41 protein-coding genes, 1 tRNA gene and 1 pseudogene are annotated in these 42,993 nt (G+C 67.2%); 15 read left to right on the top strand and 28 right to left on the bottom strand.

Translation table 11 applies throughout. The features are described 5' to 3' along the window. Window positions 1-315: 315 nt before the first annotated feature. The 5 genes from AC6LJW_RS23525 to AC6LJW_RS23505 all read right to left on the bottom strand — a co-directional run bounded on the left by AC6LJW_RS23525 (window position 316) and on the right by AC6LJW_RS23505 (window position 4,696). Window positions 316-1,287 carry a Bug family tripartite tricarboxylate transporter substrate binding protein gene (locus tag AC6LJW_RS23525; RefSeq protein WP_056564926.1) on the bottom strand — a complete coding sequence of 324 codons (972 nt, stop codon included), beginning with the start codon at window positions 1,285-1,287 and terminating at the stop codon, window positions 316-318. A 36-nt stretch (window positions 1,288-1,323) separates the two neighbouring features. Further along, on the bottom strand, window positions 1,324-2,022 hold the full coding sequence (locus tag AC6LJW_RS23520) for a 3-oxoacid CoA-transferase subunit B (protein WP_056564929.1): 699 nt from the start codon (window positions 2,020-2,022) through the stop codon (window positions 1,324-1,326). 1 nt (window position 2,023) lies between these two features. Then, window positions 2,024-2,689: a 3-oxoacid CoA-transferase subunit A gene (locus AC6LJW_RS23515; protein ID WP_498088394.1), complete on the bottom strand. Its 666-nt coding sequence runs from the start codon at window positions 2,687-2,689 to the stop codon at window positions 2,024-2,026. Beyond that, window positions 2,690-3,658 (bottom strand): Bug family tripartite tricarboxylate transporter substrate binding protein, encoded by a 969-nt coding sequence (locus AC6LJW_RS23510; protein ID WP_498088393.1) that lies wholly within the window; start codon window positions 3,656-3,658, stop codon window positions 2,690-2,692. A gap of 135 nt (window positions 3,659-3,793) precedes the next feature. Beyond that, window positions 3,794-4,696: a LysR family transcriptional regulator gene (locus tag AC6LJW_RS23505; RefSeq protein ID WP_498088392.1), complete on the bottom strand. Its 903-nt coding sequence runs from the start codon at window positions 4,694-4,696 to the stop codon at window positions 3,794-3,796. A 95-nt stretch (window positions 4,697-4,791) separates the two neighbouring features. Between AC6LJW_RS23505 and pcaD the strand changes: the two genes are divergently transcribed. Continuing rightward, window positions 4,792-5,598, top strand: coding sequence for a 3-oxoadipate enol-lactonase (gene pcaD, locus AC6LJW_RS23500; RefSeq protein ID WP_498088391.1), 807 nt, complete (start codon window positions 4,792-4,794; stop codon window positions 5,596-5,598). Window positions 5,599-5,629: 31 nt separating this feature from the next. Here the strand turns inward: pcaD and AC6LJW_RS23495 are convergent, their stop codons facing one another. After that, window positions 5,630-6,532 (bottom strand): NAD(P)/FAD-dependent oxidoreductase, encoded by a 903-nt coding sequence (locus AC6LJW_RS23495; protein ID WP_056565004.1) that lies wholly within the window; start codon window positions 6,530-6,532, stop codon window positions 5,630-5,632. A gap of 121 nt (window positions 6,533-6,653) precedes the next feature. On the opposite strand from AC6LJW_RS23495, the gene folB reads away from it, so the two are divergent. Then, window positions 6,654-7,013, top strand: a complete 360-nt coding sequence (gene folB, locus AC6LJW_RS23490; RefSeq protein WP_056565007.1) for a dihydroneopterin aldolase — start codon at window positions 6,654-6,656, stop codon at window positions 7,011-7,013. Between the two features lies 1 nt (window position 7,014). Beyond that, window positions 7,015-7,983 carry a tRNA 2-thiocytidine(32) synthetase TtcA gene (gene ttcA / locus AC6LJW_RS23485; protein WP_498088390.1) on the top strand — a complete coding sequence of 323 codons (969 nt, stop codon included), beginning with the start codon at window positions 7,015-7,017 and terminating at the stop codon, window positions 7,981-7,983. Between the two features lie 76 nt (window positions 7,984-8,059). On the opposite strand, the gene AC6LJW_RS23480 is transcribed toward ttcA, so the two are convergent. The 5 genes from AC6LJW_RS23480 to apaG form a co-directional block, all read right to left on the bottom strand. Further along, window positions 8,060-9,016 carry a D-2-hydroxyacid dehydrogenase family protein gene (locus tag AC6LJW_RS23480; RefSeq protein WP_498088389.1) on the bottom strand — a complete coding sequence of 319 codons (957 nt, stop codon included), beginning with the start codon at window positions 9,014-9,016 and terminating at the stop codon, window positions 8,060-8,062. Window positions 9,017-9,083: 67 nt separating this feature from the next. After that, window positions 9,084-9,872 carry a DsbC family protein gene (locus tag AC6LJW_RS23475; RefSeq protein WP_498088388.1) on the bottom strand — a complete coding sequence of 263 codons (789 nt, stop codon included), beginning with the start codon at window positions 9,870-9,872 and terminating at the stop codon, window positions 9,084-9,086. Between the two features lie 153 nt (window positions 9,873-10,025). Beyond that, a complete protein-coding gene (locus tag AC6LJW_RS23470; RefSeq protein ID WP_498088387.1) occupies window positions 10,026-11,195 on the bottom strand; it encodes a UbiH/UbiF family hydroxylase in 1,170 nt (389 codons plus the stop codon). After that, window positions 11,192-12,496 carry a murein transglycosylase A gene (gene mltA / locus AC6LJW_RS23465; RefSeq protein WP_056565021.1) on the bottom strand — a complete coding sequence of 435 codons (1,305 nt, stop codon included), beginning with the start codon at window positions 12,494-12,496 and terminating at the stop codon, window positions 11,192-11,194. The genes AC6LJW_RS23470 and mltA overlap by 4 nt, the downstream gene beginning before the upstream one ends. Window positions 12,497-12,536: 40 nt before the next feature. Further along, window positions 12,537-12,911: a Co2+/Mg2+ efflux facilitator ApaG/CorD gene (gene apaG / locus AC6LJW_RS23460; RefSeq protein ID WP_056565024.1), complete on the bottom strand. Its 375-nt coding sequence runs from the start codon at window positions 12,909-12,911 to the stop codon at window positions 12,537-12,539. Between the two features lie 126 nt (window positions 12,912-13,037). Between apaG and rpe the strand changes: the two genes are divergently transcribed. From rpe to trpC, 6 genes are all read left to right on the top strand, one after another. Continuing rightward, complete coding sequence (rpe, locus tag AC6LJW_RS23455) at window positions 13,038-13,766, top strand: ribulose-phosphate 3-epimerase (RefSeq protein ID WP_056565028.1); 729 nt, start codon at window positions 13,038-13,040, stop codon at window positions 13,764-13,766. A gap of 10 nt (window positions 13,767-13,776) precedes the next feature. Next, window positions 13,777-14,484, top strand: coding sequence for a phosphoglycolate phosphatase (locus AC6LJW_RS23450; RefSeq protein WP_056565032.1), 708 nt, complete (start codon window positions 13,777-13,779; stop codon window positions 14,482-14,484). Window positions 14,485-14,758: 274 nt separating this feature from the next. After that, window positions 14,759-16,279, top strand: coding sequence for an anthranilate synthase component I (gene trpE, locus AC6LJW_RS23445; RefSeq protein ID WP_056565035.1), 1,521 nt, complete (start codon window positions 14,759-14,761; stop codon window positions 16,277-16,279). Window positions 16,280-16,336: 57 nt separating this feature from the next. Next, window positions 16,337-16,903, top strand: coding sequence for an aminodeoxychorismate/anthranilate synthase component II (locus AC6LJW_RS23440; RefSeq protein WP_056565038.1), 567 nt, complete (start codon window positions 16,337-16,339; stop codon window positions 16,901-16,903). Window positions 16,904-16,915: 12 nt separating this feature from the next. After that, a complete protein-coding gene (gene trpD / locus AC6LJW_RS23435) occupies window positions 16,916-17,947 on the top strand; it encodes an anthranilate phosphoribosyltransferase (RefSeq protein WP_056565041.1) in 1,032 nt (343 codons plus the stop codon). Next, on the top strand, window positions 17,944-18,732 hold the full coding sequence (gene trpC / locus AC6LJW_RS23430; RefSeq protein ID WP_056319280.1) for an indole-3-glycerol phosphate synthase TrpC: 789 nt from the start codon (window positions 17,944-17,946) through the stop codon (window positions 18,730-18,732). Before trpD ends, trpC begins: the two co-directional genes overlap by 4 nt. Before the next feature lie 26 nt (window positions 18,733-18,758). Here trpC and AC6LJW_RS23425 read toward each other — a convergent pair whose 3' ends face one another. Continuing rightward, window positions 18,759-20,675 carry a sigma-54-dependent Fis family transcriptional regulator gene (locus tag AC6LJW_RS23425; protein ID WP_056565044.1) on the bottom strand — a complete coding sequence of 639 codons (1,917 nt, stop codon included), beginning with the start codon at window positions 20,673-20,675 and terminating at the stop codon, window positions 18,759-18,761. 200 nt (window positions 20,676-20,875) lie between these two features. Between AC6LJW_RS23425 and adh the strand changes: the two genes are divergently transcribed. Continuing rightward, window positions 20,876-22,405, top strand: coding sequence for an aldehyde dehydrogenase (adh, locus tag AC6LJW_RS23420; RefSeq protein WP_498088385.1), 1,530 nt, complete (start codon window positions 20,876-20,878; stop codon window positions 22,403-22,405). A gap of 89 nt (window positions 22,406-22,494) precedes the next feature. Next, on the top strand, window positions 22,495-22,872 hold the full coding sequence (locus tag AC6LJW_RS23415; protein WP_056565049.1) for a DUF779 domain-containing protein: 378 nt from the start codon (window positions 22,495-22,497) through the stop codon (window positions 22,870-22,872). A 6-nt stretch (window positions 22,873-22,878) separates the two neighbouring features. Here the strand turns inward: AC6LJW_RS23415 and AC6LJW_RS23410 are convergent, their stop codons facing one another. The 3 genes from AC6LJW_RS23410 to AC6LJW_RS23400 all read right to left on the bottom strand — a co-directional run bounded on the left by AC6LJW_RS23410 (window position 22,879) and on the right by AC6LJW_RS23400 (window position 23,992). After that, a complete protein-coding gene (locus AC6LJW_RS23410; protein ID WP_175123724.1) occupies window positions 22,879-23,052 on the bottom strand; it encodes a hypothetical protein in 174 nt (57 codons plus the stop codon). A 71-nt stretch (window positions 23,053-23,123) separates the two neighbouring features. Continuing rightward, on the bottom strand, window positions 23,124-23,774 hold the full coding sequence (locus tag AC6LJW_RS23405; RefSeq protein WP_498088384.1) for a 2-hydroxychromene-2-carboxylate isomerase: 651 nt from the start codon (window positions 23,772-23,774) through the stop codon (window positions 23,124-23,126). After that, entirely contained in the window at window positions 23,771-23,992 is a 222-nt protein-coding gene (locus AC6LJW_RS23400) for a DUF2917 domain-containing protein (RefSeq protein WP_498088383.1), read from the bottom strand. Before AC6LJW_RS23400 ends, AC6LJW_RS23405 begins: the two co-directional genes overlap by 4 nt. Before the next feature lie 171 nt (window positions 23,993-24,163). Between AC6LJW_RS23400 and AC6LJW_RS23395 the strand changes: the two genes are divergently transcribed. Further along, a complete protein-coding gene (locus AC6LJW_RS23395) occupies window positions 24,164-25,081 on the top strand; it encodes a LysR substrate-binding domain-containing protein (protein WP_498088382.1) in 918 nt (305 codons plus the stop codon). A 35-nt stretch (window positions 25,082-25,116) separates the two neighbouring features. Here AC6LJW_RS23395 and selD read toward each other — a convergent pair whose 3' ends face one another. Next, the gene (gene selD, locus AC6LJW_RS23390; protein WP_056565061.1) at window positions 25,117-26,178 is read right to left on the bottom strand and encodes a selenide, water dikinase SelD; all 1,062 of its coding nucleotides are present in this window, start codon (window positions 26,176-26,178) and stop codon (window positions 25,117-25,119) included. A 111-nt stretch (window positions 26,179-26,289) separates the two neighbouring features. Between selD and AC6LJW_RS23385 the strand changes: the two genes are divergently transcribed. Beyond that, window positions 26,290-26,892, top strand: coding sequence for a TlpA disulfide reductase family protein (locus tag AC6LJW_RS23385; protein WP_498088381.1), 603 nt, complete (start codon window positions 26,290-26,292; stop codon window positions 26,890-26,892). 121 nt (window positions 26,893-27,013) lie between these two features. Here the strand turns inward: AC6LJW_RS23385 and AC6LJW_RS23380 are convergent. The 7 genes from AC6LJW_RS23380 to fdnG all read right to left on the bottom strand — a co-directional run bounded on the left by AC6LJW_RS23380 (window position 27,014) and on the right by fdnG (window position 36,133). Next, window positions 27,014-27,109: transfer RNA gene (locus tag AC6LJW_RS23380), tRNA-Sec, on the bottom strand. Between the two features lie 12 nt (window positions 27,110-27,121). Beyond that, window positions 27,122-29,068: a selenocysteine-specific translation elongation factor gene (gene selB / locus AC6LJW_RS23375; protein WP_498088380.1), complete on the bottom strand. Its 1,947-nt coding sequence runs from the start codon at window positions 29,066-29,068 to the stop codon at window positions 27,122-27,124. Continuing rightward, window positions 29,065-30,495, bottom strand: coding sequence for an L-seryl-tRNA(Sec) selenium transferase (selA, locus tag AC6LJW_RS23370; RefSeq protein WP_498088379.1), 1,431 nt, complete (start codon window positions 30,493-30,495; stop codon window positions 29,065-29,067). The genes selB and selA overlap by 4 nt, the downstream gene beginning before the upstream one ends. A 24-nt stretch (window positions 30,496-30,519) precedes the next feature. Beyond that, complete coding sequence (gene fdhE, locus AC6LJW_RS23365) at window positions 30,520-31,452, bottom strand: formate dehydrogenase accessory protein FdhE (protein ID WP_498088378.1); 933 nt, start codon at window positions 31,450-31,452, stop codon at window positions 30,520-30,522. A 77-nt stretch (window positions 31,453-31,529) separates the two neighbouring features. Beyond that, window positions 31,530-32,162 (bottom strand): formate dehydrogenase subunit gamma, encoded by a 633-nt coding sequence (locus AC6LJW_RS23360; protein WP_056565076.1) that lies wholly within the window; start codon window positions 32,160-32,162, stop codon window positions 31,530-31,532. Beyond that, a complete protein-coding gene (gene fdxH, locus AC6LJW_RS23355) occupies window positions 32,155-33,054 on the bottom strand; it encodes a formate dehydrogenase subunit beta (protein WP_056565079.1) in 900 nt (299 codons plus the stop codon). Before fdxH ends, AC6LJW_RS23360 begins: the two co-directional genes overlap by 8 nt. Window positions 33,055-33,064: 10 nt before the next feature. Then, window positions 33,065-36,133 (bottom strand): formate dehydrogenase-N subunit alpha, encoded by a 3,069-nt coding sequence (gene fdnG / locus AC6LJW_RS23350; RefSeq protein WP_498088377.1) that lies wholly within the window; start codon window positions 36,131-36,133, stop codon window positions 33,065-33,067. Window positions 36,134-36,436: 303 nt separating this feature from the next. Here fdnG and AC6LJW_RS23345 point away from each other — a divergent pair, with 303 nt between their 5' ends. Together AC6LJW_RS23345 and AC6LJW_RS23340 are read left to right on the top strand one after the other, a co-directional pair. Then, on the top strand, window positions 36,437-37,984 hold the full coding sequence (locus AC6LJW_RS23345) for a DUF1254 domain-containing protein (protein ID WP_498088376.1): 1,548 nt from the start codon (window positions 36,437-36,439) through the stop codon (window positions 37,982-37,984). A 77-nt stretch (window positions 37,985-38,061) separates the two neighbouring features. Then, window positions 38,062-38,568 (top strand): acyl-CoA thioesterase, encoded by a 507-nt coding sequence (locus tag AC6LJW_RS23340; protein WP_056319320.1) that lies wholly within the window; start codon window positions 38,062-38,064, stop codon window positions 38,566-38,568. A 65-nt stretch (window positions 38,569-38,633) separates the two neighbouring features. Here AC6LJW_RS23340 and AC6LJW_RS23335 read toward each other — a convergent pair whose 3' ends face one another. The 5 genes and pseudogenes from AC6LJW_RS23335 to AC6LJW_RS23315 form a co-directional block, all read right to left on the bottom strand. Then, window positions 38,634-39,641 (bottom strand): sterol desaturase family protein, encoded by a 1,008-nt coding sequence (locus tag AC6LJW_RS23335; protein WP_056565089.1) that lies wholly within the window; start codon window positions 39,639-39,641, stop codon window positions 38,634-38,636. Window positions 39,642-39,643: 2 nt separating this feature from the next. After that, the gene (locus AC6LJW_RS23330) at window positions 39,644-40,444 is read right to left on the bottom strand and encodes a polysaccharide deacetylase family protein (RefSeq protein WP_498088375.1); all 801 of its coding nucleotides are present in this window, start codon (window positions 40,442-40,444) and stop codon (window positions 39,644-39,646) included. Continuing rightward, the gene (locus AC6LJW_RS23325) at window positions 40,428-41,408 is read right to left on the bottom strand and encodes a YncE family protein (protein ID WP_056565095.1); all 981 of its coding nucleotides are present in this window, start codon (window positions 41,406-41,408) and stop codon (window positions 40,428-40,430) included. Before AC6LJW_RS23325 ends, AC6LJW_RS23330 begins: the two co-directional genes overlap by 17 nt. A gap of 241 nt (window positions 41,409-41,649) precedes the next feature. Then, window positions 41,650-42,498 (bottom strand): DUF2950 family protein, encoded by an 849-nt coding sequence (locus tag AC6LJW_RS23320; RefSeq protein WP_498088374.1) that lies wholly within the window; start codon window positions 42,496-42,498, stop codon window positions 41,650-41,652. A gap of 23 nt (window positions 42,499-42,521) precedes the next feature. Beyond that, a pseudogene (locus AC6LJW_RS23315) lies at window positions 42,522-42,993 on the bottom strand (DUF3300 domain-containing protein); the annotation flags it as partial.

The following is a 42,993-nucleotide window of genomic DNA, read 5'->3' as shown; positions in this document are numbered from 1 at the left end:
ACAGCGCCCCAAACCAAAGACCCTCGCCGCACGGCGGCGCGGTCACCGTGGACGCGAGCGCCGTCGATGCGCCCGACGGAATCCGTAGGAGTCGCCGCAGGCGAGGACGAGGATGAGGATGGGGCAGACCGGAGCGAAGGCTCCGGACCGCAATCGTGGGCGATCGTGCCCACGGTGACCGCGGCGGCGGGCGACCTACGAAGACCATTGCCACCCGGGCCGGTGTCAGACACCCAGGAAAGATGACCTCAGCGTGAAGCACCGCCTAAGCGGGTGTCAGACACCCACATTGCCTCCGCTCGCCGAGACAACCCTTCAATTCACCTTCGCCCCAGACACCTCAACCGCCCTCTTCCAAGTCCCTAACTCCCGCTCAATATGCGCCCCAAACTCCGCCGGCGTCGACCCCACCACCTCATACCCATATCCCGCCAATTGCCCCTTCACCGCTGGCACTGACACCGCCTCCGCAATTCCCTTGCTGACTGCATCAACCACCGCCCCCGGCGTACCCGCCGGCGCCAATATCCCGTACCAGCCGTTGACGACGAAGTTGGGGACGGTTTCGGCGACGGTGGGGACGTCGGGCAGGAGCGGGGAGCGGTGTTCGCCGGTGACGGCGATTGCCTTGAGTTTGCCGGCCTGCACTTGCGGCAGCGAGGTCGAGATGCTGTCGAACATCAGCGACACTTCGCCGCCGAGCAGTGCGACGACGGCGGGGCCGCTGCCTTTGTAGGGGACGTGCATCATGTCGGCGCCCGTCTGGTGCTTGAACATCTCGGCGGCGAGGTGGCTGGTGTTGCCGTTGCCTGCGGACGCGAAGCTCAGCTTGCCGGGGTTGGCCTTGCCGTAGGCGATGAGTTCGGTGACGGTGTTGGCGGGTGTGGCGAGCGGTGCGGCGACGAGCATGGGCAGCGTGGCCACGAGGGAGACCGGGGCGAAGTCCTTGCGGGTGTCGTACGGCAGTGAGGGATAGAGGCTGGGATTGATGGTGTGGGCGGCGAGCACCATCAGGAGCGTGTAGCCATCGGGCTTGGCGCGGGCGAGTTGGGCGGAGGCGATGGCGCCGCCTGCGCCGGGCTTGTATTCGAGGACGACCGGCTGGCCCCACTGCTTCTGAAGTTCTGCGCCCAGTGGGCGCGCGAGCATGTCGGCGCTGCCGCCCGGCGGGTACGGGATCAGCAAGGTGATGGGCTTGTCGGGATAGGTTGGCGCGGCGTGGGCGACGGCGGCCGCGCCGAGGCACAGCGCAATTGCCGATCCGGCGGCCAGGGTTGAACGAATCATCGGTAGCTCCTTTGCCCGGCGCCGGGCGCTCCACGTTTACGCGTATCTCGGCACGCCCTCGCCGTCCACGGCGATGGTTCGCGGCGTTTGCGGAAAATGCAGCGGGGCTTCAGTGACCGACCGCAGGAAGTCTTCGGTCACGCCCGCCTTCATCGCGTGCACCTCCAAACCCACGGGCATGACGTCGATGACGGCGAGGTCTGTATAGATGCGCGATACCACGCCCTTGCCGGTGAGCGGATAAGTGCATTGCCGCAGGATCTTGGGCGTGCCGTCGCGGCCGCGGTGTTCCATGGTGACCAGCACCTGCTTGGCGCCGACGGCCAGGTCCATGGCGCCGCCGACGGCGGGGATGGCGTCGGTGGCGTCGGTTTTCCAGTTGGCCAGATCGCCGCGTTCGGACACCTGGAAGGCGCCGAGGACGGCATAGTCCAGGTGGCCGCCGCGCATCATGGCGAAGGAGATGGTGTGTTCGGTGATGGATGCGCCTTGCAGCAAGGTGATGGGCTGGCGGCTGGCGTTGATGAGATCGGGGTCGACCTCGTCGCCGTTGGCGGCGGGGCCCATGCCGAGGATGCCGTTCTCGCTGTGCAGCAGGATTTCGCGGCCGCTGGGCAGGTAGTCGCCGACCAGGGTAGGCATGCCGATCCCGAGGTTGACGATGGCGCCGTCGGGAATGTCGCTGGCCAGAAGCTGGGCGATCTGCTGGCGGGTCAGGCCGATGATGTCCTGCATGTCAGGCCTCCACGCGCACGACGGATTTCACGAAGATGCCCTGCGTCATGATCTGTTCTGGCGCCAGCGCGCCCAGCGGCACGATCTCGTCGACCTGCGCGATGGCGTGCGCCGCGGCCATGCACATGACGGGGTTGAAGTTGCGCGCGGCATGGCGGTACATGAGGTTGCCCCAGCGGTCGCCCAGATGCGCGCGGATGAGCGCGTAGTCGGCGCGCAGCGGCTGCTCGAGCACGTAGCCGATGCCGTCAATGACTTCCTGGCGCCGCCCCTCGGCCAGTTCGGTGCCATAGCCGGTGGGCGTGTAGAACGGACCGAGTCCCGCGCCCGCGGCGCGCAGCCGTTCGGCCAAAGTGCCTTGGGGCACGCATTCCAGTTCGACCTCGCCTGCGCGGTAGGCGCGCGCGAAGGCGTCGGAGTTGGGTGGGCGCGGGTGCGAACAGATGATCTTGCGGACCTGCTTGCGAACCAGCAGCGCGGCGATGCCGCGTTCGAACGTGCCGGCGTTGTTGGAGATGATGGTGAGGTTGCGCCGGCCGAGTTCCGCCAGGCAGTGCAGCAGCTCATAGGGCACGCCGGCCTCGCCGAAGCCGCCCACCAGCACGGATGCGCCGTCGGGGATGACGGCCACGGCCTGCGCCATGGATTCCTGAATCTTGTCGATCACCTATTGCTCCTGCACGAGACCCGCGGCGTCCACGATGCTTTTCCAGCGGACGCGTTCCTGGTCGATGAAGGCCGCGAACTCCGCGGGCGTGTTGCCGCCCGCCTGGCCGCCCATGGCCTTGAAGCGTTCGCTGATCTCGGGGCTGCGCACCACGTCGCGCGTGGCGGCGTAGAGTTTGTCGACGGCGTCTTGCGGCGTGCCCGCGGGCGCGACCAGGCCGAACCACGCGGTGACCACCATGTCCTTCACGCCGGCCTCGGCCATGGTCGGCACGTTCGGCAATTCGGCGAGGCGCTTGTCGCTGGTGACGGCCAGCGCACGCAGCTTGCCGGCCTGGATGTACGGCATGGAGCTGGGCAGGTTATCGATCATGAAGGTGAATTGCTGTCCGAGCAGCGCGGCCACGGCGGGGCCGGCGCCCTTGTAGGCGACGTGCGTGCCGGGGATGCCGGCGCGCTGCTTGAACATTTCGGCGGACAGGTGCGGCGACTGGCCCGCGCCGGAACTGCCGAAGGACACCTTGGCGGGGTCTTGCCTGACCTGCGCCAGCAGGTCCGCCACACTGCGGGCCGGCGAGGCCTCGTTGACGACGAGCACGTTGGGCACCGAGATCACGAGCGTGACAGGCGCGAAGTCGGCGGGCTTATAGGGCAGCGTCTTGTAAAGCGCGTAGTTGATGGCGTTGGGGCCGATGTTGCCCATCAGCAGCGTGTAGCCGTCGGGCTTGGCGCGCGCCAGCGCCTGCGCGCCGATGATGCCCGCGGCGCCGGCGCGGTTCTCGACGATGACCTGCTGGCCGAGCTTGGCGGCCAGCTTGTCGGCGATGAGGCGCGCCGAGATGTCCGTGGTGCCGCCCGGCGCGGCCGGGATGATGAGGGTGATGGGCCGTTCAGGCCAGGCCGCCTGCGCCGGGCTCGCGATGGCGATGGCCATCGCGCCGGCCGTCAGCCAGCGATGCGCACACATCATGCTTGTCTCCCTGCGTGACCATTGATTGGTCAACTCGTGAGCCCGAGTGTGGGCGCTGGGGTGGCAAATGCCTATTCCGGAATCCGGAGGTGTGGGTTCGCCTGCGCTGAAGATGGCGCCGGCGCCGAAGGGACCTCAGCGCAACTGGAAGCCGTCCGCCGCTTGCTGCAGGTGCTGCCACAGCCGCGCCAGCACAGCTCCGTGCGGCCTGTCGGCGCGCCGCGCGGCGACCAGCGTCTCGGTGGTCCCGGGCAGGCGGCGGCTGGCCAGGGACCGCAGGCGGCCGTCGCGCAATTCGTCCTCGATCAGAAAGCGCGGCAGATGGCCCCATCCCATCCCCTGCAGGATGATGTCCTTTTTCATGAGCTGGTCCGGCACGGTGCACCGCGCGGCGCCTTCGATCATGAAGTAGTCGCGCGGCGGCGTATGCCGGGCGGTGTCGCGCATGACGCACTGCGTGTAGCCGCGCAACGTGCGCGCGTCGATGCCCGCCGTGCCGGAATCGGGCAGATAGCCGGGCGCGGCGACCGGAAGGAATGGCACCTTGGCAAGGTCGAGCCATTCGATGCGCGGATCGGTCTTGTCCACGCGATGCAGGATCAGGTCGGCGTCGCCATCCAGCAGGCGCTCTTCGGGTCCGCCCACGGCCTCGACATGCAGATGCAGCCGCGTAGCCGGGCACGCCGAAAAAAAGCGGCTGAGCAGACCCAGCGTTTCTGCTCGCGGGCAGAAGTCGCCGATGACGACGTGCAGATCGCTTTCCTCGCCCATGGCCAGTTGCGCGGCATGGGTGCGCAAGCCGTCCAGTTCGCGCAGCAGCGGCTGTGACCGGCGGTGAAACGAGATGCCCGAGGCGGTCGGGGTGACGCGGTAGCCGCTGCGATCAAGCAGCGTCAGCCCCAGTTGCCGTTCCAGCTTGGCGACGGCGGCGAAGACGGCCGGGTGCGAGCGGTGCAACGTCGCGGCCGCCGCCTGGAATCCGCCGGCCCGCACCACCGCGTCGAAGCACTGCAGATCGTGCAGCGTGAAATCGCTCATTTCAGCTTTTCCGACAAAGACTGTCCGAAGTTTGTAGTTTTTTCTGGAAGGCGGCGCAACTACGCTGAAAGCCGTTTCTTTCCACGGAGACTTCCATGTCCACGCTTTCTTTCTTCACCACGGGCGACGGCGTGCGCGTCGCCTACCGCTTCGACGGCGACGCCGCCCTGCCCGTCCTCATCCTGTCGAACTCCATCGGCACCACGCTGCACATGTGGGATGCCGAGGTGGCCGCCTTATCGCGGTCCTTCCGCGTGCTGCGATACGACACGCGCGGCCACGGTGCGTCCGGCGTGCCGGAAGGCGCGTATTCGCTGGATCGGCTGGGCCGCGATGTGATCGAGCTGATGGATGCGCTGGATATCGCGCGGGCGCAGTTTCTGGGGTTGTCGCTGGGCGGCATGATCGGGCAGTGGCTGGGCGTGCATGCTTCTGATCGCATCGACCGGCTGATCCTGGCGAACACGTCGGACTATCTGGGCCCTGCTCCGCAATGGGACGCGCGCATCGCCGAGACCCTGCGGGCGCCCGACATGACGGAAATCGCCGAATCGTTCCTGGCCAACTGGTTTCCCGCGTCAATGCGGCAGGCAGGAGGGCCGGTGGTCGCCGTCTTTCGCGCCATGCTGCTGGCAACGGATCCGAAAGGGTTGGCGGGCGCTTTCGCGGCGGTGCGCGACATGGACCTGCGCCGCACGAACGCGTTGATCGACCGGCCGACGCTGGTGATCGCGGGCCGCGACGACACCGTGACGGCGGCCAGCCACGGCGAACGCATCGCGGCGACGGTGCCGGGCGCCGAATTGCGCATCCTGCCGGCGGTGCATCTGTCGAATGTGGAACGACCCGAGGAATTCCTGGATGCCGTGCTGACGTTCCTGGCGCAAGCCGATCGCGGCTGAGCTGACCGGCGCGCGGCGGGGCGGGTCCGCTTTACGCCCCCGCGCGCTCCCAGCGCCTTTGGATGGCCTTGGCCGCGACCACGCCGTCGGCCATCGATGTCACTACGCAGGGGTGCATGCGGTGCGCCACCTCGCCGATGGCGTAGATGTCGGGCACGCTGGTTTCGGCGGTGGCGAAGTCGGTGCGGATGTAGCCGCGCTCGTCGCGCGCCAGCCGCAGATCGTCGGCGAACGCGGCCTGCGGTTCCCAGCCGTAGAAGACAAGGATCAGGTCGTATTGCCGGCCGTCCACGCTGCGGGTGGCCGGATCGACCTTGTAGGGTCCGATGTGCACGCCGCCGGTCCCGGCGCGCGTGACCCATTGCTGCTGGGCGCGCACGCTGCGTGCGTACAGATGAACCGTGCGCGCGCCCCGGTTGCGTACGTAGACGAAGTTTTCGAAGGCGTTGTCGCCGCCGCCCAGGACGGCGACCGTCAGGCCGGAATAATCCTGCGCCACGATGGGCGAGCCGGGGCCGATCAGCACGCCCGGCCAGGACGCGGCCGGCGGGTGGTCGGGCAGACCCTTGGCGCGCACGCCGGAGGCGATGACCAGGGTGCGGGCGCGGGCCAGGACTTCCTGGCCGTCCGGGCCGGCAAGCGTGGTTTCGATGCCGCCCTTGCAGGGCCGCACCCCGGTGACGCGGGTTTCCAGCCGCAGGGGCACATTGGCGGCGCGCACGCTGGTGTCGATGTTGGCCGCCACCTGCTGGCCGGTCACGCCGGGCAACACGGCGATCCAGTCATCGGCGAACGGGTTGTCATTGCCCAGCCCGCCCAGGCGGGCGCTGGCCTCGACCAGCAGCGGGGACAGGCCCAGCCGGGCCAGCCAGAGGGCGCAGGAGGCGCCGGCCGGGCCGCCGCCTACAATGACCGAATCGTGCATCTGTTGCATTTCACCCCTTATTGACTGCGCCGGCGCCTTGCGGGCGCCCGGACATGGCCGAATTGTAGCCAGCGCGTCCTGCCATCCGCCGTCGCCTTACAATTCCGGCTATTCCACCCAGGTTTTCATCATGCCCACTCGCCGCATCATTCTTTCCGGCCTTGCGCTCGACGCCCGCATCGGCATCCTCGAGCACGAGCGCCGCGCCACCCAGCCCCTGCACGTCGATGCCGAATTCGACGTCGACATCCAACGCTCGGTGGACGACCACGATATCCACAGCGTGCTGGACTACCGCCGGCTGCGCGAGGCGATTGTCGAGGAATGCACGCAGGCGCACGTGAACCTGATCGAAACCCTGTCCGAACAAGTTGCCGCGCGCCTGCTGGCGGACTTCCAGGAAATCCGCGCGCTGCGCCTGCGCATCAGCAAGCCCATGGCCTTCTCCGACTGTGCGGCGGTGGGCGTGGAAATCCAGATCAATCGCTGACATGAACGATATCGCTTCCCCCGCCGTGCAATTTCGCACGCCCGCCGACGAAAAGGCGCGCCTCGAAGGCAACAAGCTGACCAAGCGGCTGGCGCGCGAGACCACGCGCGCCCTGTCCGACTACAACATGATCGAGGAAGGCGACCGCGTGATGGTCTGCCTGTCCGGCGGCAAGGATTCCTATGCCATGCTGGACATCCTGCTGCAGCTCCAGAAGCGCGCGCCGTTCAAGTTCGAACTGATCGCGGTGAACCTGGACCAGAAGCAGCCTGGCTTTCCCGATCACATCCTGCCGCAATACCTGAAGGAACTGGGCGTTCCCTTCCACATCGAGACGCAGGACACGTATTCGATCGTGACGCGCGTGCTGGAAGAGGGCAAGACGATGTGCTCGCTCTGTTCGCGGCTGCGCCGCGGCATCCTTTACCGCGTCGCCTCGGAACTGGGCGCCACCAAGATCGCGCTGGGCCATCATCGCGACGACATCCTGGCCACGTTCTTCCTGAACCTGTTCTACGGCGGCAAGGCCAAGGGCATGCCGCCCAAGCTGGTGTCCGACGACGGCCGCCACACGGTGATCCGCCCGCTCGCGTATGTGGTCGAGTCCGACCTGATCGCCTACGCCGAGCTCAAGCAGTTCCCCATCATTCCGTGCAATCTCTGCGGCTCGCAAGAGAACCTGAAGCGCAAGGAAGTGGGCCGCATGATCAAGGAATGGGACAAGCAGCACCCGGGCCGTTCCTGGAACGTGTTCAACGCGCTATCGCGCGTCGTGCCCTCGCACCTGATGGACCGCGACCTGTTCGACTTCGTGGGCTTGAAGCCCACGGGCGTGGCGGACGCCAACGGCGACACCGCATTTGATGCGGTCGATCCCACGGAAGACGCGGACGACGCATGTGGCGATACGCCGCCGGCGTTGGAGCCAGGCGCGATCATCGAGAAAAAGGTGATGTTCTCGCGCGGGTGATGCGCCGCCTAAAAGGCGAACCACCCGAATAAAAATGGGGCTGCGACAGGCAGCCCCATTTTTTTGCTTGGCGGTATCAGGCGTTCAGCACCCGGATCGGCGCACCCGCCGCCCAGGCCTTCACGGCTTCCAGGCAATTCTGGTAGAACGCCTCGAAGTTCTCGCGGCTGACGTAGCCCAGGTGCGGCGTGAGGATCACGTTGTCCAGATCGCGCACGTTGTCGGTGGGGGACAGCGGCTCTTCGGGGTAGACGTCCAGGCCGGCGCCGGCGATGCGGAACTTCACCAGGGCGTCCATCAGCGCGTCCTGGTCGACGAGACCGGCGCGCGAGGTATTCACCAGGTAGGCGGTCGGCTTCATCGCGGCCAGCGCGGTGGCATCCACCACGTGACGGCTACGGTCGGAAAGGATCAGGTGCAGGCTCACGACGTCGGACGTGGAAAAGAGTTCGTGCTTGTCCACACGCGTGACGCCGGCAGCCTGGGCGCGCTCGTCGGTCAGGTTGGGGCTCCAGGCCACGACGTCCATGCCGAAGGCCAGACCCACCTTGGCCACCGCGGCGCCCAGCTTGCCCAGGCCCACCACGCCCAGGCGCTTGCCGGCCAGCGGCTCAGGCATGGCCGTCTGCCACATGCCGCGGCGCATGGCGGCGTCTTCGGCGGGCAGGTGCTTGAAAAGCCCCAGGATGTGAGCCCAGGCGAGCTCTGCCGTGGCCGTGTTGGCGTCAGCGCTGCCGGGCGCGCCGGACACGACGATGCCCTGCGCGGCGCAGGCCTGCATGTCGATGGCGTTGTTGCGCATGCCGGTGGTGACCAGGAGGCGCAGCTTGGGCAGTGCGCGGATGCGCTCGGCGGGAAACGGCGTGCGCTCGCGCATGGCGACGATCACGTCGAAGGACTCGAGCGCGGCCTCGACCTGGTCGTCGGGGATGAAGCTGTTGAAGATCTGCACCTCGGCGTCACCGCCCAGCGAGGTCCAGTCCGCATAGCGCCGGGCTACGTCGTGGTAATCGTCGAGGATTGCGATTTTCAAGTCTTGTCTCCGGGAGGGATGGCGCGTGCCGCGCCACCCTTTTCCGGGCCGGCGCGACGTGCGCCGGTCAGTTCAAACGGGCCTTGAGCTGGTCCAGCGGCAGCGCGCCGCTGATGCGCGAGCCGTCGGCAAAGAACAGCGTCGGCGTGCCGCGCACCATCAGTTGCTGACCCAGCGCCAGCAGCTTGTCTTCGGGCACGTCGCAATCGGCGTTGGGCGGCGTCTTGCCGCGCAGCATCCAGTCGTCCCAGGTCTTGCCCTGGTCCTTGGCGCACCAGACGTTGCGCACCTTGACCTTGGAGTCCGGCGACAGGATGGGATAGAGGAAGGTGTAGACGGTCAGGTTGTCCACGCCTTCGAGCGTCTTGCGCAACTGCTTGCAGTAGCCGCAGTTGGGGTCTTCGAAGATCGCGACCTTGCGCGAGCCGTCGCCCTTGACTTGCTTGATCGCCAGGTCCAGCGGCAACTGGTCGAACGTGACGGCGCTGAGCTTTTCCTGGGATTCGCGGGTGACGTCGCGGCGCGTGGCGGCGTCGATCAGCGGACCTTCCATGACCCACGTCACGCCTTCGTCGGTGTAGATCAGGTCCATGCCGAGCTGCACTTCAAAGAGGCCATAAGGCGTGCGGCGCACGGTCGTGACGTTCATGCCGGAAAAGCGCTGCTGAAAGCGTTCCTTGACGGCGGCCGACTGGGGATCGAGTTCGGTGGTGGAGACGCTTTTTTCGCCCTTGGCCGCCTCGCCCACGGACTGCGTGGAGACGGACTTCGCGCCCTGCGCGTGGGCCGTGGCGGACAGGCCGATACCCGCGGCGAGGAAACAGGCCGCCAGGGTGGCGGGTATGCGGAATTTCATCGGTACTCCTGGTCTTGTCAGTCGTGTGCTCAGCCGGAAAGCGTAACCGATCCGGGGCGGGCGGCCGCGGCAGGCGGCGAGCGGCGGGCATGCGGATCGCTATCAGACGGCCGCCGGCCCGCGCAGGTTCCCCTACCCGGGCTCGCCGGCTGCCTAATTGGCGGACGCCCCCGCGATCAGCCGGCGCTTGATCAGCGGCGCGCCTTCGACCCAATGCATGCCGGCGTTGCGCAGCCAGACGAGCGGCGTCGCCTTCGATCCAAACAGCTTGTGCAGGCCGTCGGTGGCCAAGCGCATGGCCAGGACCGGCTCGGCGCGCGCCCGCTGGTAGCGGTGCAGCACGCGCAGGTCGCCGGCCTGGCGGTAGGGTTCACGTTCGGCGACGATGCGCGCCAGCGCCTCGACGTCGCCCAGCCCCAGATTCAGGCCCTGGCCCGCCAGCGGGTGCAGGCGGTGCGCGGCGTCTCCGGCCAGCGCAATGCCGGGGGCCACCATCTGGGCGCGTTCCAGCGTCAGCGGAAAACCGTGCAGCTTGCTGCGGACCTTCAGGCGGCCCAGCCGCCCTTCGGCAGCCTGGGCCAGCAGGGCCTCCAGGCGGGCGGTTTGCGCTTCCTGGGGCAGTTCGAGCAGTTGCTGGGCCAGTTCGCTGCGCATGGACCACACCATGGACACCTGCGGACCGTCCGCGGTGTCGGGCAGCGGCAGCAGCGCCAGCACGCCGTCGTCGCGGAACCATTGGATCGCGGTGCCCTGGTGCGGCAGTTCCGCGTCCAGATGCACGACGAGTCCGGTGTCGTTGTAGGACTGGGCTTCGTGCTTCATCCCGGCCGCCTCGCGCAGCGGCGAAGCCGCGCCGTCGGCGCCGACAAAGAGTTCGGCCTGGATGCGCGCGCCGCTTTCGGTGTCGACAGCGCCGTTCTGGTAGCCGGTGCAGCGGTCTTCCAGCCAGGCGATGCCGAACATGCGCACGGCCTGGATCAGGACGCGCTCGATCTCGCCGGATTCGACGATCCAGGCCAGTTGCGGCAGCGCCGCCTGCCAGGCGTTCAGGTTGACCTGGCCGTCCGCGTCGCCGTGGATCTCCATGGCCTGCACCGGCATCAGCCGCGACGCGGGCATGCCGTCCCACACGCCGATGTCGGCCAGAAAGCGCTGGCTGGCTGGCGAAATGGCGTAGACGCGGGGGTGATAGCGGTTGGGATCGGCGGGCGGCACGGCGGCGCGCGGCGCCAGCACGGCCACGCGCTGGCCGCGGCGGGCCAGCGCCAGCGCGGTGGACAGGCCGACGATGCCGGCCCCGCAAACTACGATCTGATGGCTCATCGTGCGGAAGGCTCCCCGGCCTGTTTGGGCCACAGCAGCCACATCTGGCCGCGTTGCTTCATGCGGCCCGCCTGCTGGCCGGCTTCTTCGCCGTAACCCCAGTAGAAGTCGGCGCGCGCCGCCCCGCGGATGGCGGTGCCGGTGTCCTGGGCGAACACCAGGCGCTGCAGGGGCCGGTCCGACGCGGGATAGGTGGTGGACAGGAACAGCGGCGTGCCGAGCGGCACGAAGGTTGCGTCCACCGCCACCGAGCGCCGCGGCGCGAGCGGAATGGCGTAGGCGCCCTTGGGCCCTTGTTCGGGGTCGATGACCGCCTCTTCACGGAAGAACACCACGGCCGGATTGGCGTTGAGCATTTCAGGCACGCGCTTGGGATTGCGCTGCGCCCAGGCCCGGATGTTCTGCATGGACGCCTGGTCGGCGGTGAGTTCGCCGCGGTCGATCAGCCAGCGGCCGATGGACACGTACGGCTGGCCGTTGTGGTCGGCGTAGGCGACGCGGATGGTCTTGCCGGCGTCGGGGCCGTCGGTCAGCTGCACGCGGCCGGAGCCCTGGACCTGCAGGAAGAAATTGTCCACGGGATCGTCCACCCAGACCACCACGGGCGGGCGGCGGCCGGACGACGATTCGATGGCGGCGCGCGTGTCGTACGGCACGACGCGCTTGCCGTCGAGCTTGCCGCGCACGCGCTTGCCGGCCAGGTCGGGGTAGACGGAACCCAGGTCGATCGTCAGCAGGTCGGCGGGCACCGCGTACAGCGGCCATTGGTAGACGCCGCCCTGACGGCGCGATCCGCGCACCAAGGGTTCGTAGTATCCCGTCACCGTATTGGTGGCCGGCTTGCCGTCGGCCGCGTTCAGGCGCCAGGGTTGCAGGTAAGTCTGCAGGAAACGGCGCACGCCTTCGGCGTCGCCGGCGGCGGGCGCGCGGGCCGGATCGATGGCGGCGGCGCAGACCGGCTGCCAGGCGCGCGGCGTGGCACGCGCGGGCGCAGCCAGGTTGCCGCTGGTGGGCCGCATCAGCCCCTTGCAGTTGCGCAGGAACAGGGGCCAGAACTGGGATAGATCGTCGGCGCTCCAGCCGGGCAGCTCGGACCAGTTGGCTGGCTTCAGCTTGCCAGCCAGCGCGCGCGGCGCGGTGTCGGGCAGCGAGCCCAGCGGCGGCACGACGAGCGGGCCGTCCGCTGCGGGCGGACGCGCGCCGGGCGTGGCGGGCAGGCCGGATTCAGGGGGAATATCCGAGGGGGTGGAACATGCCGCCAGCAGGATCGACAGCACGGACAGGCTAAGAATGCGCTTCATGTGCAGAGGGAAAAACGTGCAACGGAAGGCCGGACCATACTCAGTGCAAGGTGCGCGGCATGGCCAGGACGAATTCGGTGATCGGCACTTCGAACGGAATGCCGTTCTCGCCGACGCAGTGGTAGATGCCGCGCATCGTGCCCACCGGCGTGGGCAGGGGACAGCCGCTGGTGTACTCGAAGGTCTCGCCCGGGGCCAGGAGGGGCTGCTGCCCCACGATGCCCAGGCCGCGCACTTCCTGCACGCGCTGGTTGCCGTCGGTGATGATCCAGTGGCGGCTGATCACCTGCGCGGGATGTTCGCCGGTATTGGTGATGCGGACGGTGTAGGCGAACACGAATTGCTGTTCGCCGGGGTCGGACTGTTCGGGCACGAAGCGCGGAGAGACAGAGACGCTCAGGTCGTAAGGTTTCACAGTCCTTCCCTGTGTGACTGAGCGCGGGCGGCGCAACGTTGGCGCCCACGCTTGAAAGACGGAATTTCAGGCGCGCCAACCGGGGCATACCCGCTGCGGCGCCTCAAACTGCAATAATGGCACATTATGCCCTCCCCGACCCCGAACATCATGTCCAAGCAAACGGCCTCCACCCGCATTACTCCCAGCATCCTGTCGGCTGACTTCGCCCGGCTGGGCGAGGAAGTCCGCAACGTCGTCGCCGCCGGCGCCGACTGGATCCACGTGGACGTGATGGACAACCACTATGTCCCCAACCTGACGATCGGCCCGATGGTCTGTGCCGCGATCCGCCCCCACGTTGAGGTGCCGATCGACGTGCACCTGATGGTCGAACCCGTGGACGCGCTGGTGCCGCAGTTTGCCAAGGCCGGCGCCGACTACATCAGCTTCCACCCCGACGCGAGCGCCCACGTGGACCGCACGCTGTCCCTGATCCGCGAAAGCGGCTGCAAGGCCGGTCTGGTCTTCAATCCCGCCACGCCGCTGTCCTACATGGACTACGTGATGGACAAGATCGACCTGGTGCTCATCATGTCGGTGAACCCGGGGTTTGGCGGCCAAAGCTTCATCCCGGCGGCGCTCACCAAGCTGCGCGAGGCCCGCGCCCGCATCGACGCGTGGATGCAGGCCGGCGGCCAGGAGATCGTTCTGCAGGTGGACGGCGGCGTCAAGATCGACAACATCGCCGAAATCCGCGCCGCGGGCGCGGACACGTTCGTGGCCGGCTCGGCCATCTTCGGCAAGCCGGATTACGCCGGCATCATCAAGGCCATGCGCGACCAGATCGCCATTGGCGAAACCACCGCCGTCTGAGGAATTCGACATGACCGCTTTTCGCGCCGCGCTGCTGGACCTGGACGGTACCCTGCTCGACTCCATTCCCGATCTGGCGTTTGCCGCCAACGCCATGCGCGTTGAACTTGGCATGATCGCGCTGCGCGAGGACGTGGTGGCCACGTTCGTCGGCAAGGGTGTGGATAACCTGGTGCGGCGCAGCCTGGCCGGATCGCTCGATGCCGCCGACCCGTCGCCCGACGAATTCCAGCGCGCCCGCGAGGCCTTCTACCGCCATTACCACCTGGTGAACGGCGAGCGCGCGCAGGTCTACCCGGGCGTGATCGAAGGCCTCAAGCTCATGCGCGACCAGGGCCTGAAGCTGGCCGTGGTCACCAACAAGCCCACGGAATTCACCTTGCCGCTCTTGCAGCGCACGGGGCTGGCGGGCTTTTTCGAGGCCGTGGTGTGCGGCGACACCTGCGAGCGCCGCAAGCCCGATCCCGACCAGATCCACCATGCGTGCGACCTGATGGGCGTGGGTGTGACCGAGGCCGTGACGATCGGCGATTCGATCAACGACGCGCAGGCCGGCCGCAGCGCGGGCACGCAGGTCCTGGTGGTGCCGTATGGCTACAACGAAGGCCGTGACGTGCGCGAGCTGGATGTCGATGGTATAGTTGACACGCTTGTTGACGCCGCCCAGTGGGTCGCGCTCTGGAATCAGAACCAGAACGCCGCAAAAGTCCCCGCCTGATCAGCGTCGCAACCCAAGCACGAATTTACTACCGCGTACTCTATTACCGAACCGCTCAATGAACGTTTCCATCCAGAACCAAATGCTCGGCGCCTCGTGGCGTTGGTGGCGTTTGTCTTCCGGGTGGCGATGATTCCCCTTCCCGGCCCTAGACGCGACCTTGCCGCCTAGCGCCGACACTGTGTAAACAGCGCCCAACCCGGAACCAGTCAACTGGACCGGGTTTTTTGTTGCGTGCCCGGTCCGAAAGCAGACACCGCTTACGAGACCCGACATGACCGAAATCGAATTCAAGGCCCTTGCGGCACAAGGCTACAACCGCATTCCGCTGGTGGCCGAGACCTACGCCGATCTGGACACCCCGCTTGGCATCTACCTGAAGCTGGCGCATTCGGGCCCCTTGGCCGGCCGCATGACCTGCCTGATGGAATCCGTGGTGGGCGGCGAGCGCTTCGGCCGCTATTCGTTCATCGGCCTGCCCGCGCGCACGGTGATCCGCGCCAGCGGCACGCGCACCGAGGTGCTGCACGACGGCAAGGTCGCCGAGACGCACGATGGCGATCCGCTGGCCTTCATCGAGCAATACCAGAGCCGCTTCAAGGTCGCGCTGCGCCCGGGCATGCCGCGCTTCTGCGGCGGCCTGGCCGGTTACTTCGGCTACGACACCGTGCGCCACATCGAGCCGTGCCTGGGTCCCGCGGTCAAGCCGTTTCCGGCCGGCATGGAAGGCGGCACGCCCGACCTGATGCTGATGCACGTGGACGAGCTGGTCATCGTCGACAACCTGGCCGGCCGCATCTACCTGATGGTCTACGCGGATCCCAGCCAGCCCGAGGCCTACAGCCGTGCGCAGCAGCGCCTGACCGACCTGCGCGCGCGCCTGCGCCGCCCCGTGGAGATTCCGTACAGCCACGCCAGCATGCAGACCGAGGAACGGCGCGATTTCAAGAAAGAGGACTACCTGGCGGCCGTGCTGCGCGCAAAGGAACATATCGCCGCCGGCGATCTGATGCAGGTCCAGATCGGCCAGGTCATCGCCAAGCCCTTCCGCGATTCGCCGCTGTCCCTCTACCGCGCCCTGCGGTCGCTCAATCCCTCCCCCTATATGTACTTCTGGAACTTCGGTGATTTCCAGGTGGTGGGCGCGTCGCCCGAGATTCTGGTGCGCCAGGAGCGCACGGTGGAAAACGGCGAGCCGAAGTCGCAGATCACGATCCGTCCGCTGGCGGGCACGCGCAAGCGTGGCGGCACGCCCGAGGAAGACGCGGCGCTGGCGGCCGAACTGAAGGCGGACCCGAAGGAAATCGCCGAACACGTCATGCTGATCGACCTGGCGCGCAACGATGTGGGCCGCGTCGCGCAGGTGGGCTCGGTGAAGGTCAGCGACACCATGGTCATCGAGCGCTATTCGCACGTGATGCATCTGGTGTCGAACGTGACCGGCACCCTGAACCCCGGCATGAGCAGCATGGACGTGCTGCGCGCCTCGTTCCCGGCCGGCACGCTGACGGGCGCCCCCAAGGTCGAGGCCATGAAGATCATCGACGAACTGGAACCCGTGCGCCGCGGCATCTACGGCGGCGCGGCCGGCTACCTGAGCTACGGCGGCGAGATGGACGTGGCGATTGCGATCCGCACCGGCGTCATCAAGGACGGCACGCTGTACGTGCAGGCGGCCGCCGGCATCGTGGCCGATTCGAACCCCGAAGCCGAATGGGCCGAGACCGAAGCCAAGGCGCGCGCCGTGCTGCGCGCGGCCGAGCAGGTGCAGCACGGCCTGGACGAACCCATCTGAGGCCCCGGCCCAACCGAATTACCGCCCGGGCCGCTGAACGGCCCAGAGGAGAAAAAAATGCTGTTGATGATCGACAACTACGATTCCTTTACCTACAACCTGGTGCAGTACTTTGGCGAGCTGGGCGTGGACGTGCGCGTGGCGCGCAACGACCAGATCACGCTCGATGAAGTGGCTGCGCTCAATCCCGACCAGATCTGCGTGTCGCCCGGTCCGTGCTCGCCGGCCGAGGCCGGCATCTCGGTGCCGCTGATCCAGGCGTATGCCGGCAAGAAGCCCATTCTGGGCGTGTGCCTGGGCCACCAGGCCATCGGCGCGGCCTTCGGGGGCGACATCGTGCGCGCGCAGCAGATCATGCACGGCAAGACGATCCAGCTTTCGCACACGGGCACTGACATATTTGAAGGCCTGCCGACGCCGTACACTGTCATCCGCTACAACTCGCTGACCATCGACCCGGCCACCCTGCCTGATTGCCTGGCGGTCACCGCGACGGCGCCGGACGGCGACATCATGGGCGTGCGGCACAAGACGCTGCCGTTGTACGGGGTACAGTTCCACCCCGAATCCGTACTGAGCGAGCACGGCCACGCCTTGCTGCGCAACTTCCTGAACCTCGCCTAAGAAGGACGCACCGTGACGATTTCCCCCTCCGAAGCGCTGACGCGCTGCATCGAACACCGCGAAATTTTCCACGACGAAATGCTGCACCTGATGCGCATGCTGATGCGCGGCGAGATGTCGCCGCAGATCGCCAGCGCGCTCTTGATGGGCCTGCGCGTCAAGAAGGAAACCGTTGGCGAGATCACCGCCGCGGCTCAGGTCATGCGCGAGTTCGCCACGCCCGTGGTCACGCCCAACCCGAACGACCTGCTGGACATGTGCGGCACGGGCGGCGACGGCAGCCACACGTTCAACATTTCCACGACCGCAATGTTCGTCGCGGCCGCGGCCGGCGTGCCCATTGCCAAACACGGCAACCGCAGCGCCTCGTCGTCCAGCGGCAGCGCCGACGTGCTGGAGGCGCTGGGCGCCAACCTGGTGCTGACGCCGGAGCAGGTGGCCGAATGCATCCAGGAGACCGGCATCGGTTTCATGTTTGCGCCCGCCCACCACGGCGCGATGAAGAACGTGGCCGCGGTGCGCAAGGAACTGGCCGTGCGCACGATCTTCAACATCCTGGGTCCGCTGACCAACCCGGCCGGCGCCGCCAACCAGTTGATGGGCGTCTTCCACCCCGACCTCGTCGGCATTCAGGTTCGCGTGCTGGAACGCCTGGGTTCGCGCCATGTACTGGTCGTGCACGGCAAGGACGGCATGGACGAGGCCTCGCTGGGCGGAGCCACGATGGTCGGCGAACTGAAGGACGGCGTGGTCCGCGAGTATGAAATCCATCCCGAGGACTACGGGCTATCCATGATGTCCAACCGGAGCATCAAGGTGTCCAATCGCGAGCAGTCGCGCGAGCTTGTCATAGAGGCGCTGGAGAATGTCGAGGGCGCGGCCAGAGACATCGTCGCCCTGAACGCCGGGCTCGCCATCTATGCCGGCAACAAAGCCGATTCCATTCCCGAAGCCTTAGCGCTAGCATTTGAACTAATTTCCACCGGCGCGGCGCGAGCCAAGCTGGAAGAATTCTGCGCATACACCCGGACATTCCAGAAATGAACGATATTCTCGCGAAGATCCTCGCCGTCAAAGCTGAGGAAGTCGCCGCCGCACGCCAGATGCGCAGCGAAGCCGAAGTCCTGCGCGAAGCGCAGGCGCGCCAGGACGTGCGCGGTTTCGCCCAGGCCATCGAAGACAAGATCTCGCAAGGCAAAGCCGGCGTCATCGCTGAAATCAAGAAAGCCTCGCCCTCGAAGGGCGTCATCCGCGAGGGCTTTGCGCCCGCCGAGATCGCCGCTACCTACGCCGTGCACGGCGCGGCCTGCCTGTCCGTGCTGACGGACGTGCAGTTCTTCCAGGGCTCGCACGACCACCTGCGCCAGGCGCGGGCCGCGTGCGCGCTGCCGGTGCTGCGCAAGGACTTCGTGATCGATCCCTATCAGATCGTCGCGGCGCGTGCGATGGGCGCCGACTGCGTGCTGCTGATCGTGGCCGCGCTCACCCCCGCGCAACTGCGCGACTACGAAACGCTGGCGATCGAACTGGGCATGGACGTGCTGGTCGAGGTGCACGACGCCCAGGAGCTGGATGTCGCGCTTACGCTCAAGACGCCGCTCCTGGGCATCAACAACCGCAACCTGCGCACATTCGAAACCAGCCTGCAAACCACGCTGGACCTTTTGCCGCGCATCCCGGCCGGCAAACGCGTGGTGACCGAAAGCGGCATCCTCAAGCCGGAAGACGTGAAGCTGATGCGCGACCACAAGGTCGACGCGTTCCTGGTGGGCGAAGCGTTCATGCGCGCCAAGGATCCGGGTGCGGAACTGGCGCGTCTGATCGGCTGATCGCCCGCTGCGCGTTCCTGCACCGGTTATTTCGGGCGCGCCAGGCCCAATGCGGCGGCGCGCCGGTACACCGTGCTGCGGTGCACGCCCAACGCGCGCGCCGCGCGGCTGACACTGCCGCCGTTTTCGGCCAATGCGCCGCGGATGGCGGCATCCGTCATGGCGTGCAGAGCGCCGCTTGCGCTGGCCGGTGCGGGCGCTGAGGTTGCCGCGCCGGACGGCTGCGCGTCGATCTTCGGGGCGCTCGCTGCACCGCGCAATTGCGCCGGCAGCATGTCTGCATCCACCCTGCCCGCCGGTCCCGCCAGCACATGCAACGTGCGCAGCACAGATGCCAGTTGGCGGTAATTGCCTGGCCACGAATACGCCGCGAGAACGGCTTCGATGGCGGGTGGCAGCGCGGGACCCGCGCCTTGCGCCGCCCACAGCTCGCGCAGCAATTCCAGGCGGTCGGCCCGCGCACGCAGGGGCTCGAGCGTGACGGTGTATTCGGCAATCCGGAAGTACAGGTCAGGACGCACCGGTGCATCCAGGCCTTCATGCGCAAGTGGCCGATGCGTCGCGCACACCAAGGTGAAGTCCACCCGCACGGGCCGCGCCGCGCCCAAGGGCGAGACCTCGCGCGTCTGCAGCACACGCAGCAGGCGCGATTGCAGCAGCAGCGGCATGTCGCCGATCTCGTCCAGGAACAGCACGCCGCCGTGCGCCTGCCGCAACAGGCCCTTGCTGCCCTGACGGCGCGCACCGGTGAAGGCCCCGTCTTCGTAGCCGAACAATTCCGATTCGATCAGGCTTTCCGGCAAGGCGGCGCAGTTCACCGCCACGAAGGGGCCGGCCGCGCGTTGGCCGCGCGCATGGATCTGCCGCGCAAACACCTCCTTGCCCACGCCCGTTTCGCCCTGCAGCAGGATCGACACGCCGGCGTCCGCCAGATGCACGGCGCGCGCCAGCGCGCCTAGCGTCGCGGCATCGAAGCTGGGGGCCGGCGTTCTGGCCAGCGCACCGGGCGTGCGCGACGCGGGTGCGGCGGGCGGTTGCGGGGCGCGCGTGCGCGGCATGCGCAGCCGCGCGTGATAGACCGCGCCCGTCCGCGCATGTACCCTGCCCGAGGCATCCGGGCATCGTTCGATGTCGCCGTCGAACACGTCCGCGTAGCGGTACACGCCCAGCGCGGTCGCCGCCAGTGCCAGCGCCTGCAGCGCGCGCCGGTTGGCGCCGATGAGCAGGTCGCCCTGGAATGCCAGCAGCGCTTCGCCGGGCTGGCCCAGCCCGGCCGGGTCGGCATGCAGGCGCAGCACGGTGCATTGTTCATAAGCGCTTTCGAACAATTGATGTTCAATGCGGTCCACCGCCCCGCGCACCAGCGCCAGCGCATCGGGGCGCACGTCGCGGGCCTGGCTGGAGAGATCGAGCACGCCCAGCGTGCGGCCTTCACTGTCGGTGATGGGGACGGCAGCGCAGGTCAGGATGCGGTTGGGTTCGAAATAGTGTTCGGCGCCGTGCACGGCGATGGGCCGGCCTTCGACCAGCGCAGTGCCGATGGCATTGGTGCCGGCGGCGGCTTCGTCCCACGGCGCGCCGGGCATCAGGGCCACGCGCGAGGCCCGATGCGCAAAGCCCGTATCGCCGTCCGAGTCCAGCACCAGGCCCTGCGCGTCCGACAGAATGACGAGGTTGCCGCTGCCGCCGGCCTGGCGGCGCAGGTAGGCGATGGCGGGTTCGGACAGGCGGCGCAGCGCTTCGTTGCGCTGCTGGGCTTCGCGCAGTTCGCCCTGCGTCATGAGCTCGGCGCGGCGCACGCCGCGCATGTCAAAGCCCAGGTCGGCGCAGCGGCGCCAGGAACGCAGGATGGGTTCGGCAACCATGCCGCCCGGCACCGCGCCCTGCTGGTTGAAGAGCAGCCGCGCCTGCGTCAGCGTCTGCCGACCGGAGTGAGAAGCCATGTATGTCTCCTAGGACCGGCGTTCTGCGACGCCTGTGCTGCGACACCTGTTGCGCGACAACGTCGCGGATTGCGACATTGAAAAACTACTTTCGCACGCGTGCGGCAGGCTGTCCAGCCGGGATGCCCCGACTGGCATGCGTTTTGCTTGATACCGGACAGGCAGTCCACTGCCGCCATTCCAACGATACGGAGACAAGCATGGATATCGCGACCCGCGTTACCCCGGAGACCTACGGCACCCGCCTGGACCTCAAGACGCAGTACGACAATTTCATCGACGGCAAATGGCAGTCGCCCGCGGATGGCGAATACTTCGACAACGTCACGCCGGTCACGGGCCAGACTCTCAGCCGCAACGCGCGCTCGAAAGAGCGCGACATCGAACTGGCGCTGGACGCCGCGCACCGCGCCGCGCCGAAATGGGGTTCGACCCCGGCTGCCGAACGCGCCCGCATGCTGATGAAGATCGCGGACGTGATGGAAGCCAACCTGGAACGCCTGGCCACGGCGGAAACCTGGGACAACGGCAAGCCCATCCGCGAAGCCCGCGCGGCCGACATCCCGCTGGCCATCGACCACTTCCGCTACTTCGCCTCGTGCATCCGCAGCCAGGAAGGCGGGCTATCCGAGATCGACCACGACACCGTTGCTTACCACTTCAACGAACCGCTGGGCGTGGTCGGTCAGATCATCCCGTGGAACTTCCCCATCCTGATGGCCGCGTGGAAGCTTGCGCCTGCGCTGGCGGCGGGCAATTGCGTGGTGCTGAAACCCGCCGAGCAGACGCCGCTGGGCATCCTGCTTCTGATGGAACTGATCGGCGACATCCTGCCCCCGGGCGTCGTGAACGTCGTGACCGGCTTCGGGCTGGAAGCGGGCAAGCCGCTGGCATCCAGCAAGCGCATCGCCAAGATCGCCTTCACCGGAGAGACCACCACCGGCCGGCTGATCATGCAGTACGCGTCGCAGAACATCATCCCCGTCACACTGGAACTGGGCGGCAAGTCACCCAACATCTTCTTTGCGGACGTGGCGGCGCAGGACGACGACTTCCTGGACAAGGCGGTTGAGGGCTTCGTCATGTTCGCGCTGAACCAGGGCGAAGTGTGCACGTGCCCCAGCCGCGCGCTGATCCAGGAATCGCTCTACGACAAGTTCATGGAACGCGCCCTGAAACGCGTGGCCGAGATCAAGCAAGGCAACCCGCTGGATGCCGACACCATGCTGGGCGCGCAGGCCTCCGCCGAGCAGCTCGAGAAGATCCTGTCCTATCTGGACATCGGCAAGCAGGAAGGCGCGGACGTGCTGGCGGGCGGCTCGCGCGCGCAGATGCAAGGCGGGCTGGAAGGCGGCTACTACGTGCAGCCCACGGTGTTCAAGGGCCACAACAAGATGCGCGTGTTCCAGGAAGAAATCTTCGGGCCGGTCGTGGCGGTCACCACGTTCAAGGACGCCGATGATGCGCTGGCGCTGGCCAACGACACGCTGTACGGCCTGGGCGCCGGCGTGTGGTCGCGCGATGCCAACACGTGCTACCGCATGGGCCGCGCGATCAAGGCGGGACGCGTATGGACCAACTGCTATCACGCCTATCCGGCGCACGCGGCATTCGGCGGCTACAAGCAATCGGGCATCGGGCGTGAGAACCACAAGATGATGCTCAACCACTATCAGCAGACGAAGAACCTGCTGGTGAGCTATTCGCCTAAGAAGCTGGGGTTCTTCTGATCTGCCAGGCTTCTCCGCCTATCCCACGCCGCTTGCGCGGCCAACCTGCGCGCCGGGTCCGCCCGGCGCGCTCGCAGAGGAATCCCGCCATGCCAGAGCACACGCCACGCGTGGTTGCGACCGACGAGGCGCGCCAGCTGATCGACACCCTGCGCGCCAAGCACGGGCCGCTGATGTTTCACCAATCCGGCGGCTGCTGCGACGGCAGCTCGCCCATGTGTTATCCACAGGGCGAGTTCATGGTGGGCGGCTCGGACGTGCTGTTGGGCGATCTGGAAGGTTGCCCATTCTGGATCGGCGAAGACCAGTTCGCTTACTGGGAACACACCCAGCTTGTCATCGACGCCGTGCCCGGACGCGGCGGGGCGTTTTCGCTGGACAGCGCGGAAGGCAAGCGGTTTCTCTTGCGGTCGCGGCTGTATTCCGACGAAGAGTGGGCGAATGTCGGGCCGGTGACGAAGGGCTAGCGCGCCTTATCCGCGTTTGCCGTGGCCACCGCCCTTGGACAGGGTGTCGTCCTGAAGGCCGGCGCGTTCGGCCTGTTTCCATTGGAAGGACACCCGCCGGATGCGGGCGGCGCGAAATTGCGTGAACGAGCGGCCGCCCGGCATGGGCGCGCCGCGATAGGCGCTGCTTGCGTTTTTCATTGCTGATGATGCGTTGACGAAGAAACTTTTGATGCGGGGCCGGCGAGGTGCGGCCGGCGAGGTGGGACCGGCTAGGTGTGCGCCCGCGGCGGCCAGGCGTTGGATGGCGCGGTGCGGCGCGTCCAGTCCAGCGCGTCTTCCAGGCGGTCGTTGCCCCAGAACATTTCGCCCTCCACGAAGAACGTGGGCGCGCCGAACACGCCGAGGTTGCGCGCGCGGTCCACCTGCTTGCGCAGCGCTTCCTTGGCGCCTTCGGTCTTGGCGCGGGCGATCAATGCATCGGCATCCAGCGACAGGCCAATGAGCAGATCGCGCACGACGTCTTCGGACTGAATATCCAGGTCATGCTGAAAATTCGCGCGGAACACCGCGACGCAGAAATCGCGGCCCCAGGGCTCGTCCTGGCCCAGCAACGCGATGCGCGCGGGCAGCACGCTCATGCGGGGAAAGAGGCGCGGACGGTTGTAGACCACGCCGTACTTCTCGGCCAGGCGGGCGATATCGCGCATCATGTACGCGCCCTTGCCCGGAAACAGCCGGAACGGCGTGTCGTTCCAGCCCTGCGCCTGGAAGATCGGCCCCAGCAGAAATGGCCGCAGATCGACCTTGACCTCGACCTCGCGCGCAAGCGTGTCGATGCGCTCGATCGCCAGATAGCTGTACGGGCTGGCGAAATCGAACCACATTTCGATGCGGGGCGTATCGGGCAAGGACGCGGTCATGTCAGGGACTCCGGTTGTAACGCGACCTGCGCATCCGGCAGGCCGCTGAGGACGACGTCGCGATCGCTGTGCACGGTCAGGGATTCGCCCGCTTGCAGCACGCTGTCATCGAAGCGGCGGTATTCGGAGATCCACACGGTGCCGGCGTGACACACGATGCGCAAGCCTGAAGCGCGCTTGAGCAGCATAGTCGAGCCGCCGGCCAAACGGAATGACATTCCCGCAGTGCAACATAACTGGATCATGGCGACCCTCCCGGCCGCAGCAGCGGCGATCGCGGCGGATGACCGCGATTCCGTCCGAGTCACCCAACGTCTGAGTCATATTGGACGCCCGCGGCGTACTATTGCTCAAGCGATTTTTCCGCCCGACACGCATGAGTTTCACGAATGCCATATCCGCTTGCGAAACTGCCACCGCTTGATCTTGTCCGCGGCTTTGTCGCCGTCGGTCGCCGCATGAGCATCACGCTCGCCGCGCAGGACCTGCATGTCACGCAGTCGGCGGTCAGCCGCCAGATTCGCGCGCTGGAAGCGCATCTGGGCGTGCCGCTGCTGGTGCGGGGGTTTCGCAGCGTCACGTTCACGGCCGAGGGCGCGCAACTCTTTCGAATGGCCGACGTCTGGTTAAGCCAGCTTGGCGACCTGACCGAACAACTCCGCGCCCCCGAACGGCGCACGCCCGTCACCGTCACCACCACCATCGGCGTGGCCTCGTTGTGGCTGCTGCCCCGGCTGGGCGATTTTCAGGCGGCGCATCCCGACATCGACGTGCGCGTAGCCGCCGACAACCGGCTGATCGACATCGATCGCGAAGCCGTCGACATCGCCATCCGCTACAGCGAGCGCAACTCGATCTCCGATGGCGCCGTGTGGCTCTTCGGCGAATCGGTGGTGCCGGTGGCGCACCCGTCGCTCGACGCGCGCGAACTGGATGCGCGCGAGTTGCAGCGCCACGTGCTGCTGGAATTCGACGATCCCACGCGGCCGTGGCTGCAATGGTCGGAATGGCTGAACGCGCGCGGTCTGGGCCGCGTGCGCCCCAAAGGCATGCTGCGTTTCAACCAGTACGACCAGATCGTACATGCCGCGCTGGCCGGCCACGGCATCGCGCTGGGACGGCTGGCGCTGATCGCGCCCATGCTGGCGGACCGGCGGCTGACCCTCGTCGGCAGCCCCGCGGCCAGCGCCACCGAACACGCCTACTGGCTGGTGCGCAACGCGCGGCGCAGCACGCCCGATGCCGACGTGGTCACGCAGTGGCTGATGGATCAGGCGGCGGCGACCGCGCGGGATCTGGCGGACTGAGAAGCCGCGCGTGATCGCTGGCGGATATCGCCGCTTCAGTCCACGTCGACCTGCGCCGGGCCGGCGGCCATCTCGCCAATCACGGCGGCTTGCCCGAAACCCTGTTCGTGGAAGATCTTGAGCACCGCGTCGGCGGCGTCCGGCGCGCACGACACCAGCAGGCCGCCCGAGGTTTGCGGATCGGTCAGCAACGCCCGCTGGGTGTCTGACACCCCGGCGCCCAGGCGCACTGATTCCCCGTACGACGTCCAGTTGCGGCCGGACGCGCCCGTGATCACGCCGTCTGCGGCGAACGCCTGCACGCCCGGCAGCCACGGCAACGCATCCAGCCGCACGCGGGCCGTCAGCTTCGCGCCGCGCGCCATCTCCAGCGCATGGCCCAACAGGCCAAAGCCCGTCACGTCCGTGATTGCATGTACGCCATCCAGCGCGGCCAGCGCGGGACCGGGACGATTCAGCCGCGTCGTCGTGTCGATCATCACGCGATAACCGTCCACGTCCAGCAGATTCTTCTTGAGCGCCGCCGACAGGATGCCCACGCCCAGGCCCTTGCCCAGGATCAGCACGTCGCCGGCGCGCGCGTCCGCGTTGCGCTTGATGCGGTCCGGATGCACCAGCCCCATCGCGGCCAGACCATAGATGGGTTCCACCGAATCAATGCTGTGGCCGCCCGCCACCGGAATGCCCGCATCCGCGCAGACCGATTCGCCGCCCTTGAGAATCTCGGCGATCACGCTGTGCGGCAGCACGTTGATCGGCATGCCGACGATCGCCAGCGCCATGATCGGCGTGCCGCCCATCGCGTACACATCCGATAACGCGTTCGTCGCGGCGATGCGGCCGAAGTCGAAGGGATCGTCGACGATGGGCATGAAGAAGTCGGTCGTGGCGATGAGCGCCTGCTCGTCGTTCAGCCGGTACACCGCCGCATCATCCGCGGTTTCCGTGCCCACCAGCAGGTTGGGATAGCTGGCGGCGGGGCCGAACCGCGCCAGCAGCGCCGATAGCACACCCGGCGCAATCTTGCAGCCGCAGCCGCCGCCATGCGATAGCGAAGTCAAGCGCGGCGCGTTTGTGGACGCAACATCCTGGGTCATCTCAGTCTCCGTGAGTCAGTCGGAAAAAGGATAGCACCGGCCCCGCGAATGGCCCTATGATCGAACGCAGCCAGGCCCTCGCCATTGAACGCTCGTTTGCAGGAGTCCGCCTTGATCAGCCGCCGCCGCCTCCTGCAGACCGGTCTGTCGCTCGCGGCGCTGCCCGCGTGGGCCGGCGCCGCGAATGACGCAACAAATAGTGCGAAAAATAGCGCTGCCGGTAACGCCGCGAATGGGGCGGTCAACAACGCCGCCGCATTGAAAGCCGCCACCGGCCCCGACTGGGTCGCGTGGACCGGCTCCACCCCGCCGCTCGTCCTTCCAGACATGGGGGGCCGCGAGCAAAAGCTTTCCGCGTGGCGCGGCAGCGTCGTCATCGTCAGCTTCTGGGCCACGTGGTGCGAACCGTGCCGCGACGAACTCCCCGTTCTGTCCACCATGGCCAAGCGGCATCGCGAAGAAGGCCTGCGCCTTGTCGCCGTCAACGTCGGCGAAGCGCCCGCCAAGATCTCGGCCTTCCTGAAAAAGACCCCCATCAACGGCACGGTTCTGCACGACCGCAATAGCGCGGCGTCAAAAAAATGGGATGCGGCGGCGCTGCCCGCCAACTTCCTCGTCGATCGTGTCGGCGCGATCCGGTATTGGCATCTGGGCGAGCTGGACTGGAAGTCGCACACGGTAGGCGGTGTGGTGACGCGCATGCTGCGCAGTTGATGGAGAGCAACGCATTTGCGCCGGTGTCAGACACCCGGACGCGGCAACGCACTGTGGCGGACATCTCGTAGGGGTGTCAGACACCTGCGTAGTGGAGGCGCGGGCGGCAGGAGAACACAAATGGCGGAAGGCAGCAGGAGTCGAACCTACCTGGGAGCGTCTGACGCCCCCAACCGGGTTTGAAGCCCGGCCGTGCCGCCGGGCACGAATGCCTTCCGTGGCGGACCGCCTATGATACCGGCTCGGCGGGCGGCTGCATCGCCGCGTACGCGCTTTCGCCGCGCAGCACATGCGTATCCCGCACCCGCCGCGTGTAGCCCACGCGATCGAAGAACTCCAGGATCTGGATCGCCCGCTTGCGGCCCAAACCCGTCACGTCCCGGAACACCGCGGCGTTCAGGCCCTGGGGCTGCGCCGCCAAGTCAGCCGCCAACGCCGCCAGCCTGCGCACCTGATCGCGGTGATAGAACAGATCCTTCACCACCTGCGCGACCTCGCCGCGCCGCAGCAGCTTGCGCAGCAGCTGGCGCACGGTGTCCTCCGGCTGCGCCTGCATCTTGGCCAGATCCCGCACCCAAGGCGGATCGAACGCGCCCGCATCCAGCAGCGGCAACAGCCGCGCGGCGAGCGCGGATTCGGCTTGCCCCAGCGTCGCGGAATGCGTGGGCAGATGCAGCCACGGGCCATTGCGCGCGATGCGGCCGTCGCGTTGCAGTTCGTCCAGCAGCGACGTCCACAGCGTGTCGGGCATCGCAGGGATCGCCATGCGCCGCAGCCGCGCGCCGTCCGGACCGGGTTCGTCGGGCGCGCTTTGGTGGAACGACGCCAACGCCTGCTCGGTCCGATCGCGCAGCGCCTTCCAATGCGCAGCCAGGATCAGCGTGCGCGCGCCCTGCGCGTTGCGCGGTTCGATCCACACCGCGCCATCGGGCGCCGTGATCTCGCTGACCGGCAGACCCGTCAGACGCTGCAAGGCCGACTCGTCCAGGCCCTGCGGCGCATGCGCCAGCACCGGCGCAAGGCCGCCGCCGTCCAACATGTCGGTCAGCGCCTGCAAGCCCGCCAACCGCGACGCCGACCGGCGTTTGCGGTCCGGGGCGTTGGGATCCAGCACCCGGCCGCCGCCCACCGTGCGCGTCGCCTGTGCGTTGCGCACGATGTAGCGGTCGCCCGGCATCGCGCAGACCGGTTCGTCGAACACGAGCTGCACCCATCCCGACTGGCCCGGCGCCAAAGACTCGGCGCTGATCGGCACCACGTGCGCCACGTGGCGCGCCGCGCCGATATGCACGTGCAGCGGCGCCCAGGCCCGCACGGGCGCATCCGCGGACGGCAGCAGCGTCAGCGCGACGTCGACGTGCTTGGAGGGCAGGAAGCAGCGCGCATCCGCGATCCAGTCGCCGCGCGAGATGGCGCTCTTGTCGATACCCGCCAGGTTCAGCGCACACCGCTGGCCGGCCGAGCCGGTCTCGCTGGGCTGGTTCTGCGCGTGGATGCCGCGCACGCGCACGCGTGTGCCAGCCGGCATCAGGCGCAGATCGGTCGCGTCGTCGTCCGCGCGGACCTGGCCGGCGTGCGCCGTGCCGGTAACGACCGTGCCGTGGCCGGACAAGGTGAATACGCGATCCACGGCCAGCCTGAACAAGCCCGTGGCCTCGCGCCGCGCCACGGCTTGAGCCTGCGCATGCAGATATTCCTTGAGCGCCGCCACGCCCGAGTCACCGGCTTGCGCCGCACTCGTGCCGAACACTGGCGCGCCTTGCAGGAAAGTACCTTCCGCCAATGCTGCGATCTCGGCGCGCACGGTCTCCAGCTGCGCCGCGTCCGCGCGATCCGTCTTGGTCAGCGCCACCGCGCCGCGCGCCACGCCCAGCATCGACAGGATGGAAAGATGCTCGCGCGTCTGCGGCATGACGCCGTCGTCCGCTGCGACCACCAGCAAGCCGAAGTCGATTCCGCTGGCCCCGGCCGCCATCGTGTGCACCAGCTTCTCGTGGCCCGGCACGTCGATGAAGCCCAGCACGTCGCCGTTCGCGAGCGGCGTGTAGGCGTAGCCCAGTTCGATGGAAATGCCGCGCGCCTTTTCTTCCTTCAGCCGGTCCGTGTCCACGCCCGTGAGCGCGCGCACCAGCGTCGTCTTGCCGTGGTCGATGTGACCGGCGGTCCCGACGATCATGCCAGCGGCTCCGCTAGCTGCGCCGCAAACGCCGCCTCGTCGCGGGCTTCCAGACAACGCAAGTCCAGCCACAGCGCGTCATCCGCGATCCGGCCGATGACGGGCACCGGCAGCTTGCGCAACAGCGTCTCCAGCCTGTCCAGATGCCGTCCGGGGCGACCGGTTCCCACATGGCGCACGGCCAGTCCGTAACTGGGAAGCTGGTCGATGGGGAGCGCGCCGCTGCCGATCTGGCTGAACATCGGCACCGCCTCGACCGCATAGCCCGGGCCCGCCGCATGCGCCAGCACGCCACGCAGCCGATCGGCCTGCGGCTGGATATCGCGCAGCGGGCGAGTCAGGAGGCGCAGCGTCGTCAGCCGCTGGGCCAGGAATTCCGGCGCGCGGTACAGATGCAGCACCGGTTCCAGCGCGGCCAGCGTCAGCTTGCTGACACGCAGCGCGCGCTTGAGCGGATTCTTCTTGATCTTGCGTATCAGGTCGGCGCGGCCCACCAGCAAGCCCGCCTGCGGCCCGCCCAGCAGCTTGTCGCCGCTGAACGTGACCAGGTCGGCGCCCGCCGCGATGGTCTCGCGCACGGTGTCTTCCTTGGGCAGCCCGAACTGCGTCAGGTCCACCAATGTGCCGCTGCCCAGATCCACCGTGGCCGGCAGGCCGCGCGCATGGGCCAACGCCGCCACCTCGGCGACGCTCACGCTTTTCGTAAAGCCCGTCACCGCGTAGTTGCTGCAATGCACCTTCATCAGCATCGCGGTGCGCGGGCCGATGGCGTTTTCATAATCCGCCGCGTGCGTGCGGTTGGTGGTGCCGACTTCGACGAGCTTGGCGCCGGCGCGCTTCATGATGTCGGGAATGCGAAAGGCGCCGCCGATTTCGACCAATTCGCCGCGCGACACCACCACTTCGCGGCGGTCCGCCAGGGCGTTGAGCATCAGCAGGACGGCCGCGGCGTTGTTGTTGACGACCGTGGCGGCCTCGGCGCCGGTCAGCTCGCACAGCAGGTCGTCGATGAGGTCATCGCGATCGCCGCGGCCGCCGGTGTCCAGGTCGAACTCGAGGTTGGCGGGCGTGGTCAGCGCGCGCAACACCGACGCCACCGCTTCGTCGGGCAGCAGCGCGCGGCCCAGGTTGGTGTGCAGCACGGTGCCGGTCAGGTTGTAGACCGCGCGCAGGCGCGGCTGCGCGGCCTCGTCCAGCGCGGCCGATGTGCGCGCCGCCACCGCTGCCGCCTCAAGCTCGTGACGCGGCACGCCGCCATCCAGCGCGCGCTTGCGCAGCGCGTCCAGATCGCGGCGCAGAGCCGCCACCACTTGCGTGCGGCCGTGGGTTTCCAGCGCCGGCTGCAACGCGTCCGCGTTCAGCAGGCGGTCCAGCGAGGGGATGTCGGACGCGGCAGCAAGGCCGGCGCCGGACAGGTGATCTGCCATGCGAGACTCCGTCATTGAGCGGCGCTAGTCTTCGGCGCCATGCCACAGCAGCGGATTGCCGCTGGACCGCGAATAACCCGCCTCGCCCACCAGCACGTCCAGCATCAGGCTTGCCAGGTCGTCGGCCACCGGCTCCACGTACAGGTCCTTGTCCTGGTAGAAGATCTTGCGGTACGTGTGGCAGTTGTCACAGGTTTCCGCCTTGATGGCGGGCGTGCGGCCCTCGATGGACTGGTACGCGACCTTTTCCACGTCTTCGCAATGCGAGCACTTGACCCGCACCATGTGCCACTGCGTGGCGCACAGGCTGCAGCACAGGTAGCGATAGCCTTCGTACTGGCCACCGACGCGCACGATGCTGGCGACCGGCAGGCTGCCGCACACCGGGCACACGCCGAACGGGCTGGCGACAGGCAGTTGTCTGGGATCGAAGCGGTTGGCCAGGTCCGTCCAGTAGACCTGCAACGCCGCCATGACAAAGGGCGCGGCCGCGCTGTCCACGCCCTCGTCCTGCTCGGATAGCACGGCCTGCGCCAAGTCTTCGAGCGATTCGGGGTCGTCGGCCAGCGCGCGCCGCAGCGCGGCGCACACGTCGATGGCTTCGGCGGGCACGCCCGGGGCGCGCGACACGTCGTCCAGCAACTGGCCCAGGATGCGGCGCCACAGTGCATCGCGCGGCCAGCCGATGGCCTGCAGCGGCGGCATGCCGTGCGCCTGCGCGAGCGAAATGCGGTCTTCGCTGGCGGGCGGCGCCGCGCAGTCCTGCAGCGCGCGATGCTGGGCATCGACCAGATGCGCCATCAGCTGCAGGTAATCGCCCACCGGATTGCCATCGGCAAGCTGGCGCAGGCGCGCCGCCCGCGCGGCGAAGACGGATTGCCGTTCGGGCAGGGTGATGCGGGGAATGGCGTTATGGTCTAGCGCTTCGATCTCGCCGCGCGGAAGAATTCGCTGCAATTCTCGTCTCCAGAGAAACAAATACGGCTGCCAGCCTGCGACGAGGATAGCAGCCGTCGATCACGACATGCCGGGGATTACTTCTTTACCTGCTCCCGGAACCAGGCGCGATGGTGCTTCCACGCCCAGCCGGCGGTGACATAGCCGCGCAGCATTGCCGTGAGCGACCCCTTCACCCAGATCGCCGCGTAAATATGCACAATGATCGCGCAAATCAGCACCAGCGCACAAACCGCGTGCAGCACCGAGGCGCCGCGGACCACCCAGATCGGGAAGTAGAACGCGAAATACTCGCGCCAGATCACGATGCCGCTGACCATCAGCCCCAGCATGCACAGGATCAGCACGTAGAACAGCAGCTTCTGGCCGGCGTTGTACTTGCCGACCTCGGGCAGCTTTTCCTCGCGGTTCTCGACCACGTCGTTGAGCTGCCTGAGCCACTGGCGATCCGCCTTCGTCATGAGGTTGTGGCGCCACATGTGCCCGGCAAACACGGCAAAGCAGACGAACATCACCACCCCGATGAACGGATGCAGGATGCGCGTCCAGGGTCCGCCCCCGAACAGGTTGGACAGCCAATACATGGACGGATGAAAGAGCGCCAGCCCGGACAACGCGAGCAGGATGAACGTGAGCGCGATGATCCAGTGGTTGGTGCGCTCGCCCGGCGTATAGCGCTTGATGCGGCGGTAGTGGCGGTCTTCACTCATGGCGCACCTCCTCTTCGGCCCTGCGTTCGTCTTCCTCGGTCACTTCGTTGCGGCCCACGCGCGCGTAGTGGAAAAAGCCCGCCAGCGCAGTGAACGCCATCGCGGCCAGGCCCAGCGGCTTGGCCAGGCCCTTCCATAGCGACACCATCGGACTGATCTTCGGATCGGCGGGCAGCCCGTGGTACAGCCCCGGCTGGTCGGCGTGATGCAGCACGTACATGACGTGCGTGCCGCCCACGCCGGGCGGGTCATACACGCCGGCCTGCGCGAAACCGCGCGACTTCAGGTCCTCGACGCGTTCGGCCGCATGCTGGTGCATGTCGTCCTTGGTGCCGAAGACGATGGCGCCGGTGGGACAGGCCTTGACGCACGCGGGCTCCATGCCGACCGCCACGCGGTCGGAACACAGCGTGCACTTGTAGGCCTTGTTGTCCTTCTTGGAAATGCGCGGAATGTTGAACGGACAGCCGGTGATGCAGTAGCCGCAACCGATGCAGTTTTCCTCGTGGAAATCCACGATGCCGTTGTTGTACTGGATGATGGCGCCCGGCGAGGGACAGGCCTTCAGGCAGCCCGGGTCCTCGCAGTGCATGCAGCCGTCCTTGCGGATCAGCCATTCCAGGTCGCCGGCGGGGTTCTCGAATTCCGAGAAGCGCATGACGGTCCAGGAGTGCTCGGTGAGGTCGGCCGGGTTGTCGTAGACGCCCACGTTGACGCCGATCTCGTCGCGCAGGTCGTTCCACTCCATGCAGGCGCTTTGGCAGGCCTTGCAGCCGATGCACTTGGAGACGTCGATCAGCTTGGCCACCGAGCCCGTAACGGGTTCACGGATGCCCGGCGGCGGCGTGGTGGTGGCGGAGCGCCGCTTGATGTCCAGGGATTGCATTGACATGTCGGTTCTCCTATACCTTTTCGACCTTCACCAGGAACGACTTGAATTCCGGTGTCTGGGAATTGCCGTCGCCCACGAATGGCGTCAGGGTGTTGGTGAGGAAGCCCGGCTTGGCGATGCCCACGAAGCCCCAATGGATCGGGATCCCGACCTGGTGCACCGTCTTGCCCTCGATGAGGAGCGGACGGATGCGCTTGGTGACGAGCGCCACGGCCTTGATGTAGCCGCGGTTGGACGACACCTTGACGCGCGATCCGTTGGGAATGCCCAGTTCCTTGGCCAGCGCCTCGCCGATCTCCACGAACTGCTCGGGCTGGAGAATCGCGTTGATGCGGACGTTCTTGGTCCAGTAGTGGAAGTGTTCCGTCAGCCGGTAAGTGGTGGCGACATACGGGAAGTTTTCCACCGTACCCATGGCCGCGAGGTCATCCTTGAAGATGCGCGCGGCCGGGTTGCTGGTGACGCCCTTGGCGTCGGGATGCAGCGGGTTGTAGCCCAGCGGGTTTTCGAAGGGCTCGTAGTGTTCCGGGAACGGCCCTTCGGCCAGGCCCGCGCGCGCAAAGAAACGCGCCACGCCTTCGGGGTTCATGATGAACGGCCCCATGCCGCCCGCGGGGTTCTCGTCGCCCTTGAAGTCGGGGATATCGGCGCCCACCCAGGCCTTGCCATTCCAGGACACGACGCTGCGGCGCGGATCGAACGGCTTGCCTTCCAGGTCGCACGATGCGCGGTTGTACAGGATGCGGCGGTTGGCCGGCCACGCCCAGGCCCAGTTCAGGGTCTGGCCGATGCCGGTGGGATCGCTGTTGTCGCGGCGCGCCATGAGGTTGCCGCCCGGGCCCCACGCGCCGGCAAAGATCCAGCACCCGCTGGCGGTGGAGCCGTCGTCGCGCAGTTCGGCAAAGCCGGCAAGCTGCTCGCCGCCGCGGCGCATGATCTTCGTCGGATCCTTGGGATCGGGCAGATCCACGAGCGCCCGGCCCGTGTATTCCTTGGCCAGTTCCTCGGCCGTGGGATTCTGCGGGTTGGAATACGGCCACGACAGGTTGACGATGGGATCGGGGTACTTGCCGCCGTCCTGTTCGTACATCTTGCGCAGGCGCGTGTAGATGAGCGCCATGATCTCGATGTCGCTCTTGGCTTCGCCCGGGGGTTCGGCGCCCTTCCAGTGCCATTGCAGCCAGCGGCCGGAGTTGACCAGCGCGCCGTCTTCCTCGGCAAAACAGGTGGTGGGCAGGCGGAAGACCTCGGTCTGGATCTTGGACGGATCCACGTCGTTCGCCTCGCCGGCGTTGCGCCAGAACTCGGACGTTTCCGTGACCAGCGGATCCATGATGACCAGGAACTTGAGCTTGGCAAACCCGTCGTTCAGCTTGGCCTTGTTGGGCGCCGCGGCCAGCGGATTGAAGCCCTGCGCGATGTAGCCGTTCATCTTGCCCTGGACCATCAGCTCGTAGACCTGCAGCATGTCGTAGAGCTTGTCCAGCTTGGGCAAGTAGTCGAACGCCCAGTTGTTCTCGGCCGTGGCCGAGCCGCCCCACCAGGCCTTCATCAGGCTGACGTGGAACTTGTGATAGTTCTGCCAGTAGCTGAGCTGGTTCGGCCGCAGCGGCTTGAGCGTGCGCGAGTCGATGTACTTGGCGTAGTCCTGCTCGGGCTCGTTTGGCAGCGTCATGTAGCCCGGCAGCAGGTTCGACATCAGGCCCAGATCCGTCAGGCCCTGGATGTTCGAGTGGCCGCGCAGCGCGTTCATGCCGCCGCCGGCGATGCCGATATTGCCCAGCAGCAGCTGCACCATCGCGCCCGTGCGGATGATCTGCGAACCGATGGAATGCTGCGTCCAGCCCAGCGCGTACAGGATGGTCGCGGCCCGGTTGGTGGTGGCCGTGGACGCGAGCATGTCGCACACCGTCAGGAACTTGTCCTTGGGCGTGCCGCAGACGCGCTCGACCATTTCAGGCGTGTAGCGCGAGTAGTGCTTCTTGAGCAGCTGATAAACCGAGCGCGGATGCTGCAGCGTGGGATCGGTCTTGACGAAACCGTCCTCGCCGCGCTCGTAGTCCCAGCTCTGCTTGTCGTAGGTGCGTTTTTCGGCGTTGTAGCCCGAGTAGAGCCCCGCGTCGAACGCGAAATCCTCGCGCACGATGAACGAAAAGTCGGTGTAGTTGCGCACGTACTCGTGCTGGATCTTGTCGTTATCCAACAGGTACTTGATGACGCCACCCAGAAAGATGATGTCGGTGCCGGTGCGTATGGGCGCGTAGAAGTCCGCCACGGACGCCGAACGCGTAAAGCGCGGATCCACGACGATCAACTTGGCCTTGTTATGGGCCTTGGCTTCAGTGACCCATTTGAACCCGCACGGGTGGGCCTCGGCGGCATTGCCGCCCATGATCAAAACTATGTCCGCGTTCTTGATGTCGACCCAATGGTTCGTCATCGCTCCACGGCCAAACGTCGGGGCAAGACCTGCCACCGTCGGGCCATGTCAGACACGGGCTTGATTGTCGAACGCCAGCATCCCCATGCTGCGCACAGTCTTGTGCGTGATGTAACCGACCTCGTTGCTGCTTGCCGAGGCGGCCAGCATGCCGGTGGTCAGCCACCGGTTGACCGTCTTGCCGTCCGCGGTCTTCTCGACGAAGTTCGCGTCGCGGTCGTCCTTCATGAGCTTGGTGATGCGCGTCAGCGCTTCGTCCCACGACATCCGCACCCACTTGTCCGAACCGGGCGCCCGGTATTCCGGGTACTTGAGGCGGTTGGGGCTGTGGATGAAGTCGATCAGGGCCGCGCCCTTCGGACAGAGGGTGCCGCGGTTGACGGGATGGTCGGGGTCGCCTTCGATGTGCATGATGCTGGCGCGGGCGTTCTTCGAGCCATCGCCCAAGCCGTACATCAGCAAACCGCAGGCGACCGAACAGTAGGGACAGGTGTTGCGCGTTTCGGTCATGCGCGCAAGCTTGAACTGGCGCACCTCGGCCATGGCCGTGCCGGGGGCAGCCCCCAGCAAGGCCAGGCTGGAGCCCGCCAGCGTCGCACCGGTCACCTTGAAGAACTGGCGGCGATTCATGTTGACCATGAAGCACTCCTCTCCTGGTGAATGAAGGAAGCGGATATCTCAGGGACAAAAAGCCCTACGACTTCCAAGGGAATGTGAGGAAGTATAGGCCTTGGGCAGGGCGCTCGTCATGCCCAGGGACGCATGCGCCCCCCGCCCTCGTCTGAATTTGACGGCAAAATGCGCTTTTTTCGCAGATTTTGCGGCAGTGCAGCGCTGCTACGATGGCCGGCGGCATCGTTGGTCCGGCAGCATGTCCGGACCGCTGGCGATCTGCCCCCTCTTATTAGAGTTCTCTTGTTTGTGCATGCCTTTGGAGCGCCGATGCGCCGCTTTGCCCCCGTGGCCCGAGTCCTTGTCCTATCGCTGGCCTTCACGCCCTTCGTCCTGATGCCCCAGGCGTCCGTTCAGGCGGCGCCCGCCGCGCTGTCGCCCGCCGCTGCGGCCACCGCGGCAGCCCAGCAGGCGGCGATAGAAGGCTATCTGTATTTCTATCCGCTGGTCGCGATGGACCTGACCCGCCGGCAGTTCACGCATCCGGCGCGGGGCGCCGATGGGGCGCCGGCCAACACGTTTCAGCACGGGCGCACCCTGCCCCGCGCGGGCGATGCCACGCCGTGGACGAACGTCGACATGCTGCGCAGCAGCGCATGGCTGGATCTGACGGACGGGCCTGTCGTGCTGACCGTGCCCGACACGGCAGGCCGGCTGTACACCCTGACGCTGCTGGACATGTGGACCGACGTCTTCGCGACGCTGGGCAAGCGCACCACCGGCACCGCCAAAGGCAGCACCGTGATCGTGCCGCCGGGCTGGAGCGGCACGCTGCCGTCGGGCATGGCGCGTATCGACGCCCCTACGGTCCACGCCTGGGCGAAGGGAATGATCGAGACGCACGGCCCCGCCGAGCAGGCGACAGTGAACGCGTTGCAGGACGGCTTCGTCCTGACGCCGTTGGCGCAATGGAACCTGCCCGCGCAGGCGCCGCGCACCAAGCCCGACCCGTCCCTCGATCTGAATACCCCTGTGAGCGAACAAGTGGACTCGATGCCCACCGACGCGTTCTTCACCTATGCCGCGGAGCTGCTGCGCAAGCATCCGCCGCATGCGACGGACCAGCCCGTGCTGGCCCTGCTGCGCCGCGTGGGACTGGGGCCCGGCCGGCCGTTCGACTTCGACAAGCTCGATCATTCCGCCAAGCAGGGCATGCGCCGCGGCGTACGCGCCGCGCGCGACCGCATGGCGGCGGCCGCTGGCCATTCGTTGCGAGCCACTGACGGCTGGCTGCAGGAAACGGGCAGCATCGGCGTGTACGGCAACGACTGGCTGCGCCGCGCGCTAGCCGCGCAGGCGCAGCCGGGGAGCGGATTGCCCGAAGATTTGACGGTGCTGGTGCTGGCCACCGACAGCGACGGCGCGCTGCTGGACGGCACGCACCGGTATACGCTGCATCTCGACAACGGCCGGTTGCCCGACACGGCCGCATTCTGGTCGCTGACGGCGTATGACGGCCAGGGCTTGCCCGTGCCCAACCCGGTCAACCGCATGGCGCTCGGCAGCCGCGACCCGCTGCGTTACAACGCGGACGGCTCGCTGGACCTGGTCTTCAGCAACTCGGCGCCGCCGCCGCAGGAGCAGTCGAACTGGCTGCCGATTCCGGCGGCCGGGCCGGTGGGGATGCTGCTGCGGGTGTACGCGCCGGGACCGGCGGTGCGGGACGGCTTGTGGACGCCGCCTGCGGTGCGGCGGGATGTGCCCGAGGCTGAGGTTCCCGCGGCCAGCAATTCGGCAGTTGAGCCGGAAACCGCGGCACAGACGGAAGTCCCGACGACTGCCGCCACCCCCGCCACGCCGCCCGCCAAGAAACCCTGAATGCCCCCGAAAATACGGCGCGATGTCAGCCGCCAGCCGCTACCATTAGCGTTTTATTCATGAATGAGCCGCCCGCCATGGACGACGCCTTTAGCCACCAATTGTCGATGACCATCCTGATGACGCCTGACATGGCGAATTTCTCAGGAAACGTACACGGCGGAACCATCCTCAAATATCTGGACCAGGTGGCCTACGCCTGTGCCAGCCGGTACGCCGGCCAATACGTCGTGACGCTGTCCGTCGACCAGGTGGTGTTCCGCGAACCGATCCACGTCGGCGAGCTGGTGACGTTCCTGGCGGCCGTGAACTACACGGGCCGCACGTCGATGGAAATCGGCATCAAGGTCGTGACCGAGGACATCCGCAAGAAGCTGGTGCGCCACACCAACAGCTGCTATTTCACGATGGTGGCGGTGGACGACAAGGGCGCCCCGACCGCGGTGCCGCCGCTGGAACCGCGCACGCACGAGGAAAAGCAGCGCTTCAAGGCCGCCGGCCTGCGCCGCGAACTGCGTCAGGAAATGGAACGCCGCCACGGCGAGATCAAACGCGAGACGACGCACGACACGCCGGGCGCCTGATCACCGCGTGGGACGCAAGCGCTCTGTTCACCCCCGCCCGCTGGGTATCCAGCTGCGGGGGTTTTTCATGCCCGCTCGATTCCCGCCGGCGGGGCGGGCGGCGCGGCGGCCGGCTCGCGGTCTCGGCCGATCATGCGCTTGATGCCCAGCCACTGCTGCGACCAGAAGCCGCGCCCGTAGTCGCGTCCGCCCAGTTCGGCCTGCTGGTCATGGATGCCGGTGGGGCCGTAGCCCACGCCAAACCGCGCGGTGCGAAACAGCACATCCCAGATCGGGAACAGCGCGGCGAAGTTGTAGCCGCCCACCGGCCCCGGCGACGACGCGTCGTAGGCGATGGAATGGTGATGGCGATGAAAGCGCGGGCTGACCAGAATGCGTTCGCCCAGCGCGCCGAAATGCATGCGCAGGTTGGCGTGCGAGAAGCTCTGCGCCAGCTGGGTGATGGCCACCACCATGACGAACTGCGCGGGCGGCACGCCCACCAGCTGCGACACGAACACGACCAGCACGTCGCGCAGCATGTCGTCCAGCAGGTGGTTGCGGTCGTCGCTCCAGATGGTCATCTGGCGCTGGCTGTGATGCACGGCATGCAGCGCCCACAGCCAGCCAAAACGGTGCTGCGCGCGATGGTAGAAGTAGTCCACCGCATCGAAGAGCAGCAGGTAGATGATCAGGCTGACCCACGCCTTGTCCGTCACCCCCGGCCAATACTGATCCAGCTGGAACGGCGCAAAGCCCCAAACGTGAAGCTGGCCGAAGATGCTGTCCCAGAACGGGTCGATGGTGAAGAACAGCAGGAGCCGGAAGGCGCCCAGGCGATGGATCAGCGTGTAGAGCACGTCGATGCCGATCTGCCGGCGGTCGGTCATCGGTTCCACGGGACGCAGGCGCTGCATGGGCCCCAGGACCAGCACCAGCACCGCGATCTGAATCAGCCCCACGAGCAGCCACATGGTGGCGTCGTAGGCGTCCTCGATGAAGTTGCTCAGTCCCAGGTGGAACAGCGCGGGCTGAATCGCCGTCTCGAAGAGCCACTGCTGGCTGTCCCCGAAGAGTTGGCTAAGCGTATCCATGATCAGTGATGCGTGGCGATCCAGTCGCGATAGGCCGGATGGGTGTTCAAGGTTGCAAAACAATAGCCCTTGCGCTGCAAACCTTCAATCAGCGGTTCCAGCACGGCGGGCGCCCACGGGTCCTGGCGCGACCAGATGCCCAGATGGGCGAGCAGGATGTCGCCGGGCTTGATGGTCCGCAGCGCCTGGTCCAGCAGCTTGGCGTTGGGGTATTTGTCGCTGGGCAGCTCGTCGCCCAGGAAGCCGGCTGGCGACCAGCCCACGTGTTCGAAGCCGCAGGCCTTGGCCGCTTTCAGCAGCGCGGGCGAGGTCTTGCCGCCGGGCGCGCGGTACAGCGGCAGCATGTCCTTGCCCGTCATCTGGTGGAACCGGGCGACGGGGCGGCGGATCTCGGCGCAGTATTGCTCGGCGGTCCACTCGGCGCGCTTGCCGGCGTCGGGCCCGGCGCTGGGCTTGACGCGGAACTTGCCGCCCGGCAGGTCGCCTTGCCAGTAGACGTGGTCGTAGGTGTGCGAAGCGAACGCGTGGCCTTCCGCGGCGCGCGCCTTCCACCACGGTGCCCACACGTCGTCCAGGCTGGTGCCGTCGGTCAACGTGCGCTCGTTGGCCAGGAAGAAGGTGACCTTGACCTGATGGCGGGCCAGCACGTCGGCCACCAGCGGGGCGACGCCCATGTGGCCGGTGTCGAACGTCAGGTAGACGGGCTTGTCGCAGGTGGCCTGCGGGGCCGCGCCGGCAACGGAGGTCGCCAGCGCCAGGCACAGGGCCGCGGACCGGGCTTTGCCCTTAGCGGGTCGGCGCATGGTTCAGCGTCCACACGCCGTGCGGCGACTTGCCGACCGGCACCTGATTGACGACCTTCTTCTGCTCCAGATCCACCACGGTCAGCTTGCGCGCCCAGCGCGAGGTGACCAGCAGCGTCTTGCCGTCGGCCAGCACGTCCATGCAGTCCGGACCGCCGGGCACCGGGAAGGTGTCGACGACGGCCAGCGTCTGCAGGTCGATGCGGCTGATGGAGTTGGCGGTGCGGTTGCTGACGAACAGATGGCGGTGGTCGCCCTGCGCGCGGAAGGCGTGCGCGCCCGCCGCGGTCTGGATGCGCTTGACCAGCTTGGCCGGGCCGTTGCTGACGTCATAGGCTTCCACGTACGAGTCGCCGGTCAGCGCCACCAGCAGCGTCTTCTGGTCGGGGGTCAGGAACACGTCGGCAGGCGTCTTGCCCGTGGACACTGTCCATTTGGGCGTCTGCGTGGCCAGGTCGATGGCGATGAGCTGATCGCTGTCCTGCAGCGAGACGTAGGCCGTCGTGCTGTGCTTGTCGATCATGATGTGGCTGGGCGTCTTGCCCGCTTGGATGCGCTTGACCAGCGTCAGGTCGAAACCCTTTTCCAGCGGCTTCCAGGCATAGATGTCGATGTGGTCCAGGCGGTTGGCCGCCGTAACGAACCACTTCATGTCCGGCGAAAACTGCAACTGGTAGGGATCGACGATGCCGGTCAGCGTGCGCTGCACTTCGCCCGTCTTGGGATCCATCAGCGTGATGGAATCGCCGGTGGCGTTGGCGATCATCAGCGACTTTTCGTCGGGCGTCAGATACAGGTGATGCGGCTCTTTGCCGGTGGGCACGCGCCGCAGTTCCTTGTAGGTGGCCGGATCGATGATGCTGACGTTGGCGTCCAGGGAATTCAGGACAAAAATCGGGGCCGAAGCCGCCGCGGCGCTAAGCGCCATCCCCACGCCGAAAAGGGCGTAGCGGACAAAAGACATGGGGTTCAATTTGGAGATCCGGCAAGGGGAAATCGGGCAGGCACCCGGTGCTCGCCATTTTAGGCACAGGCGCCTGACAAATGGGTCACAGGTGATGCCGGAAACGTGGCGCCGCACAGGCTTGGGCGGCAAACGCGCGGACCTGTTGCGAGGTCGCAACAGGCGCATCAAAAGCGGCTGAACTGGGCGCCTTTTGAACGCGAACCGCGCGCCACATTCCCACCATATGGCCCCGAAAAAACTACTTGGCGGGCGCCGGCTGTCCGTTCGCGTCGACCCAGTTGCCGTCGCGGATGTCGGCCTCCTTCAAGGCAGCTGCGCGCGCCGCCGATGACGGTCCCAGATCGCTCTCCAAAACGCCCCCCGACGGACCCACGACAAACGTGCCGATGCCCGTATGCCCGTAACGCGCGGGCCACGCGACGATGCGGTACGCGTTATTCGCACCGCCCGGCAGCACCTTGTAGCGATAGCCGAAATACGCGTCGTCCACGGGCACGTCGGGCCCCATGGCCAGCGCGTCCGGACCAAAGGCTTGCTGCGGCGCGCCCGGCACGTCGGGCCAGTAGAGTCCGTCGCGCTCGCCGGCGCGGCTGACCAGCCGCGTGGCATAGCGGCCCTGGCCAACCCCTTGCGCATACCGGGTCTGCGCGGCCTGAAGTTCCTGCAGGGTTTCGATGGCGGTCAGTTCGTTGCGGTCGATGGCGCGGCGCTGGATCTCCGCCTTGCCCGTCACCGGGTCGAACCGCCATCCTTGGCCGGCGCGCACCAGCGGCACCGGCAGCGTCCATCCGGAATCGCCCACCGCCACCCACGAACGCCCGCCGTCGGACACGATGTCGTGCTTGCGCACCCACGCCGCCAGGTAGCGATAGATGCTTTCCTGGTCGACGCCGCCCGGCACGAGCTGCCGGTGGTTCGGACCCAGCACTTTGCGCAGGGCGTCGACGTCGTTCAAGGCCAGCGCATCGGTAAACGCCTGTGCCGCAGCCTGGGCGCTCGGATACACGGCCTGCGACATGGCGGGCGCCGCCGCACCGAGCCCAAGGACCGAAGCCACGCACAGCGCGCGCAAACGAGCGATCGTCATAGGAAGTCCCTTGTCCATGGTGCCTATCTCCGGCCGCCGCCACCGCCACGCGCGCCGCCGCCTCCGCCGCGATGGGCGCCTGCCCCGCCGCCACGATGCGGCGCGCTGGCGCCGGTGCTGCGATGCCCACCGCCGCCGCGGCTCATTTCGCCGCGCTGGTTCTGCTGCCGCATGCGGTCGCCGTCGCCCGCGCCGCTCAGGGCGTTGTGGCTGTTGGACGCCCGTGCCCGGTCGCGCGCGGCCGTCTCGTCGGCGCGTTGGCGCTGGGCGGCGGCCTGCCGGTCGTGGGTGGAGGCGCCGGTCCCGACGCTGGAAGCGCCGTCGCGCGGACGATCCTGGGTCGATACACCGGTTGACCGGTTCTGGGCGCGATCCTGTGTCGAGACGCCGGTTGACCGGTTCTGGGCGCGGTCCTGCGTCGAGGCGCCAGCCGGCGCGGCGCCAGCGCCGCGGTCACGCCCGCCCTGTCCGGCTTGCGGCCCCTGCCCTTGCCCC

It is taken from the genome of Achromobacter sp. 1012554356, from assembly GCF_059760815.1.
This window is presented reverse-complemented; position numbering and strand designations above follow the sequence as displayed.

Bases quoted from the DNA above. Each gene is read 5' to 3' on its own strand.
- adh (WP_498088385.1), top strand. From the start codon at position 20,876: ATGGATATCGCGACCCGCGTTACCCCGGAGACCTACGGCACCCGCCTG.
- selA (WP_498088379.1), bottom strand. From the start codon at position 30,495: ATGGCAGATCACCTGTCCGGCGCCGGCCTTGCTGCCGCGTCCGACATC.
- rpe (WP_056565028.1), top strand. From the start codon at position 13,038: ATGCCCTCCCCGACCCCGAACATCATGTCCAAGCAAACGGCCTCCACC.
- selB (WP_498088380.1), bottom strand. From the start codon at position 29,068: ATGATCGTCGGGACCGCCGGTCACATCGACCACGGCAAGACGACGCTG.
- AC6LJW_RS23470 (WP_498088387.1), bottom strand. From the start codon at position 11,195: ATGAGCCATCAGATCGTAGTTTGCGGGGCCGGCATCGTCGGCCTGTCC.
- AC6LJW_RS23400 (WP_498088383.1), bottom strand. From the start codon at position 23,992: ATGTCATTCCGTTTGGCCGGCGGCTCGACTATGCTGCTCAAGCGCGCT.
- selD (WP_056565061.1), bottom strand. From the start codon at position 26,178: ATGACCCAGGATGTTGCGTCCACAAACGCGCCGCGCTTGACTTCGCTA.
- AC6LJW_RS23525 (WP_056564926.1), bottom strand. From the start codon at position 1,287: ATGATTCGTTCAACCCTGGCCGCCGGATCGGCAATTGCGCTGTGCCTC.
- AC6LJW_RS23330 (WP_498088375.1), bottom strand. From the start codon at position 40,444: ATGCGCCGACCCGCTAAGGGCAAAGCCCGGTCCGCGGCCCTGTGCCTG.
- AC6LJW_RS23325 (WP_056565095.1), bottom strand. From the start codon at position 41,408: ATGTCTTTTGTCCGCTACGCCCTTTTCGGCGTGGGGATGGCGCTTAGC.
- AC6LJW_RS23410 (WP_175123724.1), bottom strand. From the start codon at position 23,052: ATGAAAAACGCAAGCAGCGCCTATCGCGGCGCGCCCATGCCGGGCGGC.
- AC6LJW_RS23335 (WP_056565089.1), bottom strand. From the start codon at position 39,641: ATGGATACGCTTAGCCAACTCTTCGGGGACAGCCAGCAGTGGCTCTTC.
- folB (WP_056565007.1), top strand. From the start codon at position 6,654: ATGCCCACTCGCCGCATCATTCTTTCCGGCCTTGCGCTCGACGCCCGC.
- AC6LJW_RS23520 (WP_056564929.1), bottom strand. From the start codon at position 2,022: ATGCAGGACATCATCGGCCTGACCCGCCAGCAGATCGCCCAGCTTCTG.
- AC6LJW_RS23450 (WP_056565032.1), top strand. From the start codon at position 13,777: ATGACCGCTTTTCGCGCCGCGCTGCTGGACCTGGACGGTACCCTGCTC.
- trpC (WP_056319280.1), top strand. From the start codon at position 17,944: ATGAACGATATTCTCGCGAAGATCCTCGCCGTCAAAGCTGAGGAAGTC.
- AC6LJW_RS23440 (WP_056565038.1), top strand. From the start codon at position 16,337: ATGCTGTTGATGATCGACAACTACGATTCCTTTACCTACAACCTGGTG.
- AC6LJW_RS23405 (WP_498088384.1), bottom strand. From the start codon at position 23,774: ATGACCGCGTCCTTGCCCGATACGCCCCGCATCGAAATGTGGTTCGAT.
- AC6LJW_RS23320 (WP_498088374.1), bottom strand. From the start codon at position 42,498: ATGACGATCGCTCGTTTGCGCGCGCTGTGCGTGGCTTCGGTCCTTGGG.
- AC6LJW_RS23360 (WP_056565076.1), bottom strand. From the start codon at position 32,162: ATGAGTGAAGACCGCCACTACCGCCGCATCAAGCGCTATACGCCGGGC.
- AC6LJW_RS23345 (WP_498088376.1), top strand. From the start codon at position 36,437: ATGCGCCGCTTTGCCCCCGTGGCCCGAGTCCTTGTCCTATCGCTGGCC.
- AC6LJW_RS23510 (WP_498088393.1), bottom strand. From the start codon at position 3,658: ATGATGTGTGCGCATCGCTGGCTGACGGCCGGCGCGATGGCCATCGCC.
- AC6LJW_RS23505 (WP_498088392.1), bottom strand. From the start codon at position 4,696: ATGAGCGATTTCACGCTGCACGATCTGCAGTGCTTCGACGCGGTGGTG.
- AC6LJW_RS23495 (WP_056565004.1), bottom strand. From the start codon at position 6,532: ATGCAACAGATGCACGATTCGGTCATTGTAGGCGGCGGCCCGGCCGGC.
- AC6LJW_RS23425 (WP_056565044.1), bottom strand. From the start codon at position 20,675: ATGGCTTCTCACTCCGGTCGGCAGACGCTGACGCAGGCGCGGCTGCTC.
- AC6LJW_RS23475 (WP_498088388.1), bottom strand. From the start codon at position 9,872: ATGAAATTCCGCATACCCGCCACCCTGGCGGCCTGTTTCCTCGCCGCG.
- pcaD (WP_498088391.1), top strand. From the start codon at position 4,792: ATGTCCACGCTTTCTTTCTTCACCACGGGCGACGGCGTGCGCGTCGCC.
- AC6LJW_RS23340 (WP_056319320.1), top strand. From the start codon at position 38,062: ATGGACGACGCCTTTAGCCACCAATTGTCGATGACCATCCTGATGACG.
- ttcA (WP_498088390.1), top strand. From the start codon at position 7,015: ATGAACGATATCGCTTCCCCCGCCGTGCAATTTCGCACGCCCGCCGAC.
- mltA (WP_056565021.1), bottom strand. From the start codon at position 12,496: ATGAAGCGCATTCTTAGCCTGTCCGTGCTGTCGATCCTGCTGGCGGCA.
- AC6LJW_RS23395 (WP_498088382.1), top strand. From the start codon at position 24,164: ATGCCATATCCGCTTGCGAAACTGCCACCGCTTGATCTTGTCCGCGGC.
- AC6LJW_RS23415 (WP_056565049.1), top strand. From the start codon at position 22,495: ATGCCAGAGCACACGCCACGCGTGGTTGCGACCGACGAGGCGCGCCAG.
- fdxH (WP_056565079.1), bottom strand. From the start codon at position 33,054: ATGTCAATGCAATCCCTGGACATCAAGCGGCGCTCCGCCACCACCACG.
- trpE (WP_056565035.1), top strand. From the start codon at position 14,759: ATGACCGAAATCGAATTCAAGGCCCTTGCGGCACAAGGCTACAACCGC.